The 56,200-nt window shown below is 73.3% G+C and carries 57 protein-coding genes (1 of these 57 cut by a window edge); 46 read left to right on the top strand and 11 right to left on the bottom strand.

The window, feature by feature from the left end; all coding sequences use genetic code 11:
- The 10 genes from alaS to nusB form a co-directional block, all read left to right on the top strand.
- On the top strand, positions 1-2,127 hold the 3' portion of the coding sequence (alaS, locus tag ACI3EY_RS10965) for an alanine--tRNA ligase (RefSeq protein WP_405038883.1). 567 nt of this gene lie to the left of the window's left edge; 2,127 of the gene's 2,694 nt are visible here — the last part of the coding sequence; the start codon falls outside the window, past its left edge; it ends in the stop codon at positions 2,125-2,127.
- Complete coding sequence (ruvX, locus tag ACI3EY_RS10960) at positions 2,124-2,657, top strand: Holliday junction resolvase RuvX (RefSeq protein WP_405038882.1); 534 nt, start codon at positions 2,124-2,126, stop codon at positions 2,655-2,657. The genes alaS and ruvX overlap by 4 nt, the downstream gene beginning before the upstream one ends.
- Entirely contained in the window at positions 2,654-3,901 is a 1,248-nt protein-coding gene (gene mltG / locus ACI3EY_RS10955; RefSeq protein WP_405038881.1) for an endolytic transglycosylase MltG, read from the top strand. The genes ruvX and mltG overlap by 4 nt, the downstream gene beginning before the upstream one ends.
- A complete protein-coding gene (locus tag ACI3EY_RS10950) occupies positions 3,874-4,722 on the top strand; it encodes a shikimate dehydrogenase (protein WP_405038880.1) in 849 nt (282 codons plus the stop codon). Before mltG ends, ACI3EY_RS10950 begins: the two co-directional genes overlap by 28 nt.
- Positions 4,719-5,438 carry a prepilin peptidase gene (locus ACI3EY_RS10945; protein WP_405038879.1) on the top strand — a complete coding sequence of 240 codons (720 nt, stop codon included), beginning with the start codon at positions 4,719-4,721 and terminating at the stop codon, positions 5,436-5,438. Before ACI3EY_RS10950 ends, ACI3EY_RS10945 begins: the two co-directional genes overlap by 4 nt.
- Before the next feature lie 64 nt (positions 5,439-5,502).
- Positions 5,503-6,768, top strand: a complete 1,266-nt coding sequence (aroC, locus tag ACI3EY_RS10940; protein WP_405038878.1) for a chorismate synthase — start codon at positions 5,503-5,505, stop codon at positions 6,766-6,768.
- Positions 6,765-7,295, top strand: coding sequence for a shikimate kinase (locus ACI3EY_RS10935; protein ID WP_405038877.1), 531 nt, complete (start codon positions 6,765-6,767; stop codon positions 7,293-7,295). Before aroC ends, ACI3EY_RS10935 begins: the two co-directional genes overlap by 4 nt.
- Positions 7,292-8,386 carry a 3-dehydroquinate synthase gene (gene aroB, locus ACI3EY_RS10930; protein WP_405038901.1) on the top strand — a complete coding sequence of 365 codons (1,095 nt, stop codon included), beginning with the start codon at positions 7,292-7,294 and terminating at the stop codon, positions 8,384-8,386. The genes ACI3EY_RS10935 and aroB overlap by 4 nt, the downstream gene beginning before the upstream one ends.
- A gap of 63 nt (positions 8,387-8,449) precedes the next feature.
- On the top strand, positions 8,450-9,010 hold the full coding sequence (gene efp / locus ACI3EY_RS10925; protein ID WP_405038876.1) for an elongation factor P: 561 nt from the start codon (positions 8,450-8,452) through the stop codon (positions 9,008-9,010).
- Between the two features lie 3 nt (positions 9,011-9,013).
- Positions 9,014-9,427 (top strand): transcription antitermination factor NusB, encoded by a 414-nt coding sequence (gene nusB, locus ACI3EY_RS10920; protein WP_405038875.1) that lies wholly within the window; start codon positions 9,014-9,016, stop codon positions 9,425-9,427.
- Positions 9,428-9,551: 124 nt separating this feature from the next.
- On the opposite strand, the gene ACI3EY_RS10915 is transcribed toward nusB, so the two are convergent.
- Positions 9,552-9,782 carry a hypothetical protein gene (locus ACI3EY_RS10915; protein WP_405040441.1) on the bottom strand — a complete coding sequence of 77 codons (231 nt, stop codon included), beginning with the start codon at positions 9,780-9,782 and terminating at the stop codon, positions 9,552-9,554.
- Positions 9,764-10,624, bottom strand: coding sequence for a type IV toxin-antitoxin system AbiEi family antitoxin domain-containing protein (locus ACI3EY_RS10910; RefSeq protein WP_405040440.1), 861 nt, complete (start codon positions 10,622-10,624; stop codon positions 9,764-9,766). The genes ACI3EY_RS10915 and ACI3EY_RS10910 overlap by 19 nt, the downstream gene beginning before the upstream one ends.
- A gap of 362 nt (positions 10,625-10,986) precedes the next feature.
- Here ACI3EY_RS10910 and pyrR point away from each other — a divergent pair, with 362 nt between their 5' ends.
- From pyrR to ACI3EY_RS10815, 19 genes are all read left to right on the top strand, one after another.
- Positions 10,987-11,571: a bifunctional pyr operon transcriptional regulator/uracil phosphoribosyltransferase PyrR gene (gene pyrR, locus ACI3EY_RS10905; protein ID WP_405038873.1), complete on the top strand. Its 585-nt coding sequence runs from the start codon at positions 10,987-10,989 to the stop codon at positions 11,569-11,571.
- On the top strand, positions 11,568-12,500 hold the full coding sequence (locus ACI3EY_RS10900; protein WP_405038900.1) for an aspartate carbamoyltransferase catalytic subunit: 933 nt from the start codon (positions 11,568-11,570) through the stop codon (positions 12,498-12,500). The genes pyrR and ACI3EY_RS10900 overlap by 4 nt, the downstream gene beginning before the upstream one ends.
- Positions 12,497-13,816 carry a dihydroorotase gene (locus ACI3EY_RS10895; RefSeq protein ID WP_405040439.1) on the top strand — a complete coding sequence of 440 codons (1,320 nt, stop codon included), beginning with the start codon at positions 12,497-12,499 and terminating at the stop codon, positions 13,814-13,816. Before ACI3EY_RS10900 ends, ACI3EY_RS10895 begins: the two co-directional genes overlap by 4 nt.
- Entirely contained in the window at positions 13,813-15,039 is a 1,227-nt protein-coding gene (carA, locus tag ACI3EY_RS10890) for a glutamine-hydrolyzing carbamoyl-phosphate synthase small subunit (RefSeq protein ID WP_405040438.1), read from the top strand. The genes ACI3EY_RS10895 and carA overlap by 4 nt, the downstream gene beginning before the upstream one ends.
- Positions 15,026-18,385: a carbamoyl-phosphate synthase large subunit gene (gene carB / locus ACI3EY_RS10885; RefSeq protein WP_405038870.1), complete on the top strand. Its 3,360-nt coding sequence runs from the start codon at positions 15,026-15,028 to the stop codon at positions 18,383-18,385. Before carA ends, carB begins: the two co-directional genes overlap by 14 nt.
- 11 nt (positions 18,386-18,396) lie before the next feature.
- On the top strand, positions 18,397-19,215 hold the full coding sequence (locus tag ACI3EY_RS10880) for a hypothetical protein (RefSeq protein WP_405040437.1): 819 nt from the start codon (positions 18,397-18,399) through the stop codon (positions 19,213-19,215).
- A gap of 4 nt (positions 19,216-19,219) precedes the next feature.
- Positions 19,220-20,080, top strand: a complete 861-nt coding sequence (locus tag ACI3EY_RS10875; RefSeq protein WP_405040436.1) for a hypothetical protein — start codon at positions 19,220-19,222, stop codon at positions 20,078-20,080.
- 2 nt (positions 20,081-20,082) lie between these two features.
- Entirely contained in the window at positions 20,083-20,922 is an 840-nt protein-coding gene (gene pyrF / locus ACI3EY_RS10870; protein WP_405038867.1) for an orotidine-5'-phosphate decarboxylase, read from the top strand.
- Positions 20,923-21,098: 176 nt separating this feature from the next.
- Positions 21,099-21,416 carry an integration host factor, actinobacterial type gene (gene mihF, locus ACI3EY_RS10865; protein ID WP_405038866.1) on the top strand — a complete coding sequence of 106 codons (318 nt, stop codon included), beginning with the start codon at positions 21,099-21,101 and terminating at the stop codon, positions 21,414-21,416.
- Positions 21,417-21,451: 35 nt separating this feature from the next.
- On the top strand, positions 21,452-22,024 hold the full coding sequence (gene gmk, locus ACI3EY_RS10860; protein ID WP_405038865.1) for a guanylate kinase: 573 nt from the start codon (positions 21,452-21,454) through the stop codon (positions 22,022-22,024).
- Between the two features lie 7 nt (positions 22,025-22,031).
- On the top strand, positions 22,032-22,301 hold the full coding sequence (gene rpoZ / locus ACI3EY_RS10855) for a DNA-directed RNA polymerase subunit omega (RefSeq protein WP_405038864.1): 270 nt from the start codon (positions 22,032-22,034) through the stop codon (positions 22,299-22,301).
- A 20-nt stretch (positions 22,302-22,321) separates the two neighbouring features.
- Positions 22,322-23,575: a bifunctional phosphopantothenoylcysteine decarboxylase/phosphopantothenate--cysteine ligase CoaBC gene (coaBC, locus tag ACI3EY_RS10850; RefSeq protein WP_405038863.1), complete on the top strand. Its 1,254-nt coding sequence runs from the start codon at positions 22,322-22,324 to the stop codon at positions 23,573-23,575.
- 78 nt (positions 23,576-23,653) lie between these two features.
- Positions 23,654-24,868: a methionine adenosyltransferase gene (gene metK, locus ACI3EY_RS10845; protein WP_405040435.1), complete on the top strand. Its 1,215-nt coding sequence runs from the start codon at positions 23,654-23,656 to the stop codon at positions 24,866-24,868.
- A 12-nt stretch (positions 24,869-24,880) separates the two neighbouring features.
- Positions 24,881-26,986, top strand: a complete 2,106-nt coding sequence (locus ACI3EY_RS10840; RefSeq protein WP_405040434.1) for a primosomal protein N' family DNA-binding protein — start codon at positions 24,881-24,883, stop codon at positions 26,984-26,986.
- Between the two features lie 181 nt (positions 26,987-27,167).
- On the top strand, positions 27,168-29,042 hold the full coding sequence (locus ACI3EY_RS10835) for an ABC transporter family substrate-binding protein (RefSeq protein WP_405040433.1): 1,875 nt from the start codon (positions 27,168-27,170) through the stop codon (positions 29,040-29,042).
- Positions 29,042-30,688, top strand: a complete 1,647-nt coding sequence (locus ACI3EY_RS10830; protein WP_405040432.1) for a DUF885 domain-containing protein — start codon at positions 29,042-29,044, stop codon at positions 30,686-30,688. Before ACI3EY_RS10835 ends, ACI3EY_RS10830 begins: the two co-directional genes overlap by 1 nt.
- Positions 30,681-32,294: a DUF885 family protein gene (locus ACI3EY_RS10825; RefSeq protein ID WP_405040431.1), complete on the top strand. Its 1,614-nt coding sequence runs from the start codon at positions 30,681-30,683 to the stop codon at positions 32,292-32,294. Before ACI3EY_RS10830 ends, ACI3EY_RS10825 begins: the two co-directional genes overlap by 8 nt.
- Positions 32,291-33,538: a metal-dependent hydrolase family protein gene (locus ACI3EY_RS10820; RefSeq protein WP_405040430.1), complete on the top strand. Its 1,248-nt coding sequence runs from the start codon at positions 32,291-32,293 to the stop codon at positions 33,536-33,538. The genes ACI3EY_RS10825 and ACI3EY_RS10820 overlap by 4 nt, the downstream gene beginning before the upstream one ends.
- A gap of 20 nt (positions 33,539-33,558) precedes the next feature.
- Positions 33,559-34,803, top strand: coding sequence for a pyridoxal phosphate-dependent aminotransferase (locus tag ACI3EY_RS10815; protein WP_405040429.1), 1,245 nt, complete (start codon positions 33,559-33,561; stop codon positions 34,801-34,803).
- Between the two features lie 9 nt (positions 34,804-34,812).
- On the opposite strand, the gene ACI3EY_RS10810 is transcribed toward ACI3EY_RS10815, so the two are convergent.
- The 3 genes from ACI3EY_RS10810 to ACI3EY_RS10800 are packed head-to-tail and all read right to left on the bottom strand — an operon-like array spanning position 34,813 to position 36,371.
- Positions 34,813-35,358 carry a cupin domain-containing protein gene (locus ACI3EY_RS10810; RefSeq protein ID WP_405040428.1) on the bottom strand — a complete coding sequence of 182 codons (546 nt, stop codon included), beginning with the start codon at positions 35,356-35,358 and terminating at the stop codon, positions 34,813-34,815.
- 36 nt (positions 35,359-35,394) lie between these two features.
- A complete protein-coding gene (locus ACI3EY_RS10805) occupies positions 35,395-35,988 on the bottom strand; it encodes a pentapeptide repeat-containing protein (RefSeq protein ID WP_405040427.1) in 594 nt (197 codons plus the stop codon).
- Positions 35,985-36,371: a hypothetical protein gene (locus ACI3EY_RS10800; protein ID WP_405040426.1), complete on the bottom strand. Its 387-nt coding sequence runs from the start codon at positions 36,369-36,371 to the stop codon at positions 35,985-35,987. Before ACI3EY_RS10800 ends, ACI3EY_RS10805 begins: the two co-directional genes overlap by 4 nt.
- Before the next feature lie 39 nt (positions 36,372-36,410).
- On the opposite strand from ACI3EY_RS10800, the gene ACI3EY_RS10795 reads away from it, so the two are divergent.
- Positions 36,411-37,010 (top strand): nucleotidyltransferase family protein, encoded by a 600-nt coding sequence (locus ACI3EY_RS10795; RefSeq protein ID WP_405040425.1) that lies wholly within the window; start codon positions 36,411-36,413, stop codon positions 37,008-37,010.
- A gap of 4 nt (positions 37,011-37,014) precedes the next feature.
- Here ACI3EY_RS10795 and ACI3EY_RS10790 read toward each other — a convergent pair whose 3' ends face one another.
- From ACI3EY_RS10790 to ACI3EY_RS10780, 3 genes are read right to left on the bottom strand one after another with little or no spacing between them, the layout of a single operon-like run.
- A complete protein-coding gene (locus ACI3EY_RS10790; protein ID WP_405040424.1) occupies positions 37,015-37,752 on the bottom strand; it encodes a GntR family transcriptional regulator in 738 nt (245 codons plus the stop codon).
- Between the two features lie 38 nt (positions 37,753-37,790).
- Positions 37,791-38,555 (bottom strand): sulfite exporter TauE/SafE family protein, encoded by a 765-nt coding sequence (locus ACI3EY_RS10785; RefSeq protein WP_405040423.1) that lies wholly within the window; start codon positions 38,553-38,555, stop codon positions 37,791-37,793.
- Positions 38,556-38,561: 6 nt separating this feature from the next.
- On the bottom strand, positions 38,562-39,137 hold the full coding sequence (locus ACI3EY_RS10780) for a rhodanese-like domain-containing protein (RefSeq protein WP_405040422.1): 576 nt from the start codon (positions 39,135-39,137) through the stop codon (positions 38,562-38,564).
- Positions 39,138-39,245: 108 nt separating this feature from the next.
- Between ACI3EY_RS10780 and ACI3EY_RS10775 the strand changes: the two genes are divergently transcribed.
- Positions 39,246-40,598 carry a rhodanese-like domain-containing protein gene (locus ACI3EY_RS10775; RefSeq protein ID WP_405040421.1) on the top strand — a complete coding sequence of 451 codons (1,353 nt, stop codon included), beginning with the start codon at positions 39,246-39,248 and terminating at the stop codon, positions 40,596-40,598.
- A gap of 3 nt (positions 40,599-40,601) precedes the next feature.
- On the opposite strand, the gene ACI3EY_RS10770 is transcribed toward ACI3EY_RS10775, so the two are convergent.
- On the bottom strand, positions 40,602-40,967 hold the full coding sequence (locus ACI3EY_RS10770; protein ID WP_405037262.1) for a GntR family transcriptional regulator: 366 nt from the start codon (positions 40,965-40,967) through the stop codon (positions 40,602-40,604).
- Between ACI3EY_RS10770 and ACI3EY_RS10765 the strand changes: the two genes are divergently transcribed.
- The 8 genes from ACI3EY_RS10765 (at position 40,966) to ACI3EY_RS10730 (ending at position 50,028) form a co-directional block, all read left to right on the top strand.
- Entirely contained in the window at positions 40,966-41,940 is a 975-nt protein-coding gene (locus ACI3EY_RS10765; RefSeq protein ID WP_434056917.1) for an AAA family ATPase, read from the top strand. The two genes, ACI3EY_RS10770 and ACI3EY_RS10765, sit on opposite strands and share 2 nt — an antisense overlap.
- A gap of 10 nt (positions 41,941-41,950) precedes the next feature.
- Positions 41,951-43,105: a vWA domain-containing protein gene (locus ACI3EY_RS10760; RefSeq protein ID WP_405040420.1), complete on the top strand. Its 1,155-nt coding sequence runs from the start codon at positions 41,951-41,953 to the stop codon at positions 43,103-43,105.
- Positions 43,098-44,234, top strand: a complete 1,137-nt coding sequence (locus ACI3EY_RS10755; protein ID WP_405040419.1) for an XdhC family protein — start codon at positions 43,098-43,100, stop codon at positions 44,232-44,234. Before ACI3EY_RS10760 ends, ACI3EY_RS10755 begins: the two co-directional genes overlap by 8 nt.
- 87 nt (positions 44,235-44,321) lie before the next feature.
- The gene (locus ACI3EY_RS10750) at positions 44,322-44,810 is read left to right on the top strand and encodes a (2Fe-2S)-binding protein (protein WP_405040418.1); all 489 of its coding nucleotides are present in this window, start codon (positions 44,322-44,324) and stop codon (positions 44,808-44,810) included.
- Entirely contained in the window at positions 44,807-47,332 is a 2,526-nt protein-coding gene (locus ACI3EY_RS10745; protein WP_405040417.1) for a xanthine dehydrogenase family protein molybdopterin-binding subunit, read from the top strand. The genes ACI3EY_RS10750 and ACI3EY_RS10745 overlap by 4 nt, the downstream gene beginning before the upstream one ends.
- Entirely contained in the window at positions 47,329-48,183 is an 855-nt protein-coding gene (locus tag ACI3EY_RS10740; RefSeq protein WP_405040416.1) for an FAD binding domain-containing protein, read from the top strand. Before ACI3EY_RS10745 ends, ACI3EY_RS10740 begins: the two co-directional genes overlap by 4 nt.
- A 2-nt stretch (positions 48,184-48,185) precedes the next feature.
- Entirely contained in the window at positions 48,186-48,635 is a 450-nt protein-coding gene (locus ACI3EY_RS10735; protein WP_405040415.1) for an SRPBCC family protein, read from the top strand.
- A gap of 49 nt (positions 48,636-48,684) precedes the next feature.
- The gene (locus ACI3EY_RS10730) at positions 48,685-50,028 is read left to right on the top strand and encodes a M20/M25/M40 family metallo-hydrolase (protein WP_405040414.1); all 1,344 of its coding nucleotides are present in this window, start codon (positions 48,685-48,687) and stop codon (positions 50,026-50,028) included.
- A gap of 28 nt (positions 50,029-50,056) precedes the next feature.
- Here the strand turns inward: ACI3EY_RS10730 and ACI3EY_RS10725 are convergent, their stop codons facing one another.
- On the bottom strand, positions 50,057-50,242 hold the full coding sequence (locus ACI3EY_RS10725) for a DUF5703 family protein (protein WP_405037253.1): 186 nt from the start codon (positions 50,240-50,242) through the stop codon (positions 50,057-50,059).
- Positions 50,243-50,321: 79 nt separating this feature from the next.
- Between ACI3EY_RS10725 and ACI3EY_RS10720 the strand changes: the two genes are divergently transcribed.
- Genes ACI3EY_RS10720 through mshC form a run of 6 tightly spaced genes read left to right on the top strand, consistent with a single transcriptional unit; the run spans position 50,322 to position 55,198 of the window.
- Entirely contained in the window at positions 50,322-50,708 is a 387-nt protein-coding gene (locus ACI3EY_RS10720) for a hypothetical protein (RefSeq protein ID WP_405040413.1), read from the top strand.
- A 3-nt stretch (positions 50,709-50,711) separates the two neighbouring features.
- Positions 50,712-51,761, top strand: coding sequence for an LLM class F420-dependent oxidoreductase (locus ACI3EY_RS10715; protein WP_405040412.1), 1,050 nt, complete (start codon positions 50,712-50,714; stop codon positions 51,759-51,761).
- Positions 51,761-52,513: an MSMEG_4193 family putative phosphomutase gene (locus ACI3EY_RS10710; RefSeq protein WP_405040411.1), complete on the top strand. Its 753-nt coding sequence runs from the start codon at positions 51,761-51,763 to the stop codon at positions 52,511-52,513. Before ACI3EY_RS10715 ends, ACI3EY_RS10710 begins: the two co-directional genes overlap by 1 nt.
- 9 nt (positions 52,514-52,522) lie before the next feature.
- Entirely contained in the window at positions 52,523-53,083 is a 561-nt protein-coding gene (locus ACI3EY_RS10705; RefSeq protein ID WP_405040410.1) for a DUF3090 family protein, read from the top strand.
- Between the two features lies 1 nt (position 53,084).
- Positions 53,085-53,897, top strand: coding sequence for an SCO1664 family protein (locus tag ACI3EY_RS10700; RefSeq protein ID WP_405040409.1), 813 nt, complete (start codon positions 53,085-53,087; stop codon positions 53,895-53,897).
- Positions 53,898-53,923: 26 nt separating this feature from the next.
- Positions 53,924-55,198 (top strand): cysteine--1-D-myo-inosityl 2-amino-2-deoxy-alpha-D-glucopyranoside ligase, encoded by a 1,275-nt coding sequence (gene mshC / locus ACI3EY_RS10695; protein WP_405040408.1) that lies wholly within the window; start codon positions 53,924-53,926, stop codon positions 55,196-55,198.
- Here mshC and ACI3EY_RS10690 read toward each other — a convergent pair.
- On the bottom strand, positions 55,148-55,906 hold the full coding sequence (locus ACI3EY_RS10690) for an HAD family hydrolase (RefSeq protein ID WP_405040407.1): 759 nt from the start codon (positions 55,904-55,906) through the stop codon (positions 55,148-55,150). The two genes, mshC and ACI3EY_RS10690, sit on opposite strands and share 51 nt — an antisense overlap.
- A gap of 67 nt (positions 55,907-55,973) precedes the next feature.
- Here ACI3EY_RS10690 and ACI3EY_RS10685 point away from each other — a divergent pair.
- On the top strand, positions 55,974-56,200 hold a 227-nt coding region (locus ACI3EY_RS10685; protein ID WP_405040406.1), incomplete at its 3' end, for a PAC2 family protein.

Genomic DNA, 56,200 nt, shown 5'->3' with positions numbered 1-56,200 from the left:
GTCGACGAGGACCGCTTCCTGGAGATCTGGAACCTGGTCTTCATGCAGGAGGAGCTGTCCGCCGTCCGCTCCAAGACCGACTTCGACGTCGCCGGTGAGCTGCCGAGCAAGAACATCGACACCGGGATGGGGCTGGAGCGGGTGGCCTACCTGCTGCAGGGCGTCGACAACCTCTACGAGATCGACGAGGTCTACCCCGTCATCGAGGGCGCCGAGGAGATGAGCGGACGCACCTACGGGGACGACCCCGAGGACGACGTGCGTTTCCGGGTGGTCGCCGACCACGTCCGCTCCGGGCTGATGCTGCTCGGCGACGGTGTGGTCCCCGGCAACGAGGGCCGTGGCTACGTGCTGCGCCGTCTGCTGCGCCGGGCGGTGCGCTCGATGCGCCTGCTCGGGGTCGAGGACCCGACGCTGCCGACGCTGCTGCCGATCAGCAAGGACGTGATGAGCACGTCCTACCCCGAGATCGCCCAGCAGTGGGACCGGATCAGCGAGGTCGCCTACGCCGAGGAGGAGGCGTTCCGGCGCACCCTGGTCAGCGGCACCACCATCCTCGACACCGCGGTCGCCCGGACCAAGTCCGCCGGTGGCTCCCGCCTGGGCGGCGCCGAGGCGTTCGCGCTGCACGACACCTACGGCTTCCCGATCGACCTCACCCTGGAGATGGCCTCCGAGCAGGGGCTGACCGTCGACGAGGACGGCTTCCGGACGCTGATGACCGAGCAGCGCCAGCGCGCCAAGGCCGACGCCCGGGCGAAGAAGTCCGGGCACGGCGAGGCGACGGCATACCGGGGGATCGCGGAACGCCTGGGCGCCGCGACCGAGTTCACCGGCTACGAGGCGGTCAGCGGCCAGGGGCGGGTGCTGAGCCTGCTCTCCGACGGTCGCGAGGTCGACCGCGCGGACGCGGCCGTCGCGGACCCTGACGGCCCCGGCGCCGAGCTGGAGCTGGTGCTGGGCAGCACCCCGTTCTACGCCGAGGCCGGTGGCCAGCTGGCCGACCACGGCACCATCCGGCTCGGCAGCGGCGGACTCTTCGAGGTCACCGACGTGCAGCGTCCGGTGCCGGGTCTGGTCGTGCACCGCGGCCGGCTCCGTGAGGGCGGCGTCGCCGTCGGGGAGGACGCGGTGAGCGAGATCGACGTGCTCCGCCGTGCCTCGGTGTCCCGGGCGCACACGGCCACCCACCTGGTGCACAAGGTGCTGCGCGAGACGCTGGGCGACACCGCCACCCAGGCGGGCTCGGAGAACGCACCCGGCCGCCTGCGTTTCGACTTCCGTGCCACCCGTGGCCTGGACCCGGCCGAGCTCGCCGCGGTCGAGACCAGGATCAACGAGCGGCTGATGGCCGACCTGGAGGTCAGCGCCGCCCAGATGTCCCTGGCCGAGGCCCGGGAGATGGGGGCGATGGCGCTCTTCGGCGAGCGCTACCCCGACGTCGTGCGGGTGGTCTCGGTCGGTGGCCCGTGGAGCCTGGAGCTGTGCGGTGGCACGCACGTGATGAACTCCGCGCAGCTGTCGCTGGTCAAGATCATGGGCGAGTCGTCCATCGGCTCCGGGGTGCGCCGGGTGGAGGCCCTCGTCGGGGCCGACGCCTACCAGCACCTGGCCCGGGAGAACGTCATCGTCAACCAGCTCACCGACACCCTCAAGGTGCGCCCGGACGAGCTGCACGACCGGGTGGCCACCCTGGTGTCCCGGCTCAAGGAGGCGGAGCGGGAGATCGCGAAGGCCCGCTCCAGCCAGGCGCTGTCAGCGGCCGCGGGCCTCGTCGAGCAGGCCCGTGACATCGCCGGGGTGACCTACCTCGGGCACGACCTGGGTGACGGTATGGGCGCCGACGAGCTGCGCCGCCTGGTCACCGACCTGCGCGCCCGGCTCGGTGACGAGCGGCCCGCGGTGGTCGCGCTCACCGGCGTCGACGGTGGCCGCCCGGCGGTGGTGGTCGCCACCAACGAGGGTGCCCGGGGTCGCGGGGTGAAGGCCGGCACCCTGGTCAAGGTGGCGGCGCAGGCCCTCGGCGGTGGTGGTGGCGGCAAGGACGACCTCGCCCAGGGGGGTGGCCAGGACGCGAGTCGGACCGGCGCCGCCCTGACCGCGGTCGAGGACGCGCTGCGGGCGTGACCGACGCACCGTCGGGGACGGACGCCCGGCCGGGCGTGCTGCTCGGGGTCGACGTCGGTGAGGTCCGGGTGGGCCTGGCGGCCTCCGACCCGCTGGGTCTGCTCGCCCACCCGGTCGCCACCCTGCGCCGCGACCACGAGGACCTGCACGACCTCGACCTGATCGCCGAGCAGGTGCGCGAACGCGGTGCCGTCGGGGTCGTCGTCGGGCTGCCGCGCTCGCTGAGCGGCGAGGAAGGATTGGCCGCCCAGCGGTCCCGCCGGTACGCTCAACTGCTGCAACGGTGCCTGCAGGTGCCGGTGCGCCTCTGGGACGAGCGGCTCTCCACGGTCGACGCGCACCGGGCACTGCACGACAGCGGTGTTCCGGGGCGCGAGCAGCGTGGCGTCATCGACCAGGCGGCCGCCGTGCTTATCCTGCAGGCAGCCCTGGACCCGCACCGCGCCGGCCGTCCCGTCGGCACCCCCCTGAAGGTGCGCACATCCCGGGCCCGACGGTCTCGCGACCCTGACGCGAAGGACGCCACATGAGCCAGCCCCCCCAGGACGACTGGGACGAACACGACGCACGGGGGCCCGGTGCGCGCTACGACGACGACGGTGTCTTCGGTATGCGCGGGGCCGGGTACGACGACTCCCTGGCCGACGAGATGCTCGCGGAGGAGATCGAAGACCCGGACGCGATGCTGCGGCCCCGCCGGCACCGCCGTAGCCCGCTGCTCAAGGGGACCGCGCTGCTGGTGGCCGCGGCCGTCGTGGTGGTCGCCGCGATCTACTCCTTCGGCGCGGTGCGCTCGCTGCTGCCGGACATGTCCTTCGGTGGTGGGCCCACCGCGGTCGACTACGAGGGGGAGGGCAGCGGCGAGGTCATCGTCGAGATCCCGCCCGGCGCCGCCGGGGGCACCATCGCCGAGATCCTCGCCGAGGAGGACGTCGTCGGTTCGGCCGCGGCCTTCACCGCGGCGTTGCAGGCCGACCCGGAGGCCGCGGCCATCCAGCCCGGGACCTACCGGATGGCCAGCCAGATGAGCTCGACCGCGGCACTGGGGCGGTTGCTGGACTCGGAGTTCCGTGAGTTCAGCGGGGTCACCGTGCGCGAGGGGCTGTGGGTCGCCGAGACCTTCGAGGTGCTCGCCGAGGGCACCGGCCACGAGGTCGCGGACTACGAGGCCGTGGACCCGGCCGACCTGGGCCTGCCCGAGGCGGCCGAGGGCGAGCTGGAGGGCTTCCTCTTCCCCAGCACCTACGAGTTCGGGCCGGACAGCACGCCGGAGGACCAGCTGCGCGCGATGGTCGAGCTCGGGGAGCGCCGGTTCGACGAGCTCGGCATCCCCGACGAAGACCTGCGTGAGGTGGTCACCAAGGCCAGCATCATCCAGGGCGAGGGGATGTTCGCCGAGGACCTGCCCAAGATCGGTCGGGTGCTGGAGAACCGGCTCGAGGGCAACTCCGAGACCAACGGCTTCCTGCAGATGGACTCCACCATCCACTTCATCTTCCAGGAGCGTGGGCTGGCCGGCACCACCGACGCCCAACGTTCCGACGACAGCCCCTACAACACCTACCAGGAGCCGGGCCTGCCGCCCGGGCCGATCAACAACCCCGGCCTGGACGCGCTGCAGGCGGCCGTCGAACCGGAACCGGGGGACTGGGTCTACTTCGTCACCGTCGACCCCTCCACCGGGGAGACCAAGTTCGCCGAGACGTACGAAGATCACCTGGTCAACCAGGAGGAGTTCCTGCGCTGGTGCGAGGACAACCCGGACCAGTGCTGACCCGGTGCGGCGTGGTGGGCTCGCCCATCGCGCACTCCCGGTCCCCGGTGCTGCACCGGGCCGCCTATGCCGCGCTCGGGCTGCACGGCTGGAGCTACGACCGCGCCGAGGTGGCCGCGGGTGCCCTGGCGGCGCACGTGGCGGGGCTGGGCCCCGAGTGGGTCGGGCTGTCGGTGACGATGCCCGGCAAGGAGGAGGCGCTGGCGCTGGCCGACACCGCCGCCGAGGAGGCGGTGCTGGCCGGAGCCGCCAACACCCTGGTGACGCGGGACGGCGGCTGGTATGCCGACAACACCGACGTCTACGGGCTCGCCACCGCGCTGGCCGAGGCGGGTGCGGTGGCACCGGAATCAGCCCTGGTGGTCGGCGGGGGTGCGACCGCCCGCTCCGCGGTCCTCGCGCTGCGGACGCTCGGGGTGCAGCAGGTCCGGCTGCTGGTCCGGGACCGGGTCCGTCCGGAGACCGCGACCCTGCTGGAGCGGCTCGAGCTGGACAGCTCGGTGCGGCGCCTGGACGAGGGCATACCCCTGGGCGGTGGGGTCGACGTGGTCGTCGGCACCCTGCCGCCGAGCGCGCCCGCGCCCCCGGTCCACCTGGTCGGTGACCGGCGACCGGTGGTGCTGGACGTCGCCTATGAGCCGTGGCCCAGCCCGCTGGCCGCTGCCGTGGCCCGGGCCGGCGGGGCTAGGGTGGACGTCGTGAGGGGAACGGGGATGTTGTTGCACCAGGCGGTCCGGCAGGTCGAGCTGATGACCGGGCGCACCGCTCCGGTGCAGGCGATGGCGCAGGCGCTGCGGGCCGACGAGGGGACGCCGCAGTGAGCGAGCTGGTGCTGCCGGGGGTGGTGGCGGTGCTGGTCGCGGTGCTCGGGATCCCGGTCGCCCGCTGGCTGGAGGCGACCACCTACCGCAAGCCGGACGAGGTGGACGAGCCCTACCCGGGCCGACGCTGGTGGGTGCCCTTCGCGCTGGGCCTGTCCTCCGCGGCGGTCGTCCACCGGCTGTGGCAGGTGCCGGACGACGCGCTGCCCGGCTGGCCGGTCAGCCTGGTGCTGACCCTGACCCTGCTCGTCGTGGTGCTGGCCTGCGTCTGCCTGGCGGCGATGGACATGGACGTGCACCGGCTGCCGGACCGGATCATGTGGCCCACGATGGCGACCCTCGGCGGGGGCCTGCTGCTGGCGGCGCTCGTCGGCGGCGGGATGGAGCCCCTGGTGCGGGCGCTGCTGGCCGGGCTGGCCGCGGGTGCCTTCTACCTGCTGCTGGCTCTCGCCTCGCTCGCCCGGGGGTCACTGGCCCTCGGCCTGGGCGACGTGAAGCTGGCGGTCGTCCTCGGCGCCGGCCTGGGCTGGTTCGGCTGGGCCGAGGCGGTGCTCGGGATCTACAGCGGCTTCATCGTCGGCGGGGTGATCGCGCTGGTGCTCCTGGTGAGCCGCCGGGTCGGGCTGAAAGGGCACTTCGCCTACGGTCCCTCGATGATGCTCGGCGCGCTGGCCGGGCTGCTGCTGGCCGCGCCCGCCCTCGGCGCCTGGGCCTGAGCCACCACCTGAGCCACCCGAGCCACCGCGCGGCCGCCAGGGCGCACCGTGGGAGGATGCACCCATGCTGCGTTGGTTGACCGCCGGGGAGTCCCACGGCCCCGCCCTCACCGCCGTCCTCGAGGGGCTGCCCGCCGGGGTGCGGGTGGACCGTGACGCCGTCGAGGGCGCGCTGGCCCGCCGCCGCCTGGGCCACGGGCGCGGGGCCCGGATGTCCTTCGAGGCGGACCGGCTGCACTTCCTCGGGGGGATGCGGCACGGGCTGACCCTGGGCTCGCCGGTGGCGCTGCAGATCGAGAACAGCGAGTGGCACAAGTGGCGTGAGGTGATGGGCCCCGAGCCGGTGCCGCACGAGGCGCTGCACGGTGCGGACGACGTGGGCGCCCCGCAGGAGCTGGCCCGCAACCGCCCGCTGACCCGCCCCCGTCCCGGCCACGCCGACCTGGTCGGGATGCAGAAGTACGGCTTCGACGAGGCCCGGCCCGTGCTCGAGCGGGCCTCCGCCCGGGAGACCGCGGCCCGGGTCGCGCTCGGGGCGGTGGCCGCCGCCTTCCTCGAGCAGGCCGTCGGCGTCCGGCTGGTGTCGCACACGGTGAGCATCGGACGGGCCGGGGTCCCCTCGCTGGACGACGCCGCCGAGCTCGACGGCGGGTCGCTGCCCGGCCCGGACGACGTGGCCCGGGTGGACGCCGACCCGGTCCGCACCATCGACCCCACGCTGTCCGCGGCCATGGTCGCGGAGGTGGACGCCGCGAAGAAGGCCGGCGACACCCTCGGCGGGGTGGTCGAGGTGCTGGCCTACGGGCTGCCGCCCGGCCTCGGCTCGCACGTGCACTGGGACCGGCGCCTGGACGCCCGGCTGGCCGGTGCGCTGATGGGCGTGCAGGCGATCAAGGGGGTCGAGCTGGGGGAGGGCTTCCGGACCGCCGCCCGCCGGGGCAGCGAGGCGCACGACGAGCTGGCGCACGACGAGCAGGGGCTGATCCGCCGGACCAGCCTGCGCAGCGGTGGCACCGAGGGCGGGATGAGCACGGGTGAGGTGCTGCGGGTGCGGGCCGCGATGAAGCCGATCTCGACGGTGCCGCGCGCGCTGCGCACCGTCGACACGGCGACCGGGGAGCCGGGCACCGCCATCCACCAGCGCTCGGACGTCTGTGCCGTGCCGGCCGCGGGGGTGGTCGCCGAGGCGATGGTCGCGCTGGTGCTCGCCGACGCGGTGCTGGAGAAGTTCGGTGGGGACTCGGTCCCCGAGGTGGCACGCAACCACGCGGCCTACCTGGCCGCGGTCGCCGAGCACCAGCGCACCCCGGCGACGCAGGAGCAGCGATGAGCAGCGAGAGCCGGAGCAGCGGTCCCGTCGTCGTCCTGATCGGTCCGCCCGGGGCCGGGAAGAGCACCGTCGGCGCCGTCCTGGCCCAGCGGCTCGGGGTGCCGCTGCACGACACGGACGCCGGGGTCGAGACGGCACAGGGGCGCACCATCAGCGACATCTTCGTGCAGGACGGCGAGGAGGCCTTCCGCGCGCTGGAGCGGGCGGAGGTGCAGCGCGCGCTGACCGAGGAGACCGGGGTGGTCGCGCTCGGCGGGGGAGCGGTCATGCAAGAGCCCTCGGCCCAGGCCCTGCGCGAGGGCGGCCACGCCGTGGCCTTCCTCGACGTCAGCATCTCCGACGCCTCCAGCAGGGTCGGCTTCGACGCCTCCCGCCCGTTGCTGCTGGTGAACCCGCGTGCCTCCTGGACCCGGCTGATGAACGCCCGCCGCGCCACCTACGAGGAGCTGGCCGGGCTGCACGTGAGCACCGGGGGGCGGACCCCGGAGGAAATCGCCGACGAGGTCGTGGCGTGGTTGCAGGGATGACCCGCACCATCGAGGTCGGTGGGGAGCGCCCGTACGCCGTCCGGCTCGGGGCCGGCGCGCTCTCGGCGCTGGCGGCGCACGCCCGCCCCGGGCGCCGGGTGCTCGTCGTTCACCAGCGTGGCCGGGAGGAGCTGGCGCGCTCGGCCGCCGAGGTGCTCGCCGCCGAGGGCGCCCTGCCCGAGCTCGCGCCGGTGCCCGACGCCGAGGCCGCCAAGACCGTCGAGGTGCTCGCCGGTCTGTGGGAGCAGCTCGGCCGGTCCGGCTCGACCCGCTCCGACCTCGTCGTCGGGGTCGGCGGCGGTGCCACCACCGACCTGGCCGGGTTCGCCGCGGCGAGCTGGTTGCGGGGGGTCGACGTGGTCCAGCTGCCGACCTCGTTGCTGGCCGTCGTGGACGCCGCGGTCGGCGGCAAGACCGGGATCAACACCGCCGAGGGCAAGAACCTGGTCGGGGCCTTCCACCCGCCCGTCGAGGTGCTCTGCGACCCGGCCTGGCTGACCACCCAGCCCCGGGCCGACTACGTCTCCGGGCTGGCCGAGGTCGTCAAGTGCGGGTTCATCGCCGACCCCCGCATCCTCGAGCTGGTGCAGGCCGACCCGGTGGCCGCCGGTGACCCGCGCGCCGACCCCGACCTGGCCGCCGAGCTGATCGCCCGCGCCGTTCAGGTCAAGGCGGACGTGGTGGCGGCCGACCTCACCGAGTCCTCGCTGCGGGAGATCCTCAACTACGGCCACACCTTCGGGCACGCGATCGAGCAGGTGGAGGGCTACACCTGGCGGCACGGGGACGCGGTCGCCGTCGGGATGGTCTTCGTCGCCGAGCTGGCGCACCGGGCGGGTCTCATCGACGGGGCCCTGCTGGAGCGGCACCGGGAGGTGCTGGACGCGGTCGGCCTGCCGACGGCATACCGGCCGGGGCGGTGGACCGACCTGCGCACCGCGATGGGCCGGGACAAGAAGACCCGCGGCGCGACGCTGCGCTTCGTCGCGCTGGAGGGCCTGGCCCGGCCGACCCGGCTGGAGGGCCCGACCGAGGAGGACCTGCAGTCTGCCTACCTCGCCGTCTGCGAGGACACGGTGCCGCGCAGGTAGACTTGCGCGGGTTTGGCCGACCCCCGACGCCCTTGATCCGCAGACCGAAGGAAGATTCTCGACGTGGCAACCACGAACGACCTGAAGAACGGCATCGTCCTGTCCATGGACAACGGGCTCTGGCAGGTGCTGGAGTTCCAGCACGTCAAGCCCGGCAAGGGACCGGCCTTCGTGCGGACCAAGCTGAAGAACGTGACCAGCAACAAGATCGTCGACAAGACGTTCAACGCCGGGACCAAGGTGGAGACCGCGACCGTGGACCGGTCCGACTTCCAGTACCTCTACCACGACGGCACCGACTACGTCTTCATGGACGAGAAGTCCTACGAGCAGATCCAGGTCTCGCCGGAGGCGATGGGGGACTCCGCCCGCTTCCTGCTGGAGAACGGCCGCGCGATGATCGCCCAGCACGAGGGGCAGATCCTCTACGTGGAGCTGCCGCCGTCGGTGGTGCTCGAGATCACCCACACCGAGCCCGGCCTGCAGGGTGACCGGTCCACCGGTGGCACCAAGCCGGCGACCGTGGAGACCGGCGCCGAGATCCAGGTCCCGCTGTTCCTCGAGGCCGGCACCAAGGTCAAGGTGGACACCCGCGACGGGTCCTACCTCGGCCGAGTGAACTAGCCCGTGGCAGCACGCACCCGGGCCCGCAAGCGGGCCCTGGAGCTGCTCTTCGAGGCCGAGCAGCGCGGTGTCAACGTCGGCGACCTGCTCGAGCAGCGGGTGGCGGAGCCGACCACCCAGCACGCGTTGCCCGGCTACACGGTGGACATCCTGCGCGGGGTGCTCGAGCACTGGTCGCACATCGAGGAGATCCTGGCGACCTGGTCCCAGGGCTGGTCGCTGGAGCGGATGGCCGCGGTGGACCGGGCGGCGCTGCGGGTCGGGGTCTGGGAGATCGTCTGGAACGACGAGGTGCCCGACATGGTCGCCGTGTCCGAGGCAGTCGACCTGGTGCAGGCGATGAGCACCGACGAGTCGCCGGGCTTCGTGAACGGGCTGCTGGCGAGGGTGTCGGAGGTCAAGCCCACCCTGCTCTGACCGGGCGAGCACTCTGTTCCGACCGGGCGAGCACTCTGTTCCGACCGGGCGAGCGTTGTGTCTGACCGGGCGAGCACTCTGCTTCGACCGGGCGAGCGTTGTGTTCTGACCGGGCGAGCGTTCGTCAGCGCGGTCGCCGCCGCGTCCGACGGTGACGCAGCGTGTCGGCCTCTACCGACGGCGTCCCCGCCTCGAACGGGAGGCGCCGCGCCTCGCCGCGCCACACGGCATACCCGGTGAAGCGTGTCGGCACCCCGGCGTAGAACGCCGAACGGATCCTCCCCACCACCTCGTCGGGGTCGTCCCGCACCTCGCTCGGTGACCACCGCACGAAGGTCAGGCCACGTGCTTCCATCGCGCCCTGTCGCGCGCGCTCGGCAGCGAGGTTGCCCAGCACGACCTGCTCGGGCGGCCGACCCTCGGGCCCGATGAAGTACTTTCCCTGACCGTCGCACTCGCCCACCACGCCGACCTCCGGCCAGAGTCCGTCGACCCGCCCAGGAAGGTCCCGTCCTCATCCAGGATCTCGACCTGGTGCAGCGGCAGGGGTATGCCGCGCAGGTGCAGGTTGGCGAAGGTGTAGGACTCCGCCCACGACTCACGAGCCGGGTCGGCCAACGCCAGCACGCCCAGCGCACGTGGCCTACCCCGCCAGCGCACCTGGCGGTCCAGCTCCCGCCGCACCCCGACGGTGTCGATGAGCTGCCGGCGGAGAGCGTCGTCGAGGAGCGCCACGCCATGAGGCAGCGTCCGCATCCGGAGGAAGTCCGCCACCGTCCGGGGGAGGGTGGTGACGAGCCGGCCGCCGACGTGGTCCACGCCCGCCAGGTCCGAGGCGCTCTTGTGCAGGGTGAGGCCAGGGTCCCGACGGGAGGTCTGCGAGCGCCGCACCGCCGTGAGGTCCAGCGGTGCCTCGGGCGAGATGCTGAGCGACAGACCGTGCACGAGGGCGGCGCTGGTGTGGCTGGCCGCATGACCCGGTCGACGGCGGAGCTCCAGGTCCAGCCGGTGCAGGTGCTCTGCCCGGGCCTGCTCCCAGGCCGGGCCGTCGATGGAGGGGCGCGGGACGGCATACCAGCCGCGGCGGAGCCAGACCAGGTCACCGTCGTCGAGCGCCTGCTCGACAGCGGCGCGGCTCCACCCTCGGGACCGCAGCTCGGAGAACGGGATGATCGGCGGGAGGTCTGCGGTGTCCATGACCCGAGCGTGGGACCGCCCGGCGGCCCGCGGCAGGGGCGGCGGCGGATCTGTGGACAGCACGGTGGTGGCCCGGAGCTTGTGCACAACGCTCGCCCGGTGGGTGCACAACGCGCGCTCGGTCGGCGCACAACGCGCGCCCGGTGGGAGCTTAAGGCTCGCCCGGTGGGTGCACAACGCGCGCCCGGTGGGTGCTTAAGGCTCGCCCGGTGGGTGCACAACGCGCGCCCGGTCGGGGAGGGGACGGGAGGGGACGGGAGGGGAGGGGACCGTGCAGGGTGACGTCGGGGAGGGGGTAGGGTGACACCACCGACACGTCCTTTAACCACCGTCCTGTGAGGCGGGGAAGGAGAGTGGGCCCTATGAGCCCTGCCCGTGAGCGAGACCCGGCCCCACCGCCGACGTCGACGCCGCAGTCCCCTCCCGGACGTGAGGTCCTCACCGCCGACGACGTGCAGCGCGCGCTGACGCGCATCGCGCACGAGGTGATCGAGGGCAACAAGGGCGCCGAGGACCTGGTGCTGCTGGGGATCCCGACCCGAGGCGTCCCGCTGGCCCGCCGGCTGGCCGAGGCGATCGGTGCCGTGGAGGGCGGCACCGTCCCGTCCGGCTCGCTGGACATCACCATGTACCGCGACGACCTGCGCAGCCAGCCGACCCGTGCCCTGGAGCCGATGCGGGTGCCGGCCGGCGGGGTGGACGGCAAGGTCGTCGTCCTCGTCGACGACGTCCTCTACTCCGGCCGCACGGTGCGCGCCGCGCTGGACAGCCTGGCCGACCTGGGGCGGCCGCGCACGGTGCGGCTCGCGGTCCTGGTGGACCGTGGGCACCGCGAGCTGCCGATCCGGGCCGACTACGTCGGCAAGAACCTGCCGACCTCACGCTCCGAGCGGGTGATGGTCCGGCTGGCCGACGCCGACGGCACCGAGGGGGTGTGGATCGAGTGAAGCACCTGCTCTCGATCGCCGACCTGTCCACCGAGGAGATCACCTCCGTCCTGGACACCGCGGTCTCCATGCACGAGGTGCAGGACCGGCAGGTCAAGAAGCTGCCCACCCTGCGCGGCCGCACCATCATCAACTTCTTCTTCGAAGACTCCACCCGCACCCGCGCCTCCTTCGAGATCGCCGGCAAGTGGATGAGTGCCGACACCATCAACCTCACCGGCAAGGGGACCTCGGTCTCCAAGGGGGAGTCGCTGCGGGACACCGCCATGACCATCGCCGCCATGGGGGTGGACATGATGATCATCCGCCACCCCGCCAGCGGTGCCCCCGCCCAGATCGCCGACTGGGTCGACTGCTCGATCGTCAACGCCGGCGACGGCACCCACGAGCACCCCAGCCAGGCATTGCTGGACGCCTACACGATGCGCCGCGCGCTGGGCGACCTCGAGGGTCGGCACGTCGGCATCGTCGGGGACCTCACCCACTCCCGGGTGCTGCGCAGCAACCTGCTCTGCCTGCGCGCGCTCGGTGCACGGGTCACCCTGGTCGCCCCGCCCACGCTGATGCCGAGCGGCATCGCCGGCTGGGCCGCCACCGACGGCTTCGAGGTCTCCTACGACCTGGACGAGGTCCTCCCGCAGGTGGACGCGGTGATGATGCTGCGGGTCCAGCAGGAGCGGATGAGCGGGGGCTACTTCCCGACCGCCAAGGAGTATGCCGTCGGCTACGGTCTCTCCGCGCGCCGCCTCGCGCTGCTGCCCGAGCACGCGGTGATCTGCCACCCCGGCCCGATGAACCGCGGCCTGGAGATCTCCGCCGACGCCGCGGACGCGGCCCGCTCCCTGGTCCTGGACCAGGTCAGCGCCGGCGTCGCGGTCCGCATGTCGATCCTCTACCACCTGCTCGCCGGGGAAGGAGATGCCCAGTGACCACCCACCCTCCGCTGCTCATCCAGGGAGCCGACGTCGCCGGTGGCGGTGCCGCCGACGTGCTCGTCGTCGACGGCACCATCCGGGCGGTCGGGCCCGACGCCGCGACCGACGCCCCCACGGGCACCCAGCGCCTCGGCGCCGACGGGCTGGTCCTGCTGCCGGGCCTGGTCGACCTGCACACCCACCTGCGCGAGCCCGGCCGGGAGGACGCCGAGACGGTGGAGACCGGCTCCCAGGCGGCCGCCCTCGGCGGGTTCACCGCGGTGCTGGCGATGGCCAACACCACCCCGGTCACCGACAGCGCCGAGGTCGCCGAGACGGTCCACGACCTGGGCCGGCGCGCGGGCTACGTCGACGTCCACCCGGTGGGCGCCGTCAGCAAGGGCCTGGCCGGCCAGGAGCTGGCCGAGCTCGGACTGATGGCCCGCTCCCGGGCCCGGGTCCGGGTGTTCTCCGACGACGGACGCTGCGTGCACGACGCCCGGCTGATGCGCCGCGCGATGGAGTACGTCAAGGCCTTCGACGGGGTGGTCTCCCAGCACGCCCAGGACCCGCGGCTCGCGGACGGGACCGCCTGCTGCCACGAGGGGGAGCTCTCCGGGCGGCTCGGCCTGCCCGGCTGGCCGGCCGTCGCCGAGGAGACCATCGTGGCCCGGGACGTCATGCTGGCCCGGCACACCGGGTCCCGGGTGCACGTCGCGCACGTCTCCACCGCCGGCAGCGTCGAGGTGATCCGGTGGGCCAAGGCGCAGGGCATCGACGTCACCGCCGAGGTCACCCCGCACCACCTGATGCTCACCCAGGACGAGCTGGTCGGCTACGACCCGACCTACAAGGTGAACCCGCCGCTGCGCCCGGCCGAGGACACCCTGGTGCTGCGCGCGGCGCTGGCCGACGGGACCATCGACGCGGTCGCCACCGACCACGCCCCGCACGTGCGCCAGGACAAGGAGCACGCCTTCACCGACGCCGCCTTCGGGATGCTCGGCCTGGAGACCGCCCTGCCGGTGGTGTCCACCGTGATGGTCGCCGAGGGCGCGATGGGCTGGGCCGACGTGGCCCGGACCATGTCCACCGCCCCGGCACGCATCGCGCGCCTGTCCGACCAGGGGCAGGGGGTCGTGGTCGGCGCGCCCGCCCACCTCACCCTCGTCGACCCGGGGCGCCGGACCACCGTCGACGCGACCCTGAGCCGGTCGCTGTCGCGCAACAACCCCTGGCACGGTCGCAAGCTGACCGGTGCCGTCCACCTGACGATGCTCCGAGGCAAGGTCACCGCACGCGAGGGCCTGGTCTGGGGGGAGGACGCATGAGCAGCACACCAGCACCGGTCCCACCGGTGGCGACCGACGACGGCGATGCCACCGACACCGACACGGGTGAGGCGGTGCTCGTCCTGGAGGACGGGCGCGTCTTCCGCGGCGAGGCCTACGGCGCCCGTGGGCAGACCGTCGGCGAGGCCGTCTTCAGCACCGGGATGACCGGCTACCAGGAGACGCTGACCGACCCCTCGTACCACCGCCAGGTCGTCGTGATGACGGCCCCGCACATCGGCAACACCGGGGTGAACACCGACGACATGGAGAGCCGGCGCATCTGGGTCGCCGGGTATGTCGTCCGGGACCCCGCGATCCGCCCCTCCAACTGGCGATCGCAGGGCGACCTCGGGCAGGCCCTGGACGCCGCCGGGGTGGTCGGCATCAGCGGGGTCGACACCCGGGCGCTGACCCGGCACCTGCGGGACCGGGGCGCGATGCGGGCCGGGATCTTCTCCGGCGAGGCCGCACAGGCCCCGGCCACCGAGCTGCTGCGCACCGTCACCGACGCCCCGCGGATGGCCGGCTCCGCGCTGGCCGCCGAGGTCTCCACCCCCGAGCCCTATGTCGTGTCCCCGCCCGAGGGGACCCCGACCCGGTTCCGGGTGGCGGCCCTGGACCTCGGGATCAAGGGGATGACCCCGGCGATGCTGGCCCGGCGCGGGATCGAGGTGCACGTGCTGCCCAGCCGCACCACCGTCGAGGAGCTGCTGGCCCTGGAGCCGGACGGCGTGTTCTTCTCCAACGGCCCGGGCGACCCGGCCACGGCGGACCACGAGGTGGAGCTGCTGCGCCGGGTGCTGGAGCGACGCATCCCGTTCTTCGGGATCTGCTTCGGCAACCAGCTGCTCGGCCGGGCGCTGGGGCTGTCCACCTACAAGCTGACCTTCGGCCACCGCGGCATCAACCAGCCGGTGCTGGACCGGGAGACCGGCAAGGTCGAGGTGACCAGCCACAACCACGGCTTCGCGATCGCCTGGCCCGACGGCATACCCACCGACCGGCCGGCGCCCTCGGACTTCGGCCCGGTGCGCTGCTCGCACATCGCCCTCAACGACGACGTGGTCGAGGGGCTGTCCTGCGAGGACGTCCCCGCCTTCAGCGTCCAGTACCACCCCGAGGCCGCGGCGGGCCCGCACGACGCCGAGTACCTCTTCGACCGCTTCGTCGACCTGCTCGACACGAACGCCACCCAGGAGACCCCACGTGCCCAAACGTGACGACATCACGAGCGTCCTGGTGATCGGGTCGGGCCCGATCGTCATCGGCCAGGCCGCCGAGTTCGACTACTCCGGCACCCAGGCGTGCCGGGTGCTGCGCGAGGAGGGCGTCCGCGTCATCCTCGTCAACTCGAACCCGGCCACCATCATGACCGACCCCGGGGTCGCCGACGCCACCTACGTCGAGCCGATCACCCCTGAGATCGTCGAGTCCATCATCGAGCGCGAGCGGCCCGACGCCGTGCTGGCCACCCTGGGTGGGCAGACCGCACTCAACACCGCCATCGCCCTGCACGAGTCGGGGGTGCTGGAGCGGTACGGGTGCCCCCTGATCGGTGCCAACGTCGAGGCCATCCAGCTCGGTGAGGACCGCCAGGCGTTCAAGGGGGTCGTCGAGCGGTGCGGCGCCGAGTCGGCGCGCTCGGCCATCTGCCACACCATGGACGAGGTGCTCGCCGCCGCGCAGGACCTCGGCTACCCCGTGGTGGTGCGCCCCTCGTTCACCATGGGCGGCCTGGGCTCCGGCTTCGCCTTCGACGAGCAGAGCCTGCGCCGGATCGCCGGGGCCGGCCTGCAGGACAGCCCGACCACCGAGGTGCTCCTGGAGGAGTCGATCCTCGGCTGGAAGGAGTACGAGCTCGAGGTGATGCGCGACCACGCCGACAACGTGGTCGTCGTCTGCTCCATCGAGAACCTGGACCCGATGGGGGTGCACACCGGCGACTCCATCACGGTGGCACCGGCGATGACCCTCACCGACCGCGAGTACCAGCAGCTGCGGGACATCGGCATCGCCGTCATCCGCGAGGTCGGGGTCGACACCGGTGGCTGCAACATCCAGTTCGCGGTGAACCCCGAGGACGGGCGCATCATCGTGATCGAGATGAACCCGCGGGTCTCCCGCTCCTCGGCGCTGGCCTCCAAGGCCACCGGCTTCCCGATCGCCAAGATCGCCGCCAAGATGGCTCTCGGCTACACCCTCGACGAGGTCCCCAACGACATCACCCGGGTGACCCCGGCCAGCTTCGAGCCGACCCTGGACTACGTCGTGGTCAAGGTGCCCCGCTTCGCCTTCGAGAAGTTCCCGCTGGCCGACGCCACGCTGACCACCACGATGAAGTCGGTGGGGGAGGCGATGGCCCTGGGCCGCAACTTCACCGAGGCGCTGCAGAAGGCGCTGCGCTCCACCGAGGCCCCGCGCAGCAGCTTCCACTGGCGCGAGGAGGAGACCCCCACCGCCGAGATGGCCAGGGCCCTCATCGACCAGGCGCGCACCCCCACCGACGGGCGGCTGGTGCTGGTGCAGCAGGCGCTGCGCGGCGGGATCACCGTCGCCCAGGCGCACGAGGCCACCGGCATCGACCCGTGGTTCCTCGACCAGATCGTGGTGATCAACGACATCGCTGCCCGGCTGCGGCGGGAGGCCCGGTCGATCTCGGGCGGCCGGCTGACACCCCGGCTGCTGCGGCTGGCCAAGCGGCACGGCTTCTCCGACGACCAGATCGCCGAGATCACCGGGATGCGCTCCGCGGTGGTCCGCGGTGTCCGGCACGCGCTCGGGGTGCGCCCGGTGTACAAGACCGTCGACACCTGCGCCGGCGAGTTCGCGGCGACCACGCCCTACCACTACTCCTGCTACGACGAGGAGAGCGAGGTGGCGCCCCGCGAGCGCCCCGCCGTCATCATCCTCGGCTCCGGCCCGAACCGGATCGGCCAGGGCATCGAGTTCGACTACTCCTGCGTGCACGCGTCGATGACGCTGCGCGAGCACGGCTTCGACACGGTGATGGTCAACTGCAACCCGGAGACCGTCTCCACCGACTACGACACCTCCAGCCGGCTCTACTTCGAGCCGCTCACCCTGGAGGACGTGCTCGAGGTGGTGCACGCCGAGCGCAGCGCCGGGCCGCTGGCCGGCGTCATCGTCCAGCTCGGCGGGCAGACCCCGCTCGGGCTGGCCGCCGCGCTCAAGGCGGAGGGGGTGCCGATCGTCGGCACCTCCCCGGAGGCCATCGACCTCGCCGAGGACCGCGGCGCCTTCGGCCGGGTGCTCGACGAGACCGGCCTGACCGCGCCCCGGCACGGCACCGCCTACTCGGTCGAGGACGCCCTCGAGGTGGCGCACGAGATCGGCTACCCGGTGCTGGTCCGGCCCAGCTACGTCCTCGGCGGCCGGGGTATGCAGATCGTCTACGACGACGACACCCTCAGCTCCTACGTCGGTCGGGCGACCGCCGTGACCGGTGACGACGTGGCCCACCCGGTCCTCATCGACCGTTTCCTGGACACCGCCGTCGAGATCGACATCGACGCGATCTACGACGGCACCGACCTCTACGTCGGCGGGATCATGGAGCACATCGAGGAGGCCGGCATCCACTCCGGCGACTCCGCCTGCGTGATGCCGCCCTTCACCCTGGGCCGCTCCGAGCTGCAGGAGGTGCGCGAGGCGACCCGTGCGCTGGCCGACGCCATCGGGGTGCGCGGGCTCATCAACGTGCAGTTCGCGCTCGCCCAGGACGTGCTGTACGTGCTCGAGGCGAACCCTCGGGCCAGCCGCACCGTGCCCTTCGTGGCCAAGGCGACCGGGGTCCCGGTGGCTCAGGCGGCGGCCCGGGTGATGCTCGGCGCCACCGTCGCCCAGCTGCGCGACGAGGGTGTGCTGCCCCGCGACCTGGACGGGGGGTCGCTGCCTGCGGACGCCCCCTTCTCGGTGAAGGAGGCGATCCTGCCGTTCCGCCGCTTCCGCACCCAGACCGGCGAGGCGATCGACTCCATCCTCGGTCCGGAGATGCGCTCCACCGGTGAGGTGATGGGCATCGACGCGTCCTTCGGCGCGGCCTTCGCCAAGAGCCAGCTGCGGGCGGGCTCGAGCCTGCCGACCGGGGGCACCGTCTTCGTCTCGGTCGCCAACCGGGACAAACGGTCGATGATCTTCCCGGTCAAGCGTCTGGTGGACCTCGGCTTCTCGGTGCTGGCCACCGAGGGCACCGCCGACGTGCTGCGCCGCAACGGGATCACCGCCGAGGTGGTGCGCAAGCACAGCGAGCGGCACGGCACCGGTGCCGACGGCGCGGACCGGCCCACGATCATCGACCGGATCACCTCCGGGGAGGTGGACATGGTCATCAACACCCCCTCCGGGCGGGACGCCCGCGCCGACGGGTATGCCATCCGCGCGGCGACCACGTCCCTGGACAAGCCGATCATCACCACCGTGCAGCAGCTCTCGGTCGCGGTCCTCGGGATCGAGGCGATGCGGGACGGACCGCTGGGCGTGGCCCCGCTGCAGGAGCACGCGCAGCGGCTCGACCTCTTCGGCCGCGGTCCCGCGCCGACCACCTGAACGAGAACGTGGTGCTCCCCGCGACGGGCGCCCCGGAGCCGGTGGTCGACGCCGTGGTCGCTCTGGTGCGGGCCTCCGGCCCGTACGACATCGTGAGCCTGGCGGTGCCCGGCGGTCCGGTGTGGGACCGGGCCCGGCCCGGGCAGCTGCTGGTGCTGCCCGGCGCCGCCACCCGGGGGGAGGTGCTGCCCCGGGTGCTGTGGCTCGCCGGGGTACGGGTAGAACCGGTGCACGGGACCACCGCGGAGGTGGTGCTGCCGGTGGGTCACGGCCTCGTCGTGGGTGCAGGCGTCCGGCTGCTCGGCCCCCTCGGGCGGGGCTTCCCGCTGCCGGCCGGACCCACCCCGACCCTGCTGATCGGGCACGAGGGGTCGGTGGTGCCGCTGCGCTGGCTGGTGGCGCTGCTGCGCGAGCGCGACTGCCCGGTGCACACGGTCCTCTCGGCGGACGACCCGGACCACCACCTCGACCTGGGCCTGCTCCGACGGCAGGCGACCTCGGTGGTGCTGACCGACCCGCAGGAGCTGCCCGCGGTGGTGGCGGCACGCCTGGACGACCCGGACCTGGAGGTGGCCCTGGTGGTGGCCACGGGTCCACTGACCCTGGTCCGGGAGGTGGCCGCGCTGGCGCTCGCCCGTGGCCTCACGACGCGCGTCGCGGCGGTGGACCCCGGTGCGCCGGTGGTGTGCGGGACCGGCCTGTGCGGGCAGTGCGACCTCGTCGTCGGCAACGGCGACGGCGGCGGCACCACCGCGGCGGCGCGCACCGTCCGTGCCTGCCTCGACGGGCCGGTCGCCCCGGGGGAGTGGGTGCTCGGTGCGCCGCGGTGAGCCGATGCCGCGGCTGTGGCTGGCCGGCGGCGCGGTGGGCGACCCCCGGGGGCTGCTGCGCTTCGGGATGCCCGAGCAGGTGCTGGTGCCGGTGGGGCCGGTGCAGACGCATGGGCCCGGCATCGGCATGGACGGCGGCAGCGGCAACGGCAGCGCCAACGGCAGTCACGGGGTCGTGCACGGGACCGGTCCCGGCGGGGTCGAGCACGGCTCCGCCCCCGGTGTCGACGTCGCCGGAGCCGCCGACCGCCTGCGCTGGTGCGCGGCGCGGGGCCGCAGCGCCGTGCTGCTGCTGCGCGGCAGCAGCGCGGGTGAGATGGCATCGCTGGCGGGCCGGGTGTGCAGCAGCCTCGAAGGGGACGCGGTGGGCGCCGTCGAGGTCGACCTGCGCGGTGCCGACGACCAGGCCGGGCTCAAGGTGATGGCCCGGCTCCGGGAGTCCACCCCGCGCGACCTGCTGCTCCTGGCCCGGCTCTCCGCCCTGCAGCCCGACCTGGTGGCGGCCGCGCGCGGCGCCGTCGCCGGGGGAGCGGGAGCCGTCGTCGTCTGCGGCTCGCTGCGGCTGGGTCCGGACCGGTGGTGGTCGGGTGCCTCCACCGCCGCTGCCTGCCGTGCCGGCCTGCGCACCCTCACCGCGGCCGCCCGCGACCATCGGTGGCCGGCGGTGCCGCTGGTCGGGGCGGGCGGTGTCCACGACGTGGCAAGCGCCCGCGCACACCTGGACTGCGGGGCGTCCGCCGTCCAGGTCGGGACGGCGCTGTGGGCCGACCCGACCCTGCTGCCGTCCATCCTGGCCGGCCTCGACGAGCACCCGGGGCAGAACCTGCCCGCACCCGACCACCGGCATACCCCCACCCAGGAGTGAGCATGCACGAGACGACCGAACGGTTCGGGCTACGCCTGCACCGGGCCATGGCGCAGCACGGGCCTCTGTGCGTGGGGCTGGACCCGCACCCGCAGCTGCTCTCCGACTGGGGTCTGGCCGACTCCGCGGACGGCCTGCGCACCTTCAGCCTGACCGTGCTGGACGCTGCCGCGGGCCGGTCCGCGGCGGTCAAGCCGCAGTCCGCCTTCTTCGAGCGGCACGGGGCGGCGGGCGTCGGCGTTCTCGAAGAGGTCCTCGCCGGCTGCCGCGAGCGGGGACTGCTCTCGGTGCTGGACGTCAAGCGCGGCGACGTGGGCTCCACGATGGAGGGCTACGCCCAGGCCTACCTGGCGCCCGGCTCACCGCTGGCCGCCGACTCCATCACCCTCAGCCCCTACCTGGGGTATGCCTCGCTGCGCCCGGCGCTCGATCTCGCCCACGGGGCCGGGCGTGGGGTCTGGGTGCTGGCCCGCACCTCCAACCCTGAGGGGGAGCAGGTGCAGCTGGCGGGGTCACCGCCGGTCGCAGCGCGGGTGCTCGGGGAGGTCACCCGAGAGGTCGCCGGCCAGCAGCCCTGCGGGGACGTGGGCGTGGTGGTCGGGGCCGGCGTCGACCTGGCCGCCGCCGGCCTGGACCTGACCGTGGGCTGCGTGCCGGTGCTGGCCCCCGGCGTCGGTGCCCAGGGGGCCGGTCCGGAGGACGTCGCCCGGTCCTTCGCGGGGCTGGCCGACCGGGTGCTGGTGCCCGTCAGCCGGGGCCTGCTGCGCGCCGGCCCGGACCGTCTGGAGGAGACCCTCCGGTCCTGGTCCGGGCAGCTCACCGAGGCCCTGCACCGAACCTGACGCCGGCCCGGACTCCCACCTGACCCCTGCCCGACCCCGGCCTGTCCCCCGCACGACCCCGCCCAGCCCCCGGTCCGACCCACCTCCCGGCCGGTGGTGGGTTGGCAGAGGCGGGAGCGGGTCGCTATGTTCGCCCAACAGGGATTTCCCTGCGACCACCGACAAGGAGTGCGACCGTGGCCCTTCCCGAGCTGACGCCGGAGCAGCGCGCTGACGCGCTGGCCAAGGCAGCTGCCGCCCGCCGCGAGCGGGCTGCCGTCAAGAACCGTCTGAAGAACGCGCAGGGCTCCCTCAAGGACGTCATCGACGAGGGCCGGTCCAACGACGTCATCGGGAAGATGAAGGTCTCCGCCCTGCTGGAGTCGATGCCCGGGGTCGGGCGGGTCCGGGCCCGCCAGCTGATGGAGGAGATCGGTATCTCCGAGAGCCGGCGTGTCCGGGGGCTGGGCGCCAACCAGGTGCACCAGCTGCTCGAGCGCTTCGACGGCCGCTGAGTACCGGGTCGGCCCCCGTCGGGCCCGCCGGGCCGGTGGGCGGCACCCGACGGCTGGTCGTGCTGGCCGGGCCGACGGCCGTGGGCAAGGGCACCGTCGCGTCCTACGTCCGGTCCCGGCACCCCGAGGTCTGGCTCTCGGTCTCGGCGACGACCCGCCCGCCCCGCCCGGGTGAGGTGCACGGGCAGCACTACTACTTCGTGGACGACGCGGAGTTCGACCGGCTGGAACGTGAGGGGCAGCTGCTCGAGTGGGCCACCGTGCACGGGCGGGCCCGCTACGGCACCCCCCGGGGGCCGGTGGACGAGTCCCTGGCCGCCGGGAACCCGACGATGCTGGAGATCGACCTGCAAGGGGCCCGGGCCGTCCGGGAGGCCATGCCGGAGGCGCTCTTCGTCTTCCTGGCACCGCCGACCTGGGAGGATCTGGTGCAGCGGCTCGTGGGTCGGGGCACCGAGGACGAGGCCGAGCGGGAACGCCGGCTGGAGACGGCCCGCACCGAGCTGGCGGCCCGCTCGGAGTTCGACCGGACCATCGTCAACGACGATGTCGCACGGGCCGGCGAAGAACTCGTATCATTGATGGTCGACCCCCCAACGAAGGACTGAGATCAACGTGAGTGGAACCGGCACCATCGCCCACCCGGACGGCATCACCAACCCGCCGATCGACAGCCTGCTGCAGCGCGCGGACAGCAAGTACGCGCTGGTGATCTACGCCGCCAAGCGCGCCCGGCAGATCAACGCCTACTACGCCCAGCTCAGCGAGGGCCTCCTGGAGTACGTCGGCCCGCTGGTCGAGGCCGAGGCCACCGACAAGCCGCTGTCGATCGCGCTGCACGAGATCGACCAGGGCAAGCTGCACACGAGCTCCCCCGAGAGCTGAGCGCGGACGGCACGTCACGCATGCGCATCGTCCTCGGCGTCGCCGGTGGCATCGCCGCCTACAAGGCGTGCTCGGTGCTCCGTCTGCTGACCGAGGCCGGTCACCAGGTGACCGTGGTGCCGACCGCCGCCGCCCTGCACTTCGTCGGGGCGGCGACCTGGGAGGCGCTCAGCGGCCGCCCCGTCTCCGCCGACGTGTGGGACGACGTGCCCGCCGTCCCACACGTGCGCCTGGGCCGTGACTGGGCCGACCTGGTCCTCGTCGCCCCGGCCACCGCCGACCTGCTGGCCCGCGCCGCGCACGGACTCGCCGACGACCTGCTGACCAACACCCTGCTGACGGCTCGGTGCCCGGTGCTGCTGGCGCCCGCCATGCATACCGAGATGTGGACGCACCCGGCGACCGTGGCCAACGTCGCCCTGCTGCGCGAACGGGGCACCCACGTGCTCGACCCCGCCAGCGGGCGGCTCACCGGCCAGGACACCGGGCCCGGGCGCCTCCCCGACCCCGAGGACATCGTGGAGGCCGCGATGGCCGCGGCGGCCGCCGGGACGCCGACGCGGCAGATCGAGGACCTCGACCTCGCGGGCCGGCACGTGGTCGTCTCCGCAGGCGGCACCCGCGAACCCCTCGACCCGGTCCGCTACCTCGGCAACCGCAGCTCCGGCAAGCAGGGGTATGCCCTCGCCGCCGCCGCCTCCCGCCGGGGCGCCAGGGTCAGCCTGGTCAGCGCCAACGTGACGCTGCCCGTCCCACCCGGCTGCGAGGTGCTCCCGGTGGGGACCGCCCTCGAGCTGGAGCAGCAGGTGGGCAGCCTGGTCTCCGCCGGCGACGTCGACGCCGTGGTGATGGCAGCGGCGGTCGCCGACTTCCGCCCCGCCACCTACGCCGGGTCGAAGATCAAGAAGACCCACGGCGAAGGTGACGACTCCGCACCGACCATCGAGCTGGTCCGCAACCCGGACGTGCTGGCCGGTCTGGTCGCGACCCGCGGAACGGCCGCTGCCCCCTATCTCGTCGGGTTCGCCGCGGAGACCGGTGACGCCACCGGCGACCTGCTCACCCTCGCCCGGGCCAAGCTGGCCCGCAAGGGGTGCGACCTGCTCGTCGCGAACGAGGTCGGCGTCGACAAGACCTTCGGCCAGGACGAGAGCACGGTGCACGTCCTGCGGCGCGGTGACAGCCCGGACGAGGACCCCCTCACCGTCGGTCCGGCCAGCAAGGACGACGTCGCCGAGGCCGTCTGGGACGTGGTAGCACCGGCCCTGCCCTGACCGGCGGGTCCGTCGGTCCACCCCCGTAGACTCACCGCCGACGACAGCAGCCGCTGCACCCCGCGCGAAGGAGTCCCGATGTCCCGCCTGTTCACCTCCGAGTCCGTCACCGAGGGGCACCCGGACAAGATCTGCGACCAGATCAGCGACGCCATCCTCGACGACCTGCTCCGCCAGGACCCGCACTCCCGGGTGGCGGTCGAGACGATGGTCACCACCGGGCTGGTGCACGTCGCCGGGGAGGTACGCACCCAGGGGTACTCCAACATCCCGCAGCTGGTGCGGGAGACCATCCTGGAGATCGGCTACGACAACTCGCACAAGGGCTTCGACGGCCGGACCTGCGGGGTCGAGGTCTCCATCGGGGACCAGTCCGCGGACATCGCCACCGGCGTCGACGACGCGGTCGCCAGCCGGGGGGACGAGGGGGCCCACGACTACGACCACCAGGGGGCCGGTGACCAGGGGCTGATGTTCGGGTATGCCTGCGACGACACCCCCCAGCTGATGCCGCTGCCGATCTTCCTCGCGCACCGGTTGGCCGAGCGGCTCAGCACCGTCCGCAAGAGCGGGGAGCTGGACTACCTGCGCCCGGACGGCAAGACCCAGGTCACCATCGCCTACGACGGGGACCGCGCGGTCCGGCTCGACACGGTGGTGCTCTCCACCCAGCACGCGGCCGGCATCGACCTGGAGGAGCAGCTGCAGCCGGACATCCGGGAGCGGGTGATCACGCCGGTGCTCGAGGAGGCGCGCGCCGCCGGGGTGCAGCTCAAGACCGACGGCTACCGGATGCTCGTCAACCCGACCGGGGTCTTCACCATCGGGGGGCCGATGGGGGACGCAGGGCTCACCGGCCGCAAGGTGATCGTCGACACCTACGGGGGGATGGCCCGCCACGGAGGCGGCGCCTTCTCCGGCAAGGACCCGTCCAAGGTGGACCGCTCGGCCGCGTACGCGATGCGCTGGGTGGCCAAGAACGTGGTCGCCGCCGGGCTCGCCACCCGGTGCGAGATCCAGGTCGCCTACGCCATCGGTACGGCCCGCCCGGTGGGGCTGTACGTCGAGACCTTCGGCACCGAGACCGTCCCGGTGGAGCGCATCCAGTCCGCGGTGTCCACCGTCTTCGACCTGCGCCCGGCCGCCCTCGTCGACCAGCTCGACCTGCTCCGTCCCATCTACCGGCCGACCGCCGCCTACGGCCACTTCGGCCGTTCCGAGGCCGTCGGCGTGGACAACCCCTTCACCTGGGAGCGGCTGGACCGGGTCGACGCGCTGCGCGCAGCCGTGTGAGGCGACGCCGCGGTGTCCGAGCAGCTGGAGCTGGTCCCGCCGCCGCGTGCCCCGCGGCGACGGCAGCACGCGCCGGCCGCTGACGTCCCGCTGGCCGCCACGGACCCGGTGGCCCGGGTCCTGGTCGACACCCCGCTGGCGCACCTGGACCGACCGTTCGAGTACGCGGTGCCGGCCGAGCTGGACGAGCAGGCCCGCCCCGGCGTCCGGGTCCGGGTGCGCTTCGCCGGCCGCGACCACGACGGCTACCTGCTCACCCGGGTAGACACCGCGGAGCACTCCGGCCGGTTGACGCCGCTCCGGTCGGTGGTCAGCGCGGAGCCGGTGCTCACCCCCGCGGTCGCGGCGCTGGCCCGCTCGGTGGCCGACCACTACGGGGGGACGCTGTCGGACACCCTCCGGCTCGCGGTCCCGCCGCGGCACGCCCGCGCCGAGCGGTCCGTCCCTGACGCTGGCACCGACGTCACCCGCCCCGGGTCCGGCACGGACGGGGGGCAGGTCGCTGCTTGTCCGGCCTGGGACGGTTATCCCGCAGGTGAGGCCTTCCTGCGCCGGGTGCGCGACGGCCAGGCGCCGGCCGCCTCCTGGCTGGCCCTGCCGGGCCGGGCGCCCGGTGCCGACTGGCCGGACGCCATCGCCGGGGCCGTGCAGGCCGCGGTGGACGGTGGTCGCGGGGCGGTGGTGGTGCTGCCGGACCACCGCGACGTGGTCCGGGTGCTCCCGGTGCTGGAGGAGGCCGTCGGTGCGGACGCGGTGGTGCGGCTGAGTGCCGACCTGGGACCGGAGGCGCGGTACCGGGCGTTCTTGCGGGCCCTGCGCGGGCACGCGCAGGTGGTGGTGGGGACCAGGGCCAGCGCCTTCGCCCCGGTCCGTGACCTCGGCCTGCTGGTGTGCTGGGACGAGGCGGACGACCTGCACGAGGAGCCGCGTGCCCCCTACCCGCACGTCCGGGAGGTGCTGCGCCGCCGGGCCCGGGCCGAGGGGGCGGCCCTGCTGCTGGGTGGTTTCACGCGCAGCGTCGCAGCCCAGGCCTGGGTCGAGCAGGGGTCGGTGGCCTCCGTCGTGGCCGCACCCGCCGCCGTGCGGGCGCAGGCGCCCGCCGTCGTGGTCGCCGGCGAGGGCCGGCAGGAGGACCGGGACGAGGCGGCCAGGACCGCCAGGATCCCCAGTGTCGCCTGGCGGGCACTGCGGGCCGGGCTGGACCATGGCCCGGTGCTGGTGCAGGTGCCGCGGCAGGGGTATGTCGTCGCCCTGGCCTGCCAGGACTGCCGGACCCCGGTGCGCTGCCGGCACTGCCAGGGGCCGGTGGGTGCCGGTGGTGGCCAGGACGCCGGCAGCTGCCGGGTGTGCGGGACGCCGGTGAGCCCGGCGGAGCGGGACCAGGGATGCCCCGAGTGCGGGTCCACCCGTCGCCGGGCCAGCGCGGTGGGGGAGCGGCGCACCGCGGAGGAGCTGGGGCGGGCGTTCCCCGGCGTGCGGGTCGTCAGCTCCGGCGGGGAGCACGTGGTCGCCCAGGTCGAGGACACCCCGGCACTGGTGGTGGCCACGCCCGGGGCAGAGCCCTGGTGCCCCGGGGGATATGCCGCGGTGGCGCTGCTGGACGGGTGGCGCCTCCTGGAACGGGCCTCGGTGGAGGCACAGCCGGAGGCGCTGCGACGGTGGTCCGCGGCGGCGGCCCTGGTGGCCGCACCGGTGCCGACGGACGGGACTGCCGCCAGGGGACCGCGACGCCGCAGCGCCCAGGTGGTGCTCTGCGGGGTGCCCCCGCACGGCTCCATCCCGGCGGTCGAGGCGCTGGTGCGCTGGGACCCGGTCTGGCTCGCCGCCCGGGAGCTCGCCGAGCGGCGGGAGCTCGACCTGCCCCCCTGTCGTCGGCATGCGTCCGTGGTCGGTCCGGAGGCGGCGGTGCAGGAGGTGCTCGGGGTGCTCGGTGCCGCCGGCCAGGAGGTGCTGGGGGTCTTCCCCGAGGGGGCCAGGGTGCGCGCCACGGTGCGGGAATCCGCGCAGCCGCAGGGGAACGGGCTCGCCCGGGCGGTGCACACCGTGCGCGCGGAGCGCAGCGCCCGTAAGGCCCAGGACGCGGTCCGGATGATGCTCGACGTGGTCGACGGTGCTTGACGCAAGGTCATGCTGACGGAAGTCTCAAAAGGGTAACGATCGCGTCACCGTGTGGGTACGTTGCTGGCGAAGTGTTGCCTTGCGTGCCTAAATTCATCTCGCAACCCCCCGGTGCGTCGCCGGACCGCGGGCGGCCGATCGAGGTCGTCCCGGGAGTGACGCCCATCTACTAGGAGGAACATTGAAGATCAGGCGCGCGACCATGGCCGTCGTGGCGGCCGGTGCCCTGGCGCTGGCTGGCTGCACGTCCGACACCGGCTCCGAGGACGACACCTCGGCAGATGCGGGTGGCAGCGACGACGGCGAGGCCACCGACGACGGCGGGATGGACGACGACTCGTCGACCTCCGACGCAGGCGGCGGTGAGATGGCGGAGGGTGACACGGCCAAGGCGGACCTCGGCGATGTCGAGACGATGTCGGACACGGTGTCCTTCTCCAGCGGTGCGGAGGAGTACAACGCCTACAACGGCGACACCGCCGCCACCAACTCGACCTACAACGCGGTGGTGAACAACCAGCTGCACTCCGGTTTCTGGTACTGGGGCACGGACGGCACGGTCTACCCGAACGAGTGGTTCGGCTCCTACGAGCAGACCTCTGAGGACCCGTTGACGGTGGAGTACACGATCTCCGACGACGCGGTCTGGTCCGACGGGACGCCGATCACCGCGAACGACTACCTGCTGAGCTGGGCCTCGACGAACCCGGAGTCCCTGGGTGGCGCGGAGGAGCTGGGCTTCGACGCGATCTCTGACTCCTTCGGTGTCTACGTGCCGGACGGTCTGGAGACCGAGGTGGACTCCAAGGAGTTCACCATCGTCTTCCCCGAGCCGTACCCGGACTGGGAGCTGCTGGTCTCGGCCGCGCTGCCGGCGCACGTCGCTGCGGAGCAGTCGGGCATGGAGCCCGGCGAGCTGGCGCAGGCCATCCTCGATGGTGATGGTGAGACCGTGGCCGGTGCCGCGGAGTTCTGGAACACCGGCTGGTTGTTCCCGAACTACCAGGTCGAGGACGAGGCGATCGTGCCTTCGTCTGGCCCGTACACCCTGGAGGGTGCTTCGTGGGAGTCGGGCAACCAGCTCGCGCTGGTGCCGAACCCGGAGTTCTTCGGTCCGGCCCCGGCCACCGAGAACCTGACCTACCGGTTCGCGTCGCCGGAGACGCACGTGCAGGCGCTGCAGAACGGTGACATCAACGTCATCGAGCCGCAGGCCACGGTGGACACCAAGCAGCAGCTCGAGGGCATGGGTGACATGGTCTCGGTCGAGACGACTGATGAGATGACCTGGGAGCACCTGGACTTCAACTTCGCGGAGACCTCGGCGTTCAGCGAGTCCGAGGGTGGTCTGGCTGCGCGTGAGGCGTTCGCGATGTGCGTGCCGCGTCAGAACATCATCGACAACCTGATCGCGCCGATCAACCCCGAGGCCGAGGTGATGAACCTGCGGGAGAAGTTCCCGTTCCAGCCGGACTACGAAGAGGTCGTGTCCGAGGCCTACGACGGCCGCTACGACGAGGTCGACATCGAGGGTGCGGCCGCGAAGCTGGAGGAGGCCGGGCTGGAGAGCCCGGTCGAGGTCCGGATCGGCTACTCCGCGCCGAACCCGCGTCGTACCGACCAGGTCGCGGCGATCAAGTCCTCGTGCGACGAGGCGGGCTTCGAGATCACCGACGCCGGCAACGCCGACTTCTTCGAGGCCGGTGGCACGCTGGAGTCCGGTGACTGGGAGGTCGCGCTGTTCGCGTGGGCCGGCTCTGGCCAGATCGCCTCCGGTCAGCCGATCTACTCCACCGACGGCGGCCAGAACTACGGCGGGTTCTCCAACGAGGAGGTCGACGAGGCCTGGAACACCCTGGCCGGGTCGAACGACCCCGAGGTCCACATGGAGCAGATCAAGGTCATCGAGAAGCTGCTGTGGGACAACCTGTACGGCATCCCGCTGTTCGCCCACCCGGGCGTGACCGGCTTCGACTCCACCCTGGAGAACGTCCGGCCGACCTCGGTCCAGACCGGTGTCTCCTGGAACGCCGAGCAGTGGATGCGCGCCAACTGATGCAGCCCCACGACGCGGGCGAGGTCGCCGACCGTTACGTCGACGGCCTCGCCCGGCTCGACCCGGGTGCCGCCCGGGCCATCGGTAGCCCTGCCCAGGACCTGTGGGCCCCCCTCGGGCCGGGGGCGGTGCAGGCCCGGGCCGACCTGGCACGCGGCACGCTGGCCGATCTCGCCGTGCTTCCCCCGGAGCAGGATGCTCCCGGAGCACGGAGCCACCTGGCCCGTGCCCTCACCGAGCGCCTGGGCAGCGACCTCGCGCTGCACGACGCCGGGTTCACCGGTGGCCTGGTCGCTCCGCTGGCCTCCCCGGCGCACATGGTGATGATGGGGCTGGAGTCGGCCGCCGGCTCGACCGACGACGAGGCCGTGGTGTCGGGGCTCGGCGAGGTGCCGGCGGCGCTGCAGGCCTACGCCGAGCGGCTGGCGGCCACCTCCGCGGACGGCTACACGGTCCCTGCCCTGCAGTCCCGGACGCTGGCCGGACAGCTGCGCCGGTGGGCCGACCCGGAGCGTGACGACCGGCTAGGGGCACTGCTCCCCGGCGAGCTCGACGACCCGACCCGGCAGGTGCTGGACCGGGCCCGGGAGGCCTGCCGCGAGCTGGCGGACTGGTTGGAGCAGGAGCACGCCCCCCGAGGGCGCGCCCAGGACGCCGTGGGTGAGGATCTCTACCGGGTCACCTCCGGGGCCTTCCTCGGCACCCAGGTCGACCTGCCGGAGACGTATGCCTACGGCTGGTCCCGGCTGGCCGAGCTCACCCAGGAGGCCGAGGCGATCGCGGCGGAGCTCGGGTGCGCCGGGGTCGCCGAGGCCGAAGCGCTGCTGGACGCCGACGAGAACGGCAGGGTCCGGGTCGGTCCCGAGCTGGTCGGATGGGTCGAGGGCCGGATGCAGCGGGCCCACGACCTGCTCGACGGGACGATCTTCGACGTGCCCGGGGGGCACCCGTGCGGCGCCGTGCTGGCGGCTCCCGGCTCCGGCTCGATCTACTACTCACCACCGGACCCTGCCGGGACCCGGGGTGGACGCGTCGTCTGGTCGACCCCGACCGGGGCCGACACCGTCCCCACCTGGCGCGAGGTCAGCACCGTCCACCACGAGGGGCTGCCCGGGCACCACCTGCAGCACGTGGTCACCGCCTCGATCGAGGGTCTGCACCCGTGGCAGCGGCACCTGTGCCACATCCACGGGTATGCCGAGGGCTGGGCCCACTACACCGAGGGCCGGGCGCACGCCTGGGGCCTGCTCCAGCACCCCGGCGAACGACTCGGCGTGGTGCTCGCCCAACGCTGGCGGGCCGCCCGCATCGTGATCGACATGGGCCTGCACCTGGGCTACCCGATCCCCGCCGGCAACGGCTTCACCGACGCCACCGGCTGGAGCATCGACGTGGGTGTCGACGTGCTGACCCAGGCGGCCGGCTGCGACCGGGAGACCGCCACCTTCGAGGTGGTCCGCTACCTCGGCTGGCCCGGCCAGGCCCTGGCCTTCAGCACCGGAGCACGCCTCTGGGAGGAGGCCCGGCACGCCGCGCTGGCCGGCGGGCGCTTCACCGAGCGTTCCTTCCACGAGCAGGCCCTGGGCCTGGGCCCGATGGGGATGGCGCCGTTGCGCCGCAGCCTGGCGGAGATGTCCCATGCATGAGCTGGCGGAGCTGCTGGTCGCGGCCGACCCCAACACCGGCCGGTCCGCCGGGGTCCTCGACCCGGCCACCGGGGCGCCCGGCCTGGGGCTGCCGGCCACCGACCCCGGGGCATACCAGGACCTGGCCGCCACCCTGTCCGGGTGGGACCGGGAGCCGACCGCGCCGGTGGGCAGCCACACCTGGCTGGAGCAGGGGTGCATCCGCGCCGAGGTGCACCTGCGCCAGGTGGAGCTGGAGCACGCCCGACCCTGGGAGCGGGCGCCCTACTGGTACGTCGAGTCCGTGGGCGGGGCGCTGGACGCCCTGGACACCTCCCGCCTGGACGACGACACCTACCGGCGGGCATACCTGCAGCTGCTGGAGGACTGCGCCACCTTCCTCACCGCGGGTGCCCGCACCCTCGACCCGCAGGAAGTCCCGCGGGACTGGGCGGTGATGACCCTCCCGGCGGCCGCCGGCCTGGGGGTCCTGCTGGGCCAGGGCCTGGACGCGGTCGACCAGCCCCTGGACGAGGTCACGGCGAGCCGGGCACGCAGGCTCCGTGACGAGGCCTGCGCGGCGCTCGAGCGTCTCGTGCAGCGGGTCCGGCTGCTGACCCAGGACGGGCGCGGACGCTGGCAGGTCGGGCAGGACGTCTTCGCCCACCTGCTGACGCGCTACCACTGCCTGGACCTGAGCCCCGAGCAGCTCTGGGAGCAGGGCTGGCAGGAGGTGGCCGCGGCCCAGGAGTCGCTCACCGTGATGGCACGCCACCGCGACCCGCACACACCGTGGGCCGAGCAGGTGGCCCGGCTCAAGGCGGAGCGGACCCCGGCCGAGCACTTCCTGACCAGCTACCGCGCCGAGACGGCCCGGGCCCGGGAGCTCACCCTGGAGCAGGACCTGGCCACCGTCCATGACGACCAGCGGTGCCTGGTCGCACCGCTGCCGGAGTTCCGCCGGGCCGGGCTCCCGCTGGGCGAGATGCGCACCGTCGCGCCCTACTCCCCGGACCGCACCAGCCTCTTCCTGATCACCCCCGCGGACCTGACGGCGGGCCCGGAGCGGGTCGCCGGGCACGAGCGGGACAACTGCCCGACCTTCATCCGCTCGATCGTCGGCCACGAGACCTACCCCGGCCACCATCTGCAGTCCGTGCACCACCAGCTCGGCACGGACCGGGACTCCTTCCTCCGGTTCTTCCGCACCCCGCTCTTCGTGGAGGGGTGGGGGCTGTACGTGGAGGACGTGCTCACCGAGACGGTCTTCGGGCACGACGACCAGGCCCTCTTCGCCCGCCGCAACTGGCTGTGGCGGTGCCTGCGCCTGGTGATCGACACGGGGCTGCACACGGGCAGGCTCAGCAAGGCCGAGGCGGTCGCGCTGCTCGAGGAGCGGACCGGGATGGACCCGCACATGGCCGGGGGAGAGGTCGACCGGTACACCCGGCACGACAACCCCACCTACCCCTCCACCTACGTGCTTGGCCGCAACGCCCTGCACGACCTGCGGGCCCGGCACCAGGCGCGCTTCACCTCGCTGGGACGCTTCCACGACGCCGTGCTCGCGCACGGGTCACCCCCGACCTCGCTGCTCGGCGCGGTCCTGGACGGAGAGAGCCGATGACCGACCACCCCGCCCTGCTGCTGCACGGGCCCGTCGTGCTGGACCCGGAGACCGGCACCGAGCTCGGCGACGCGCTGCTCGTCGACCCGGACGGGACGGTGGCCGCGGTGGGCTCGCGCGCCGACGTCATGGAGACCCTCCCCGGCACCGACCCGCCGCCACGCGAGGTGCGGGCCACCGGGTACGCCCTCCCCGGGCTGATCAACATGCACGTCCACCTCGGCCTGGCGCTGCCGGGGGCCATGTCCCAGGGATGGGACACCGAGGACGACGCCCAGACCGTGCTGGTGATGGCCGACTCGGCGGCCCGGACCCTGCGGGCCGGGGTGACCACGGCCCGGCTGGTCGGCGAGAGCCGCTACCTCGACATGACGCTGCGTGCTGCCATCCGGCGCGGCGCGGTCCCCGGGCCGCGGCTGTTCACCGCCGGGCACGCCCTGTGCTGCACCGGTGGCCACGGCTGGGAGGCCGACGCCCTGGAGGCGGACGGCGCGGACGGCTTCGCCAGGGCGACCCGGCTGCAGCTGCGCGCCGGCGCGGACCTGGTCAAGGTCTGCATCTCCGGCGGCATCGCCGGGGAGCACGAGGACATCGACACCCCCCAGCTCACCGACGCCGAGCTGGCCGCGGTGATCGACACCGCGCACGCCTGGGGCAAGCAGGTCACCGCGCACGCGGGCTCCTCAGAGACGGTGCGGGCGGCGCTGGCCCTCGGCCTCGACGGCGTCGAGCACGGCTACAGCCTGGACGAGGAGACCATCGCGATGATGGTCGAGCGCGGTACCTGGTACGTACCCACGATCAGCGTCAGCCGGTGCCGTGACTTCTTCGAGCTGCACGAGGTCCCGCAGTGGATGATCGACCGCGCGCTCTCGGCGGGACCCGAGCACTGGGCGACCCTGCAGCGGGCGGTCGCGGCCGGGGTCCGGATCGTGATGGGCTCGGACATGCCGCCCTACGCCCCCTTCGAGGGCACCACCGCGACGGTGCGGGAGATGGAGCTCATGCAGGAGGCGGGGATGAGCGCCCGCGAGGTGCTGCGCTCGGCCACCAGCCGGGCCGCCGAGTGGCTGGGCGCGCCCGGTCTGGGCAGGTTGCTGCCCGGCTCACCGGCCGACCTGGTGCTGATCGAGGACGACCCGTCCACCGACGTCTCCGCGCTGCGCGGGCTGCGCGCGGTGGTCTCCGGCGGCCGGGTGGTCCGCGACGACCACGACGAGCTCGGCGCCTGGGGCACGACATGACGACCGATACAGGAGCAGGGATGAGCGGAGCCACCACCGGGACGGACGCCGTCACCGAGCCGAGGACGAACACCCGGTTCGCCGCGATGCAGGGCGGGTTGTTCGCCGAGGTGACCAAGGCGGACGTGGGCGACGGCGTCGCCCGGCTGCGCGAGCAGGGGTATGCCATCCTCTCCTGGGCCGACCCCTGGTTCCCCGACCCGGCCCTCTCTCCGGCCGTGCGCGGTGCCCTGAGTGCCTCCCTCGACGACCCCGGCACGGCCCACTACACGCTGCCGATCGGTGACGAACGGCTGCGGGAGGCGATCGCGGTCAAGTGCCGCGAGCGCAACGACCTCACCGTGGACCCCCGCCGCAACGTCATCGTCACCCCCGGCTCGGACGCGGGTCTCTACTTCGCGATGGCGGCCCTGCTCGACCCCGGTGACGAGGTGCTGGTGCCGGACCCCTCCTACCCCTCGAACGCGAGCAACTGCGCGCTGCTCGGGGCGGTCGCAGTGCCGGTCCCGCTGGACCCGGAGGCCGGGTGGCAGCTGGATCTGGCGGCCCTGCGCGCGGCCGTGACGGCGCGGACCAGGATGGTGGTGCTGACCCACCCGAACAACCCCACCACCACGGTCTTCACCCGGGAGGTGCTGGAGGGTCTGCGCGACGTGGTCGTGGAGCACGACCTGGTCCTGGTCTGCGACCAGGCCTTCGAGGACTTCGTCTTCACCACGGAGGGGTTCACCACCCCGGCCTCGCTGCCCGGTCTGTGGGAGCGCACGCTGACCGTCTTCTCGTTCTCCAAGGGGCACGGCCTCAGCGGGCTGCGGGTCGGTTACGTGGTGGGCCCGGACACCCTGCTCGACAGCCTCTACGGAACAGCCGTCAACGTCGTCGGTGCCACCAACACCGCCGCCCAGGCGGCGGCGCGGGCGGCCCTGCTGGACGAGGCGGCGCTGCAGCGACGCCACCTGGACTTCGAGGCCCGCCGGCACGAGGTGGTGGACCGGCTGGGCCGGGTGCCGGGGGTGCGCCTGCAGGTGCCGGAGAGCGGCTACCTGTCCTGGGTCGACGTCTCCGCGCTGGGCGGGGGCGACGTCGTCGCCGACCACCTGCTGCGCGACGCCCGTGTCTCGGTCAACAGCGGTGCCCCCTACGGGGCCTCCGGCGCCGGACACATCCGGCTGGTGCACGGCTGCTACCGGGATCCGGCCCGGATGACCCAGGCGCTGGACGAGATCGCCGCCTCGCTGACCCGGCTGGCCGGCGCTGGTCGGTGAGCCGCCCCCTCAGGGGGTCGGTGGGGTGACCGAGACGTGGAACTCGGTCACCACGTCTCCGGTGTTGAGGTAGCGGTGCGGGATGGTCGAGCGCAGGGTGATGGCGTGCCCGGCCTCGAGCACGAGGGTCTCCTCGCCCAGCTCCACCGTCAGCTCGCCGCGGAGCACGTAGGCGCACTCCACCGCCTCGTGGCTCCACCGCTCCTCGCTGGAGGCCTCACCGGGGTGCAGCGTCCCCAGCAGCACCTCGAGCTGTCCGTTGCCCTGGGTGAGCCGCTCGTAGCGGGCCCGGCCGCTGGGCACCTGGATCAGGGCGCGGTGACCCGGTGTCGTCACGCTGCTGGTGCCGCCGAGCACCTCGGGCTCCTCCTGGAAGAGGGTCGAGATCGACTGGCCGAAGTACCCGGCCAGCAGCCGCAGCGACTTCAGGCTGGGGTTGGTCACGCCCCGTTCGATCTGGCTGAGCAGGGTGGCGGAGAGCCCGGTCTCGGCGGCGAGCCGGCGCAGGGACAGGCCGCGGGTGACGCGCAGCTCTCGCAGGCGGGGGCCGATCATGGGCCCACGCTACTGGCCCGGGCGCCCCTGCCCGCCTCAGGTCTCGACGCGGGCACCGAGCGACTCCGCCAGCGCCAGGGCACCGGCCAGGTCCAGCCGGGTGCCGCGCACCGACACCGCGCCCAGGTCGGCCCCCAGCAGGTGCGCGCCGCGCAGGTCCGCGCCGTCGAGCCGGGCGGAGCGCAGCCGGGCGCCGCTGAGGTCGCAGTCCCGCAGCGAGGCCTGCCGCAGGTCGGCCTCGGCGAGGTCCGCCTCGACCAGCCGGAGTCCGGCCAGGTCGAGGCCGCCCAGCACGGCTCCGGTCAGGGAGACGCCCCACCACGACCCTCCGGTGACGGTCAGCGGTCGCAGGTCGCAGCCGCTGAAGCTGCTGCCGTCCATCCGGCAGCCCTCCAGGGTCGCGTCGAAGAACGAGGTGTCGGTGAAGGTGCACGCGGTGAACGCGGTCCGCCGGTGCTCCGAGGCATTGAGCCGGCAGCGGTCGAAGGTGCACTCCTGGAAGCGGGCCCCGGAGGTCAGCACCTCGGTCAGGTCCACCTCCCGGAACAAGCAGTCCGTCCAGGAGCCGCCCTCGATCGCCCGCCCGTACCAGTCCTCGTCCAGGAAGGTCTGACCCTCGACGTCGGTCACGGAAGCGGGTGGCAGTCGCCGGCGCACCCGGTGGCCGAGGAGGGCGGTACCGAGCCGGGGTCTGGTCTCGGACGGCGGTGCAGCACGGCATGGCTGGGCCGGACATGGATCTCCTCGCCCACCAGGGCGGCGGTGCCGTCCACCACCAGGCTGTACCCGTCCTTCTCGTAGGGCGGCAGCAGCAGCGTCACCGCCGGCCGCTCGTCCAGGACCCGCCGGGCCGTCCGCCCCGGGTGCCCGAGCACCACGCTCGTCGACCCCGGCTCCATCCGCGCCTCGACCTCACCGACGTGCGGCCGCTCGTCACCGCTGAGCAGCAGGTAGGCGGTCGGGTGCCGGGACAGCGCCCTGGCCAGCTCGGCGAGATCCACCACGATGCTCATGGTCCTCATCATGGCCCACCGGCAGGCACACTGGCAGGCATGGGTATGCCGACCGCTCGCCTGACCGGACTCCTGCTGGCCGCCGGTGCGGGCCGCCGCTACGGCGGTCCCAAGGCCCTGGCCGCCCCCGACGGCCAGGCCTGGGCGGTGACCGCGGCGCGGGCGCTGCTGGACGGCGGGTGCGGCGACGTGCTGGTCGTGACCGGGGCGCAGGCCGAGGAGGTGGACGGGGTCCTGGCCTCTGCCTTCGGGTCCGACGACCGGGTGGGGACCACCTTCTGCGGCACCTGGCAGGAGGGGATGGGGGCGTCCCTGGCCGCGGGCCTCACCTCGTTGGTGGCCCGGGGTCGCGCCGTCCCCACGGCTGCCCTGGTGCACCTGGTAGACCTGCCGGACGTCGGACCCGAGGTGGTCGCCCGGGTGCTGGGCGCGGCGGACCCGTCCGGGGCCGACAGCCTGGCGCGGGCGGCATACCAGGGCGTGCCGGGGCACCCGGTGCTGCTGGGGCAGCGGCACTGGCAGGCGGTGCTCGGCGACAGCCGCGGCGACGCCGGGGCCCGCTCCTACCTGCGCCGGGCACGACCCGCGCTGGTGGAGTGCGGGGACCTGGCCACCGGGGTGGACGTCGACGAACGCTGACGCGCTAGCGCCCCACCTGGTAGCCGTCGGGCCCGAAGGACATGGTGAGTGCGTACCGGTCGGCCCGCACCGTCGTCCGCCGCCACTCCACGGGTTCCCCGGCCAGCGTGCCGGTCCGTTCGATGAGCAGCGCGGCCGCGGGGGAGGGGACCTGCAGCTGCTGCGCCAGGTCCGGGTCGAGGACCGTCGCGGTGATCCGCTCGCGGCCGCCGTCCGGTCGGGGCACCCCGTGCCGCTCCAGCTCCTGGTAGAGGGCGGTGCGGCTGAAGTCGGTGCCCACCAGCAGGCCCGCGACCCGGGCCGGCATCCAGACGCAGTCGTGCGCCAGCGGTACCCCGTCGGCGAGACGGAGCCGCTCCAGCCCGAAGAGCTCGGCGTCCACCGCCAGGCCCAGCGAGGCCGCGGCCTGCGGGTGGGTGGTGATGCCGCAGGTCAGCACCGTGCTGGTCTGGGTGAGTCCCTGCGCCTCCACCTCGGCGAACATGGAGTACAGGCTGCCCAGCGGCTGCTCGATGGTGGTGGCCAGCACCTCGCTGCGCCGCCCCCGACCCGAGCGGACCAGGCCCGCCGCCCGGATCCGTCGCAGCGCCTCCCGGACGGTATGCCGGGACACGCCGTACTGCTCGCGCAGCTCCCCCTCGGCGGGGAAGCCAGCGGTGAACTCACCCGCCTCCAGACGGCGCAGCAGGTCGGTGTGCAGCTGCGCCCAGAGGGGCTGTCCGCTCGTCCTGTCCAGTGCCATCGTCTCCACCCTAGCGAGGTGCCCGGTCGCCGGGACGCTCATCCCCCGAGGGCGGGGACGACGACCTCCTGGACCACGATGACCACCGCCATGACCAGCACGAACCAGCCGAACAGGGTACGCAGGCGGTCGGGGGCGATCCGCCCCGCGAGCGGCCCGCCCAGCAGGGCACCGAGGACGGCTGCGGCGGTGACCGCACCGGCCGTCGCCCAGTCGATCTGCACCGAGGCCAGGTAGCCGCCGAGACCGGCCGCCGACTTCATCGCGATCACCACCAGCGAGGTGCCGATCGCCACCGGCATCGACAGCCCGCCGAGCAGTGCCAGCGCCGGCACCACGAGGAAGCCGCCGCCCGCGCCCACCAGCCCGGTCACCAGACCGACCACCAGTCCGTCCAGCACGACCCGGGCGACAGGCAACCGGTCGTGCACCGTCGCCGGGTCCACGTCCCGACGGGGCCGCAGCATGGCGACGGCGGTGGCGAGCATCATCGCGGCGAAGCCGAGGAGCAACCACTGGGCGGGCACGTAGGCCGCGACCCGGCCACCGGCATACGCCCCGACCATGCCGGCCACCCCGAAGACCAGGCCGGTGCGCCACCGGACCCGGTGCGCCCGGGCGTGCGAGACCGCGCCCACCGCGCTGGTCACGCCGACCACCAGCAGCGAGGTGGCGATCGCCTCCTTGGTCTCCATCCCGGCGACGTACACCAAGAGGGGCACCATCAGGATGGAGCCGCCGCCCCCGAGCAGGCCCAGGGTGACCCCCACCAGGACGGCGAGGGCCAGGACGATGATCAGCACGGTCGGTCAGCGTCCGGTGAGCTGGGCGAGGAGCTGCTCCGGGTCGGACCCCTGCACCCGGTTGTAGGGCAGCGTTGAGAGCATCATGCCCATGGCGCAGGTGTTGCTCAGCGCGGCGAAGGTGAGTCCGGCACCGATGCCACCGGCCACCCACTTGGCGGCCGGGAGGACGGTGCTGGTGAGGATGCTGCCCAGGACGATGCCCCCGGCGACCAGCCGGACCTGGCGCTCCAGCTCCCAGCGCTGCGCCCCACGGACGACCCGCTGACCGGAGCTCTCCCAGGCGCCCATACCACCGCGGAGCACGTGCAGGTTCTCGGTGCCGGCTGCGCTCAGGCTGGCGTCCGCCTGCTCGGCGCGGGCACCGGAGCGGCACACCAGCACCACGTCCGTGTCCAGGTGCCGGGCGATGTCGGCCCGGTGCTCCTTCAGGGTGTCCAGGGGGACGTTGTACGAGCCCTCGATGTGGGAGGACTCGAACTCGGCGGGTGTCCGGACGTCCAGGATGAGCAGGTCCGCCCCGGCGGCGCGGCGCTCGGCCACCCACTGGGCGTCGACGGTGGTGCTCGTGCTGGTGCTCACGGTGGCTCCTCAGGGTTCGGGAAGATCTCGGTCGGTGGTGCTGTTGCACCTGACAGCAATAGTACGTACATTTGGTACCACCGCCAAACCGAAGGAGAACCACCCCTCATGGACGTCACCGTCATCGACACCTCCGCCCTCGGCGACAGGTCCTACCTGGTGCACGACGGCCGGGTCGCCCTGGTCGTGGACCCGCAGCGCGACATCGACCGCGTCATCGCCGCCGCCGAGGCCGCCGGGGTGCGCATCACCCACGTCGCCGAGACGCACATCCACAACGACTACGTCACCGGGGGGCTGGAGCTGGCCCGGGAGACGGGCGCGGCCTACCTGGTCAACGCCGCGGACCCGGTGCAGTTCGAGCACACCCCGATCACCGACGGCGAGCGGGTGGACGTGGGGGAGCTGCAGGTGCGGGCGGTATCGACCCCCGGGCACACCGAGACCCACCTGTCCTACGTGGTCACCCACGACGGGGAGCAGGCGGTGTTCTCCGGCGGCAGCCTGCTCTTCGGCTCCGTCGGCCGCACCGACCTGGTCGGGCCCGCCAAGACCACCCAGCTCACGCACGCGCAGTACGCCTCGGTGCGGCGGCTGGTCGGGCAGGCGCAGGAGGACGCCGCGCTCTACCCGACCCACGGTTTCGGCTCGTTCTGCTCGAGCGGACCGGCGACCGGGGCGGACAGCTCGACCATGGCCGAGCAGCGGGCGCACAACCACGCCCTCACCGACGAGGACGAGGCGCACTTCGTCGAGCAGCTGATCGCCAACCTCAGCGCCTACCCGACCTACTACGCGCACATGGGGCCGGCGAACCTCAAGGGGCCCGACCCGGTGGACCTCACCGTGCCCGAGCCGCTGGACGCGGACGAGCTGACCCGGCGCCTGCAGCAGGGGGAGTGGGTGGTGGACCTGCGCGAGCGGGTGGCCTTCGCCGACGGGCACCTGTCGGGCGCGGTGAGCTTCGAGTACGGCGACGGGGCCAGCTTCACCACCTTCCTCGGGTGGGTGCTGCCCTGGAACGACCGGATCACCCTGGCCGGCAGCCGTGAGCAGGTGGAGCAGGCGATCAGGGACCTGTCCCGGATCGGCATCGACTCCCCGGACGCGGCCCTCGGCTCGGGTCCGGCCCAGATGGCCCCCGAGGTCGCCACCGCGTCCTACCGCCGGGTGGGCTGGGAGCAGATGCTCGCCGAGCGTCCCTCCGACGAGCCGGTGCTGGACGTGCGCCGCGCCGATGAGTACGCGGCCTCGCACGTCGACGGTTCGGTCAACGTGCCGCTGCACGAACTGCTGACCCGGATGGACGAGGTCCCGACCGGCACGGTCTGGGTGCACTGCGGATCCGGCTACCGGGCCGGGGTCGCCGCCAGCCTGATCCAGCGTGCCGGTGGCAGCCCCGTGCACGTCGACGCCGCCTTCGGGGACGCGGAGGCGGCCGGGGTGCCGCTCACCGCCTGACCCTCACCAGGAGCGGCGCAGCAGCCCGACGGTCTGCTCCAGGTCCAACCCGGCGGAGCGGGCCATCCGCACCAGCTCCTCCGCCGCGGCGCCCACCGGTGACTCCGGGGCCAGCTCGCCCCGGACCACCGTGCCGCCACGGCCCCGGGTCTCGACGTGCCCCTCCTCCTCGAGGCGCCGGTATGCCTTCGCCACCGTGTTCACCGCCACCCCCAGGTCCTCCGCGAGCCGGCGCACCGGGGGCAGCCGCTCCCCGGGCACCAGCGCCCCGGTGCGGACCCCGGCGACCACCTGGGCGACGACCTGCTCGAAGACCGGCACGGTCGCCTCCGGGTCGATCCGGACCGTCCACGCCCTGGGTGCATCCATGCGGACGACCCTACGGCGCAAGCGCACCTCCCGCGTGGACATCCCCGGCCCGGTGCGGCAGTCTCGGGCCATGCATGCCGACCCGCTGACCAGCCCCGACACCCTGAGCGCGGCCCTGCGGGAGACGGCATACCTGCCGGACGAGGGACTGGCCACGGTGACCTGGCTGGCGCACGCGCTGCGGCGACCGCTGCTGCTCGAGGGCGAGCCCGGCACCGGCAAGACCGCGCTCGCCGAGGCCCTCGCCGAGCTGCAGGGGGTGCCGCTGATCCGGCTCCAGTGCTACGAGGGCATCGAGGCGTCCCAGGCGCTCTACGACTGGGACTTCCCCCGGCAGATCCTGCACCTGCGCGCGGTGGAGGCGCTCGCCGGATCCGCCGAGGGTGGTGACGCTGACGCCGTGACCCGGCTCGAGGCCGACCTCTTCGACGAACGCTTCCTGCAGGCCCGCCCGGTGCTGCGGGCCCTGCGCGAGGCGCCCTGCGTGCTGCTGATCGACGAGATCGACCGCGCCGACGACGAGTTCGAGGCGTTCCTGCTCGAGGTGCTCTCCACCTGGTCGGTCAGCATCCCCGAGCTGGGCGTGGTCTCCGCGACCACGCCGCCCTTCGTGGTGCTCACCTCCAACCGCACCCGTGAGCTGCACGACGCCCTCAAGCGGCGCTGCCTCTACCACTGGATCGAGCACCCCGGGCTGGCGCGCGAGCTGGAGATCGTCCGGGCCCGCCTCCCGCAGGTGGAGCCCGAGCTGGCCCGCCAGGTGGTCGAGGTGGTGCAGCAGCTGCGCGCCGAGGACGAGCTGGTCAAGCCACCCGGCGTCGCCGAGACCCTGGACTGGGTGCGCGCGCTCGCCGCGCTGGGCCAGAGCCGGCTCGACCCGGAGGTCGCCGCCGCCACCATGGGTGCTGCGGTCAAGTACCGCGAGGACACCGAGCGGGTGCGGGTCGCGCTGGACCGGATGCTCACCCGCTAGCAGGTATGCCGTGACCTCCTCCACCGACGCCACCGACGCCGCCGCGGCACCGCCGCCCGGGGACGGCTGGGACGCCGGCCAGCTGCTCGGCGGGTTCGCCCGCGCCTGCCGGGCGGCCGGGCTGCCGGTGAGCGCGGACCGGGAGCGGACCTTCCTGCAGGCCTGCGCCGAGGTGGGTGTGGACCGGCGGGCGGGGGTGTACTGGGCCGGCCGGGGGACGCTGACCGCCGGACCGGCCGACGTCGAGCCCTACGACCGCGTCTTCACCGGCTGGTTCGGGGGCCGTCCGATGCACGCGGTCAGCACCGAGGACACCCCCCGAACCCCCACCGTGCAGGCGTCGCTGGAGGAGCCGGAGTCCGACGGCGGTCCGTCCGAGGGCAGCGACGTCGTACGCGCCGCCGCCTCGGCCCAGGAGGTGCTGCGCCACCGCGACGTGGCCGGGCTGTCGCCGGCCGACCGGGCCGCGCTGCGCCGCCAGTTCGCCACCCTCGAGGCGCGCCCACCCACCCGTCGCGGCCGACGGCACGACCCCGCACGGCGGGGACGGATCGACGGCTGGGCCACGGTCCGGGCGCACCTGCGCACCCTCGGCGAGCCGGCCCAGGTGCGCTACCGCGAGACCGCCACCCGGCGGCGACCGGTGGTGCTGCTGGTCGACGTCTCCGGCTCGATGAGCTCCTACGCCGACAGCCTGCTGCGGCTGGCGCACGTGATGGTCCAGGCGGACCCGCGGGGCACCGAGGTCTTCACCGTCGGCACCCGCCTCACCCACGTCACCCGCGCGCTGCGCGAACGGGACCCGGACCGGGCCCTGCTGGCCGCCGGGGAGACGGTGCCCGACTGGTCGGGCGGGACCAGGATCGCGGAGTCCGTGGAGGTGTTCCTGCGCCGGTTCGGACGGCGCGGGATGGCGCGCGGGGCCGTCGTCGTCGTCCTCAGCGACGGCTGGGAACGGCAGGACCCGGGCGCCCTCGGGGAGCAGATGCGCCGGCTGAGGGCGCTGGCGCACCGGGTCGTCTGGGTCAACCCGCACCGCGGCAAGGCGGGCTACCAACCGGTGCAGGGAGGTATCGTCGCGGTGCTGCCCCACATCGACCGTCTCGTCGCGGGGCACTCCCTGGCGGCGTTCGAGGAGGTGCTGGACGTGGTGGCTGGTGCGTGACGTCCTGGACCGGCTGCTGCCGTGGTGGGAGGACGGGTCGACCGTCGCCCTGGCCACCGTCGTCGGCACCTGGCGTTCGGCCCCCCGGCAGCCCGGTGCCGCGATGCTCGTCGGCGTCGACGGCGAGGCCGTCGGCTCGGTCTCCGGCGGCTGCGTGGAGGGGGCGGTCTACGAGCTCGGCCGGCAGGTCATCGACACCGGGGAGCCGGTGCTGCAGCGCTACGGCGTCTCCGACGACGAGGCGATGGGGGTGGGGCTGACCTGCGGCGGCATCCTCGACGTCTACGTCGAACGGCTCTCCCGGGCCGACTTCCCGGAGCTGGGTGAGGTCGCGGCCGACATCGCCGCCGGGCGGCCGGTCACCGTGGCCACCGTGGTCGAGCACCCCGACCCGACCCGCCTCGGCACCCGCCTCGTGGTGCGACCGGAGGGGGTGCCGTCCTCGGGGTCGCTGGGCAGCGGACGTGCGGACTCCGCGGTCACCGACGACGCCCGCGGCATGCTCGCCCAGGGCCGTACCGCCACCCTGGAGTACGGGCCGGACGGGGAACGCCGCGGTGACGGTATGCGCGTGTTCGTCGCCTCCTACGCGCCCCGCCCGCGGATGCTCGTCTTCGGCGCCATCGACTTCGCCGCAGCGGTGGCGCGGATCGGCAGCTTCCTCGGCTACGAGGTGACGGTCTGCGACGCACGACCGGTGTTCGCCACCCGCAGCCGGTTCCCCGACGCCGATGAGGTCGTCGTGTCCTGGCCGCACCGCTACGTCGAGGCGCAGCTGGCGGAGGGAGCCCTCGACTCCCGCACGGTGGCGTGCGTGCTCACCCACGACCCCAAGTTCGACGTGCCGCTGCTGCAGGTGCTGCTGGGCGACGGCGGCCCGCAGCTGGCCTACATCGGCGCGATGGGCTCGCGGCGCACGCACGAGGACCGGTTGGCGAGGTTGCGCGAGGTCGGGCTGACCCCCGAGCAGCTGGCCCCGCTGCGCAGCCCCGTCGGTCTGGACCTGGGCGCCCGCACCCCGGAGGAGACGGCGGTGAGCATCGCCGCCGAGATCATCGCGCTGCGCTGGGGCGGCGGTGGGGAGCCGCTGCGCGAGACCACCGGTGCCATCCACCGGCATACCGACTGATCAGCGGCCTCCTCCCTGTTGCGCCGTGACCTGGGTCACGGCAGGATCAGGAGGGACAACGACGTCCCCGCCGGAGGAGAGAGCCGTATGAAGATCACCGTGACAGTCGACGGCACCAGCTACACGGACGAGGTGGAGCCCCGCACGCTCCTCGTCCACCACCTGCGGGAGAACCTGGGGAAGACCGGGACCGTGGTGGGCTGCGACACCAGCAACTGCGGCGCCTGCACGGTCATGCTCGACGGGCGCAGCGTGAAGTCCTGCAACGTGCTCGCGGTCCAGGCGGATGGGCACGAGGTGACCACCATCGAGGGCTTGTCGGACACCGTCGAGGGGGACCTCACCCCGGTCCAGGAGGCCTTCCGGGACTGCCACGCGCTGCAGTGCGGGTTCTGCACCCCCGGGATGATCATCCAGGCCACCGACCTGCTGAACGACAACCCCTCGCCCACCGAGGAGGAGGTCCGGGTCGGCATGGAGGGCAACCTCTGCCGCTGTACCGGCTACCACAACATCGTCAAGGCGGTCCTGCAGGCCTCCGGGCAGTCCGGAGCGACCGGGGGTGAGCGGTCATGACCGCCGTCGACGAGCGCACCGAGCAGGCCCCGGCCCTCGAGGTCGGCCGGGACCGCCGGCGCAAGGAGGACCAGCGCCTGATCACCGGCCGCACCCGGTGGACCGACAACATGACGTTGCCGGGGATGCTGCACCTGGCCATGGTGCGCAGCCCGGTGGCGCACGCCCGGATCACCGGCATCGACACCACCGCCGCCCGCGAGGCGCAGGGCGTCGTCGCGGTGCTGACCGGCGAGGATGTCAAGGACCTGCAGGGCAGCCTGCCGTGCGCCTGGCCGATCACCGAGGACCAGAAGGCACCCCCGCACCCGGCGATCGCCGTCGACCGGGTCGCCTTCTCCGGTGAGGTCGTCGCCGTCGTGGCCGCCCGCAGCGCGGCTGCCGCCCGGGACGCCGCCGAGCTGGTCGACGTGGACTACCAGGAGCTCCCCGCAGCCCTCGAGCTGCGGGCCTCCGCCGCCGACGAGGTGCTCGCGCACCCCGACCTGGGCACCAACCGGTCCGCCACCTGGGTCTTCGACTCGGCCGAGGCCGGGACGGGCGGCGACGTCGAGGACGCCATCCGGGACGCGGAGGTGCTCATCGAGCGCGATTTCCGCCAGCAGCGCCTCATCCCCGCCTTCATGGAGCCGCGCTCCACCGTGGTCGACCCCACCGGCGAGCAGTTCGTCATGTGGTCGGCCACCCAGGTGCCGCACATCCTGCGACTGATGCTGGCGCTGACCCTCGGGGTCTCCGAGTCCAAGATCCGGGTCATCGCGCCCGACGTGGGTGGTGGCTTCGGCGGCAAGCTGCAGGTCACCCCGGAGGAGATCATCACCTTCCTGCTGGCCCGGCACACCGGCAAGCCGTGCAAGTGGACCGAGACCCGCAGCGAGAGCCTGCTGGCCGCGCACCACGGGCGGGACCAGTGGCAGAAGCTCACCCTCGCCGCGAAGAAGGACGGCACCGTCACCGGCCTCAAGGTCGAGCTGCTCGCCGACATGGGGGCCTACCTCGGCCTGGTCACCCCGGGGGTGCCGATCCTGGGTGCGTTCATGTTCAACTCCATCTACAAGTTCGGCTCCTACCGCTTCTCCTGCACCAACGTCTTCACCAACAAGACCTGGACCGACGCCTACCGCGGCGCAGGCAGGCCCGAGGCGACGTTCGCGATCGAGCGGATCATGGACGAGCTCGCTCATGAGCTCGGCCGGGACCCGATGGAGGTGCGCGAGCAGAACTGGATCACCCACGAGGAGTTCCCGTTCACCACCGTCTGCGGCCTGGAGTACGACTCCGGGAACTACGAGGCGGCCACCGAGCGCGCCAAGGAGCTCTTCGGGTATGACGAGCTGCGGGCCGAGCAGGCGCGGCGCCGGGAGAACGGTGACCGGGTGCAGCTGGGCCTGGGCATCTCGACGTTCACCGAGATGTGCGGCCTGGCGCCGTCCCGGGTCCTCGGCTCGCTCAACTACGGGGCCGGCGGCTGGGAGCACGCCTCGGTGCGGATGCTGCCCAGCGGCAAGGTCGAGGTCATCACCGGGTCCTCGGCGCACGGTCAGGGTCACGAGACCGCCTGGAGCCAGATCGTGGCCGACCAGCTCGGCGTGCCCTTCGAGGACGTCGAGGTGCTGCACGGCGACACCCAGATCAGCCACAAGGGCCTGGACACCTACGGGTCCCGGTCGCTCGTCGTGGGTGGGCAGGCCGTCATCAACGCCGCCAAGAAGGTCGTCGAGAAGGCGCGGCCATTGGCGGCGCACATGCTCGAGGCCAACGTCGACGACCTGGAGTTCTCCGGCGGGAAGTTCACCGTCTCCGGGGCCGGGTCGGAGCAGGAAGGGCTGACGCTGGCCTCCCTGGCACTGGCGGTCTTCGCGGCCCACGACCTGCCGGACGGGATGGAGCCGAGCCTGGACGCGGACGCCACCTTCGACCCGGTCAACTTCTCCTTCCCGCACGGGACGCACCTGTGCGCGATGGAGATCGACACCGAGACCGGTGCCTCGAGCATGCGTTCCTACGTGTGCGTCGACGACATCGGCAACGTGGTCAACCCGCTGATCGTCGACGGCCAGGTGCACGGCGGGCTGGTGCAGGGCATCGCGCAGGCCCTCTGGGAGGAGGCGGTGTACGACGACCAGGGCACCCTGGTCTCCGGCTCCTTCGTGGACTACACGCTGCCCACGTCCGCCGACACCATCAGCTTCGTCACCGACCGCACCACGTCCCCGGCCACGTCCAACGACCTGGGCGTGAAGGGCGTCGGGGAGGCTGGCTGCATCGCCTCCACCCCGGCGGTGGTCAACGCGGTGCTCGACGCGATCCGGCAGTTCGGCGTGCAGGACATCCTCATGCCGTGCACCCCGGAACGGGTCTGGCGGGCGATCCACAGCACCGACGCGGCCGGTGGAGGCGACGGTCACGCACCGACCGCCGAGGACGCCGCCGGTCACTTCCGGGCCGGCGAGCCCAACCACGACGAGCCTGGTGCCGCCGGCGCACAGGTGCAGACCCCGCAGGAAGGCGGCCAGGCATGATCCCCCCCGAGTTCGAGTACGCCGCCCCGGCCACCGTGGCGGAGGCCCTCGCGCTGCTGGCCGAGCACGGTGACGAGGCCAAGGTGCTCTCCGGCGGGCAGTCGCTGCTGCCGGTGCTCCGGATGCGGCTGAACGCCCCGGGCATCATCGTCGACATCTCCCGCATCGAGGAGATCAAGGGCGTCACCGACACCGGGGACGCCGTCCGCATCGGTGCCGGGGCGACCTACCAGGACGTCCTGGACTCCGACCTGGTCAGCGAGCACCTCGCGCTGCTGCACCAGGCCCTGACCGAGGTCGCCGACGCCCAGATCCGGCACCGGGGCACCGTCTGCGGGGCGCTGGCGCACGCCGACCCGGCCGGTGACGTCGGTGCCCCGGTGCTGGCGCTCGGCGGGCGGATGGTCATCCAGGGCCCGGACGGGGAGCGCACCGTCGACGGGGCCGACTTCTTCGTCGACCTCTTCGAGACCGCGGTGGGTGAGGGCGAGCTGCTCACCGCCGTCGAGATCCCCAAGCACACCGGCTGGGGCTCGCACTACGAGAAGTTCGTGCGCGTCTCCCACCAGTGGGCGATCCTCGGGATCGCCGCGGCCGTCCGGGTCGAGGGCGGCACCATCGCCGAGGCCAGGGTGGGCCTGACGAACATGGGCTCCACGCCGCTGCGGGCGACGGCGGTGGAGGAGGCCCTGGTCGGCAAGGAGGCCACCGAGGAGGCCATCGCCGGAGTCTGTGCGCAGGTGGGGGAGGGCACCGACCCGCCCTCGGACCTCAACGGCCAGGCGGACTACCGCAGGCACGTGGCCGGGGTGCTGACCCGTCGGGCCGTGCTCACGGCGGCAGGGGCCTGAGGATGGCGCTGGAGCTCAACCACTCCTTCACGGTGGCCGCGACACCGGAGCGCACCTGGGAGCTGCTGACCGACCTGCACGAGGTCGGCAGCTGCTTCCCCGGTGCCACGGTGACCTCCGCCACCGAGGAGGAGTTCACCGGCACCGTCAAGGTGAAGCTCGGCCCGATCGCGGTGACCTACCAGGGCGAGGGCCGCTTCGTCGAGCGTGACGACGAGGCCCACCGGGCCGTCATCGAGGGCCTCGGGAAGGGCCTGCGCGGGCTCGGCAACGCCTCGGCCACCGTCACCGTGCAGCTGACCCCGGACGGTGAGGGCACCAGGGCCGACGTGGCGACCGCGATGAACATCACCGGCAAGCCTGCCCAGTTCGGCCGGGGCGTCATGCAGAGCGTCTCGGACAAGCTGCTCGGCCAGTTCGTGGACTGCATCGAGGGCAAGCTCGGCGGGTGAGGCACCCGAGCCCGTGCCTGCCGGTCACCACCTCGTTAGGGTGGCCGGCATGACGACGACGCCTGAGATGACCGGTTCCAGCAGGGCCGAGGAGGAAGCGGTCCAGATCTGCCGCGAGCTGATCCGGATCGACACCAGCAACTACGGCGACGGGTCGGGGCCCGGTGAGCGTGCTGCCGCCGAGTACGTGATGGGCCTGCTGCAGGAGGTGGGCCTGGAGCCGCAGCTGACCGAGTCCGACCCCGGACGGGCCAGCGTCGTGGTCCGCACCGAGGGCCGGGACAGCAGCCGGGGCGGGCTGGTGCTGCACGGCCACCTCGACGTCGTGCCGGCCGAGGCCAAGGACTGGTCGGTGGACCCGTTCGCGGCCGAGGAGAAGGACGGCATGATCTGGGGCCGGGGCGCGGTGGACATGAAGGACATGGACGCCATGCTCATCGCCACCCTCCGCGAGCTGGCGCGCTCGGGCCAGAAGCCGCCCCGGGACATCGTCTGGGCGTTCTTCGCGGACGAGGAGGCCGGTGGCGTCAAGGGGGCCGGGCACGTCGTCGCCGAGCACCCGGAGTGGTTCCAGGGGTGCACCGAGGCGATCAGCGAGGTCGGCGGCTTCTCGATCACCCTCCCGGACCACGCGACCGGCGGTCCGTCCCGGGCATACCTGCTGCAGACCGCGGAGAAGGGGATCGCGTGGCTGCGGCTGCACGCCCACGGACGGGCCGGGCACGGGTCGGTGCCCAACGAGGAGAACGCCATCGTCCGCCTCGCCGAGGCGATCGCCCGGATCGACGCGCACCCGTGGCCGCGCACCTACATCGCCTCCGTCCGGGAGCTCTTCGACGGCGTCGCCGGGATCACCGGTGAGCCGTGGAGCGACGAGAACCTGGAGGAGCTGCTGCAGCGCCTCGGTGGTGCCCGACGCTTCGTCGAGGGCACCCTGCGGGACACCTCCAACTTCTCCATGCTGGACTCCGGCTACAAGCACAACGTCATCCCGCAGAGTGCGTCCGCGTCGCTGGACTGCCGCTTCCTGCCGGGCCACGAGGACGAGCTGCTGCGGATCATCGACGAGCTGGCCGGTGAGCACGTCGAGGTGGAGATCCTGCACAAGGACGTGGCGCTGGAGGCACCGTCCAGCGGGGAGCTGGTGGACTCGATGAAGCGGGCCCTGCTCAAGGAGGACCCCGGCGCGCACGTGCTCCCGTACTGCCTGTCGGGGGGCACCGACAACAAGCACCTGTCCCGGCTGGGCATCACCGGGTACGGGTTCGCCCCGCTGCGGCTGCCGGACGACCTCGACTTCGTCGGGATGTTCCACGGGATCGACGAGCGGGTCCCCACCGACGCGCTCCGCTTCGGCACCCGGGTCCTGGGTCAGCTGGTCGCCGACTGCTGAGCCCTCACGGTGGGGCCCTGGCGGAGGGTCAGGCGGTGCGGCGCACCCGGATGATCTTGCGACGCAGGACCACCTTGCGCAGGCCACCCATGAAGACGCGCACCCGGACCAGCTCCCAGGCGCCGTACTCGGCGTGCTCCGTCAGCGCCTGCCGCACCTCACCGCGACCCTGGTCGCGGTGGAACGTCAGCTCCCGGAACTCGTACTCCACCATCGAGCGCCAAGCATAGGCACCCGGGTGCGCGCGTCGGAACCCGCCGCGCGCACCCGGACATTCGCGCTACCGTCACCTCATGACCGCAGACCCGCGCGCAGCCCTGTCCGCCCTCGTCGCCGCCCTGGAGACCCACCTGGAGACCGCCGCGGTGAGCCGGGGCGACGACGACCCGGCCGTGGTCGAGGCCTACGAGCACATCGCCGAGGCCTTCACCAGCTATGACGACGCCCTGATGGACGCCTATGGCGAGGTCACCCCGTTGGAGGTGTACGACGAGGAGCTCACCTCGGACGACGACGATGACGATGAGGAAGATGACGACGAGGAGGAGGACGAGGACGACGCCGACCTCGGGTATGACGACGTCGAGGGGGATGACGACGACGACGATGATGACGATGACGAAGATGAAGACGACGAGGACGACGACGGGTCGCTCGACGTCGACAACTCGCGGGCCTGACGCGTGCGGCTGGGACTGAGCTGCGGCTTCTGGGGGCAGGGCCGCGACGAGGAGAACCTCGCGCTGGTGCAGCGTGCCGACGAGCTCGGGGTCGACGTGCTCTGGGTCGCCGAGGCCTACGGGCCGGACGCGGTGAGCATCCTGTCCTTCGTGGCTGCCCGCACGCAGCGCATCGGGCTGGGCGCAGGGGTGCTGCAGATCCCCGGGCGCACGCCGGCCGCCACCGCGATGGCCGCGGTGAGCATCGACAGCCTCTCCGGCGGCCGGTTCAGGCTAGGCCTGGGCGTGAGCGGACCGCAGGTCTCGGAGGGCTGGCACGGGGTCCGCTTCGGTCGCCCGCTGGCCCGCACCCGGGAGTACGTCCAGGTCGTCCGGACGGCGCTGGCCCACCGGCCGGTCACCCACGAGGGGGAGTTCTTCACGCTGCCGCTGCCGGACGGGCCGGGCAAGGCACTCCGGCTGACGCACACCCATCGGCCGTCGGTGCCGATCTACCTGGCCGCCGTCGGTCCGCGCAACCTCGAGCTCGCCGGAGAGATCGCCGACGGGTGGCTGGGGGTCTTCGTGGCCCCCGACCACTTCGCCGAGCAGCGCGCGCACCTGGAGGCGGGGCTGGCGCGACGGCATACCCCACCGGCGGAGCCGTTCCGCACGGACGCCACGGTGGCGGTCGCGGTCGGTGACGACCTGGAGGAGTGTGTCCGCACCGTGAGCCCGTACCCGGCGCTCTACGTCGGCGGGATGGGCAGCCGCGAGCACAACTTCTACAACCAGCTCGCCTGCCGGATGGGCTACGAGCAGGAGGCGACCCGCGTGCAGGAGCTCTACCTCGCAGGCAAGGCCCGGGACGCGGCCGCCGCACTGCCCGCGCAGTTCGTGGACGACACCAGCCTGCTCGGCGACACCGACCGGATCACGGCCCGGATGCGCCGCTACCGGGACGCCGGGATCACCACCCTCACGGTGGCCCCCTGGGGAGCCGACCTGGAAGCCAGGACCGCTGCGCTGGAGACCTGCGTCGAGGCGCACGCCCGGCTGGAGGCCGAGGGCTGATGGCGATCTGCCTGCTGCTGCGGCACGGCCGGACCCGCTCCAACGCCGAGGGCCGCCTCGCCGGCTGGAGCCCCGGCATCGGCCTCGACGAGCACGGGGCCACCCAGGCGCGCACCGTGGCCGGACGGCTGGCCGGCACCGAGCTGGCGGCCGTGGTGGCCAGCCCGCTGCAGCGCTGCCAGGAGACGGCGGCGGCCGTGCTCGCCGCCCAGCCGGCGGACCGGGACGTGGCACGGCACACCGAGGAGGACCTGGGGGAGGCGCGCTACGGCGCCTGGACCGGCCGCCCGTTGAGCGAGCTGGCCGAGGAGCCCCTCTGGCGGGACGTGCAGGACCGGCCCGCGAGCGTGACCTTCCCCACCGACACCCTGACCGACCCGCCCTTCGCGCACGAGTCGATGCGCCGCATGCAGGAGCGTGCCGTCGCGGCCGTGCGGGCCTGGGACGCGCGCGTCGAGGCCGAGCACGGTCCCGGGGGCGTCTGGGTGGCGGTCAGCCACGGCGACGTCATCAAGGCGATCCTGGCCGACGCCCTGGCCACCCCGCTGGACGACTTCCAGCGCATCGTCGTCGACCCGGCGTCGCTGAGCATCGTGCACCGCACCAGCGCGCGCCCGTTCGTGCTGCGCACCAACGACACCGGCTCGGACCCGGTCGACCTGCAGGGACTCGTCACGCGGCTCCGGTCCGAGGGTGCCTCGGGTGACGCGGCGGTGGGTGGTGGCGGTGGCGCCGACGCCCCGCCGACGTAGGCTGGCCACATGTCAGAGCACGTCTTCGACCCGCCGGAACGTTGCGTCGCCGGCAGCGTCGGCCCGCCCGGGGGCCGCACCTTCTTCCTGCAGGCGACCGACGGCAACCGGATGATGACGGTGTCGCTGGAGAAGGAGCAGGTGCGCCTGCTCGGGGAGTCCCTGGTCGAGCTGCTCGACGACGTCGCCGGGGACGACGGGGCCGAGGCGGCCGCCGCCACCTTCACCGACAACGCACCCCTGGACGCCCCCTTCGAGGACGACTTCCGGGTGCAGCGGCTCTCGGTGGCCTGGGAGGCCGGACGCCGCATGGTGGTGCTCGAGGCCTACGACCGACCGGACGCCGAGGATCTCGCCGACCTGCCGGCGGAGACGGAGGAGTCAGACCTGCCCTGGTCCGGGCTGCCGCCGCAGTCGCTCAAGGTGGTGCTGGAGCCCGCCCGCGCCCGCGCCTTCGCGCTGCGCTGCGCCTCGTCGCTGGACGGCGGCCGTCCCTCCTGCCCGTTCTGCGGTCAGCCGCTGGACCCGACCGGGCACATCTGCCCACGGGCCAACGGCTACCGCCGCTGAGGTGCAGGAGGACGAGGCGCTCGACCTGCTGACCCGCCTCACCATCGAGCCGGTCGGGGCACTGCCGCAGGCCAGCAACCTCACCGTCCTGGTCGACCTCACCGACGCGCAAGGACGGCCAACCGGCCACCGTGCGGTCTACAAGCCGGTGCGCGGCGAACGCCCGCTGCACGACTTCCCCGCCGGGACCCTCGCCTCCCGTGAGGTGGCGGCATACCTGCTGTCCCGGGCCGGCGGGTTCGACCTGGTGCCCCCGACGGTGCTGCGCGACGGGCCGTTCGGCCCCGGCTCGGTGCAGTGGTGGGTGGAGCAGGACGAGGAGCGCCTCGCGGACCCCTCGGCGGGGCTGGTCGACGTCTTTCCGGCCGACGCGCTGCCCGAGCAGGGCTGGCTCGCGGTGGTCACCGGGGAGGACGAGGACGGCACCCCCTTCGTCATCGCCCACGCCGACGACCCGCGGCTGCGCTCGATGGCCCTGCTCGACGTGCTCATCAACAACGCGGACCGCAAGGCGGCGCACCTGACCCTGGACCGCGAGGGGCGGCTGCGGGGCTTCGACCACGGGGTATGCCTGCACGAGGAGGACAAGCTGCGCAGCGTCCTGTGGGGCTGGGCCGGCGACCCGTTGACGGAGACCGACCGGGCCGCGACGGGCGCCGTGCGCTCGGCGGTCCAGGATCTCCCGGCCCTCACCGAGATGCTCTCCGCCGCGGAGCTGTCGGCGCTGGACGACCGCTGCGCCGCGGTGCTGGAGGCGGACGCGCTCCCGCTGCCGCCGCCGGGGCGCTATCCGCTGCCCTGGCCGTTGTGGTGACGGTGGGCACGGTTAGGCTCCCCGCTGTGAAGACTTGGTCCACCACCCCCGTCCCACGCTTGCCGATCGAGCAGGGTGGTGAGGCCGTACGGGTGCACGACACCGCCTCGGGGGAGCTGCGCGAGCTGACCGGGCGTGAGGGGACCGCGCGGCTCTACGTCTGCGGCATCACCCCGTACGACGCCACCCACGTGGGGCACGCCGCCACCTACGTCACCTTCGACCTGCTGCAGCGGGCCTGGTTGGACGCCGGCCTGGCGGTGGAGTACGTGCAGAACGTCACCGACGTCGACGAGCCGCTGCTGGAGCGGGCCGAGCGCGACGGGGTCGCCTGGCAGGACCTGGCGCAGCGCGAGATCGAGCTGTTCTTCACCGACATGGAGGCGCTGCGGGTGCTGGCGCCGGACCACTACGTCGGTGCCGTGGAGGGCATCCCGGACGACGTGCAGGCCGTGCAGCGGATGCTGGCCGCCGGTCTCGCCTACGAGGTGCCGGTCCCCGAGGGGCAGGCCACGGTCGCCGACGCGCGACAGGTCGACGTGTACCTCGACCTGTCCACCCAGCCCACCTTCGGCACCGTCTCCGGGTGGTCACGGGAGGAGATGTCCGCGGTCTTCGCCGAGCGTGGTGGGGACCCCGAGCGGGCCGGCAAGCGGGACCCGCTGGACCCGTTGCTCTGGCGGGCCGGGCGCGAGGGTGAGCCGCACTGGGACGGCGGCACCCTGGGCCGTGGGCGGCCGGGCTGGCACATCGAGTGCTCCACGATCGCCCAGCGCCACCTGGGTACCCCCTTCGACGTGCAGGGCGGCGGCACCGACCTGATCTTCCCGCACCACGAGATGAGCGCCGTGCAGGCGACCGCGCTCAGCGGGGAGCCCTTCGCCCGGGCCTACGTCCACCAGGCCATGGTCGGCCTGGACGGCGAGAAGATGAGCAAGAGCAAGGGCAACCTGGTGCTCGTCTCCCAGCTGCGCCACGCCGGCGTGGACCCGATGGCGATCCGGCTGGTGCTGCTGGCCCAGCACTACCGGACCGGGTGGGAGTGGACCGACGGGCTGCTGCGCGAGGCGCAGGACCGGTTGGACCTGTGGCAGCGGGCCGCCGACATGGCGGCCCACGAGTCGGTCACCGAGCTGGGTGAGTCCACCGTGGCGCGGATGCGGGCCTGCCTGGCGGACGACCTGGACAGCCCCGGTGCGCTGGCCGCCGTCGACACCTGGGCGACGAACGTCGCCGCCGGTGAGCCGGCCTCAGACCTGGTGGCCCGCGCCGTCGACACCCTGCTCGGCGTGCAGCTCTGAGGCGAGCCTGCCCAGGACGTCACCGAGGTCGGCGGCCCGCATACCGCTGAGCCCGTCGGCCCGGACGCTGCCCCGCAGCTCGGGGACCGGCACCGTGTGCGGCACCACCAGGGTGGGGACGCCGGCGGCGATGGCCGAGGTCGCGCCGGTGGGGGAGTCCTCGATCGCCACGCACCCGCCCGGCTCGACCCCCAGCCGCCCGGCCGCGACCTGGTAGGCCTCCGGGTCGGGCTTGCCGCGCTGCACCTGGTCCCCGGTGACGACGGCGGCGAAGGTGCCCTCGGGCAGCTGCTCGACCAGCACGTCGGCCAGCTCGGTCCAGGACATCGTTACCAGCGCGCACGGTATGCCCTCGGCCCGCAGCTCCGCGAGCAGCTCCCGGGCCCCGGGGCGCCACGGCACGTGATCCCGCATCCGGGTGACCACCCCACCCAGCAGCCGGCGCACCACCTGCTCCGGGGTGCCCTGCACGGGGGTGCGGTCCAGGATCAGCCGGGCCGAGGTCAGCAGGTCCTGGCCGACGAGCTCGTGGGCGTCCGCGTCCGACCACGTCCCGCCCGCCTCCTCGACCAGCCGGTACTCCTCGGCGATCCAGTAGGGCTCGGTGTCGACGATGGTGCCGTCCATGTCCCAGAGCACCGCTCGGAGCAGCGGTGGGACGGCGGCGGGGGCGGTGGCCTCGGTGGCGGAAGTCGTGTCGCGGGTCACGGCTCCACGCTAGACGGTCGGGACGTAGGCTGGACGGCACGGTCCTGCGACGCGAGGAAGGCGAGGAATGATCGAGCTGCACGAGACCGGGGAGCTGCGCGACCCGATCGTCATCGCCGCCTTCGAGGGATGGAACGACGCCGGCGAGTGCGCCTCGGCGGTGATCGAGCACCTCGCCCGCGTCTGGGACGCGGAGGTGGTCGCCGCGATGGACCCCGAGGACTTCTACGACTTCCAGGTGAACAGACCGCAGATCCTCACCGTCGAGGGGAGGGAGAGGGGCCGGCGGGCCCA

The organism is Serinicoccus shuyuelongi (assembly GCF_045032955.1).
Taxonomy (GTDB): domain Bacteria; phylum Actinomycetota; class Actinomycetes; order Actinomycetales; family Dermatophilaceae; genus Ornithinicoccus.
Note: the sequence above shows the minus strand (reverse complement) of the source record. Positions and strands in the feature narration are given on the sequence as shown.

Coding starts and splice junctions, on each gene's coding strand:
- ACI3EY_RS10750 (WP_405040418.1), top strand. CDS start 44,322: ATGAAGATCACCGTGACAGTCGACGGCACCAGCTACACGGACGAGGTG.
- pyrR (WP_405038873.1), top strand. CDS start 10,987: ATGAGCCCTGCCCGTGAGCGAGACCCGGCCCCACCGCCGACGTCGACG.
- ACI3EY_RS10795 (WP_405040425.1), top strand. CDS start 36,411: ATGGGTATGCCGACCGCTCGCCTGACCGGACTCCTGCTGGCCGCCGGT.
- ACI3EY_RS10810 (WP_405040428.1), bottom strand. CDS start 35,358: ATGATCGGCCCCCGCCTGCGAGAGCTGCGCGTCACCCGCGGCCTGTCC.
- ACI3EY_RS10710 (WP_405040411.1), top strand. CDS start 51,761: ATGGCGATCTGCCTGCTGCTGCGGCACGGCCGGACCCGCTCCAACGCC.
- ACI3EY_RS10740 (WP_405040416.1), top strand. CDS start 47,329: ATGATCCCCCCCGAGTTCGAGTACGCCGCCCCGGCCACCGTGGCGGAG.
- ACI3EY_RS10935 (WP_405038877.1), top strand. CDS start 6,765: ATGAGCAGCGAGAGCCGGAGCAGCGGTCCCGTCGTCGTCCTGATCGGT.
- ACI3EY_RS10910 (WP_405040440.1), bottom strand. CDS start 10,624: ATGGACACCGCAGACCTCCCGCCGATCATCCCGTTCTCCGAGCTGCGG.
- ACI3EY_RS10705 (WP_405040410.1), top strand. CDS start 52,523: ATGTCAGAGCACGTCTTCGACCCGCCGGAACGTTGCGTCGCCGGCAGC.
- ACI3EY_RS10875 (WP_405040436.1), top strand. CDS start 19,220: ATGCCGCGGCTGTGGCTGGCCGGCGGCGCGGTGGGCGACCCCCGGGGG.
- metK (WP_405040435.1), top strand. CDS start 23,654: ATGTCCCGCCTGTTCACCTCCGAGTCCGTCACCGAGGGGCACCCGGAC.
- ACI3EY_RS10820 (WP_405040430.1), top strand. CDS start 32,291: ATGACCGACCACCCCGCCCTGCTGCTGCACGGGCCCGTCGTGCTGGAC.
- ACI3EY_RS10745 (WP_405040417.1), top strand. CDS start 44,807: ATGACCGCCGTCGACGAGCGCACCGAGCAGGCCCCGGCCCTCGAGGTC.
- ACI3EY_RS10800 (WP_405040426.1), bottom strand. CDS start 36,371: ATGAGCATCGTGGTGGATCTCGCCGAGCTGGCCAGGGCGCTGTCCCGG.
- ACI3EY_RS10790 (WP_405040424.1), bottom strand. CDS start 37,752: ATGGCACTGGACAGGACGAGCGGACAGCCCCTCTGGGCGCAGCTGCAC.
- coaBC (WP_405038863.1), top strand. CDS start 22,322: ATGCGCATCGTCCTCGGCGTCGCCGGTGGCATCGCCGCCTACAAGGCG.
- ACI3EY_RS10725 (WP_405037253.1), bottom strand. CDS start 50,242: ATGGTGGAGTACGAGTTCCGGGAGCTGACGTTCCACCGCGACCAGGGT.
- carA (WP_405040438.1), top strand. CDS start 13,813: ATGAGCAGCACACCAGCACCGGTCCCACCGGTGGCGACCGACGACGGC.
- ACI3EY_RS10830 (WP_405040432.1), top strand. CDS start 29,042: ATGCAGCCCCACGACGCGGGCGAGGTCGCCGACCGTTACGTCGACGGC.
- ACI3EY_RS10730 (WP_405040414.1), top strand. CDS start 48,685: ATGACGACGACGCCTGAGATGACCGGTTCCAGCAGGGCCGAGGAGGAA.
- ACI3EY_RS10815 (WP_405040429.1), top strand. CDS start 33,559: ATGAGCGGAGCCACCACCGGGACGGACGCCGTCACCGAGCCGAGGACG.
- aroB (WP_405038901.1), top strand. CDS start 7,292: ATGACCCGCACCATCGAGGTCGGTGGGGAGCGCCCGTACGCCGTCCGG.
- ACI3EY_RS10735 (WP_405040415.1), top strand. CDS start 48,186: ATGGCGCTGGAGCTCAACCACTCCTTCACGGTGGCCGCGACACCGGAG.
- ACI3EY_RS10825 (WP_405040431.1), top strand. CDS start 30,681: ATGCATGAGCTGGCGGAGCTGCTGGTCGCGGCCGACCCCAACACCGGC.
- mltG (WP_405038881.1), top strand. CDS start 2,654: ATGAGCCAGCCCCCCCAGGACGACTGGGACGAACACGACGCACGGGGG.
- ACI3EY_RS10765 (WP_434056917.1), top strand. CDS start 40,966: ATGCGGACGACCCTACGGCGCAAGCGCACCTCCCGCGTGGACATCCCC.
- aroC (WP_405038878.1), top strand. CDS start 5,503: ATGCTGCGTTGGTTGACCGCCGGGGAGTCCCACGGCCCCGCCCTCACC.
- ACI3EY_RS10915 (WP_405040441.1), bottom strand. CDS start 9,782: ATGGAAGCACGTGGCCTGACCTTCGTGCGGTGGTCACCGAGCGAGGTG.
- ACI3EY_RS10770 (WP_405037262.1), bottom strand. CDS start 40,967: ATGGATGCACCCAGGGCGTGGACGGTCCGGATCGACCCGGAGGCGACC.
- pyrF (WP_405038867.1), top strand. CDS start 20,083: ATGCACGAGACGACCGAACGGTTCGGGCTACGCCTGCACCGGGCCATG.
- ACI3EY_RS10720 (WP_405040413.1), top strand. CDS start 50,322: ATGACCGCAGACCCGCGCGCAGCCCTGTCCGCCCTCGTCGCCGCCCTG.
- ACI3EY_RS10775 (WP_405040421.1), top strand. CDS start 39,246: ATGGACGTCACCGTCATCGACACCTCCGCCCTCGGCGACAGGTCCTAC.